At 60.9% G+C, this 56,755-nt stretch carries 57 protein-coding genes (2 of these 57 only partly in view); 41 read left to right on the top strand and 16 right to left on the bottom strand.

The features are described from left to right. Positions 1-754 carry the start of an aminotransferase gene (locus HX823_RS06735; RefSeq protein ID WP_177074454.1) on the bottom strand. It extends 2,147 nt beyond the left edge of the window, so 754 of the gene's 2,901 nt are visible here — the first part of the coding sequence; the start codon lies at positions 752-754; its stop codon lies off the left edge, out of view. 151 nt (positions 755-905) lie between these two features. Here HX823_RS06735 and rfbB point away from each other — a divergent pair, with 151 nt between their 5' ends. From rfbB to HX823_RS06700, 7 genes are read left to right on the top strand one after another with little or no spacing between them, the layout of a single operon-like run. Next, positions 906-1,988, top strand: a complete 1,083-nt coding sequence (gene rfbB / locus HX823_RS06730; protein ID WP_038842140.1) for a dTDP-glucose 4,6-dehydratase — start codon at positions 906-908, stop codon at positions 1,986-1,988. Next, positions 1,985-2,878, top strand: coding sequence for a glucose-1-phosphate thymidylyltransferase RfbA (rfbA, locus tag HX823_RS06725; protein WP_177074453.1), 894 nt, complete (start codon positions 1,985-1,987; stop codon positions 2,876-2,878). Before rfbB ends, rfbA begins: the two co-directional genes overlap by 4 nt. Then, a complete protein-coding gene (gene rfbC, locus HX823_RS06720; protein ID WP_038842144.1) occupies positions 2,859-3,404 on the top strand; it encodes a dTDP-4-dehydrorhamnose 3,5-epimerase in 546 nt (181 codons plus the stop codon). The genes rfbA and rfbC overlap by 20 nt, the downstream gene beginning before the upstream one ends. Continuing rightward, entirely contained in the window at positions 3,401-4,282 is an 882-nt protein-coding gene (rfbD, locus tag HX823_RS06715) for a dTDP-4-dehydrorhamnose reductase (RefSeq protein WP_177074452.1), read from the top strand. The genes rfbC and rfbD overlap by 4 nt, the downstream gene beginning before the upstream one ends. Positions 4,283-4,318: 36 nt before the next feature. Next, positions 4,319-6,127 (top strand): ATP-binding protein, encoded by a 1,809-nt coding sequence (locus HX823_RS06710; RefSeq protein WP_033898706.1) that lies wholly within the window; start codon positions 4,319-4,321, stop codon positions 6,125-6,127. After that, positions 6,124-7,500 (top strand): sigma-54 dependent transcriptional regulator, encoded by a 1,377-nt coding sequence (locus HX823_RS06705; RefSeq protein ID WP_033898710.1) that lies wholly within the window; start codon positions 6,124-6,126, stop codon positions 7,498-7,500. The genes HX823_RS06710 and HX823_RS06705 overlap by 4 nt, the downstream gene beginning before the upstream one ends. Before the next feature lie 26 nt (positions 7,501-7,526). Beyond that, entirely contained in the window at positions 7,527-7,982 is a 456-nt protein-coding gene (locus HX823_RS06700; protein ID WP_038842151.1) for a YiiD C-terminal domain-containing protein, read from the top strand. 128 nt (positions 7,983-8,110) lie between these two features. Here the strand turns inward: HX823_RS06700 and cysQ are convergent, their stop codons facing one another. Then, positions 8,111-8,947, bottom strand: a complete 837-nt coding sequence (gene cysQ / locus HX823_RS06695; RefSeq protein WP_177074451.1) for a 3'(2'),5'-bisphosphate nucleotidase CysQ — start codon at positions 8,945-8,947, stop codon at positions 8,111-8,113. Continuing rightward, positions 8,944-9,510: an ADP compounds hydrolase NudE gene (gene nudE / locus HX823_RS06690; protein WP_177074450.1), complete on the bottom strand. Its 567-nt coding sequence runs from the start codon at positions 9,508-9,510 to the stop codon at positions 8,944-8,946. The genes cysQ and nudE overlap by 4 nt, the downstream gene beginning before the upstream one ends. Before the next feature lie 87 nt (positions 9,511-9,597). On the opposite strand from nudE, the gene yrfG reads away from it, so the two are divergent. Next, positions 9,598-10,260, top strand: coding sequence for a GMP/IMP nucleotidase (gene yrfG, locus HX823_RS06685; protein WP_177074449.1), 663 nt, complete (start codon positions 9,598-9,600; stop codon positions 10,258-10,260). A 32-nt stretch (positions 10,261-10,292) separates the two neighbouring features. On the opposite strand, the gene lysM is transcribed toward yrfG, so the two are convergent. After that, the gene (gene lysM / locus HX823_RS06680; RefSeq protein WP_033898718.1) at positions 10,293-10,733 is read right to left on the bottom strand and encodes a peptidoglycan-binding protein LysM; all 441 of its coding nucleotides are present in this window, start codon (positions 10,731-10,733) and stop codon (positions 10,293-10,295) included. Between the two features lie 132 nt (positions 10,734-10,865). Between lysM and HX823_RS06675 the strand changes: the two genes are divergently transcribed. The 4 genes from HX823_RS06675 to HX823_RS06660 all read left to right on the top strand — a co-directional run bounded on the left by HX823_RS06675 (position 10,866) and on the right by HX823_RS06660 (position 15,717). Continuing rightward, entirely contained in the window at positions 10,866-11,753 is an 888-nt protein-coding gene (locus HX823_RS06675) for a LysR family transcriptional regulator (protein ID WP_177074448.1), read from the top strand. Between the two features lie 97 nt (positions 11,754-11,850). Then, positions 11,851-12,690 carry a formate dehydrogenase accessory sulfurtransferase FdhD gene (fdhD, locus tag HX823_RS06670; RefSeq protein ID WP_177051761.1) on the top strand — a complete coding sequence of 280 codons (840 nt, stop codon included), beginning with the start codon at positions 11,851-11,853 and terminating at the stop codon, positions 12,688-12,690. Beyond that, on the top strand, positions 12,687-15,035 hold the full coding sequence (locus HX823_RS06665; protein ID WP_038845155.1) for an FdhF/YdeP family oxidoreductase: 2,349 nt from the start codon (positions 12,687-12,689) through the stop codon (positions 15,033-15,035). The genes fdhD and HX823_RS06665 overlap by 4 nt, the downstream gene beginning before the upstream one ends. Positions 15,036-15,237: 202 nt before the next feature. Next, positions 15,238-15,717 (top strand): glycine zipper domain-containing protein, encoded by a 480-nt coding sequence (locus HX823_RS06660; protein WP_177074447.1) that lies wholly within the window; start codon positions 15,238-15,240, stop codon positions 15,715-15,717. A 25-nt stretch (positions 15,718-15,742) separates the two neighbouring features. Here HX823_RS06660 and HX823_RS06655 read toward each other — a convergent pair whose 3' ends face one another. After that, positions 15,743-16,174 (bottom strand): thioesterase family protein, encoded by a 432-nt coding sequence (locus HX823_RS06655; RefSeq protein WP_038845158.1) that lies wholly within the window; start codon positions 16,172-16,174, stop codon positions 15,743-15,745. 22 nt (positions 16,175-16,196) lie between these two features. Beyond that, positions 16,197-18,134 (bottom strand): ATP-dependent DNA helicase RecQ, encoded by a 1,938-nt coding sequence (locus HX823_RS06650; RefSeq protein WP_177074446.1) that lies wholly within the window; start codon positions 18,132-18,134, stop codon positions 16,197-16,199. Between the two features lie 164 nt (positions 18,135-18,298). Here HX823_RS06650 and HX823_RS06645 point away from each other — a divergent pair, with 164 nt between their 5' ends. The 7 genes from HX823_RS06645 to HX823_RS06615 all read left to right on the top strand — a co-directional run bounded on the left by HX823_RS06645 (position 18,299) and on the right by HX823_RS06615 (position 23,076). Further along, a complete protein-coding gene (locus HX823_RS06645; RefSeq protein ID WP_177074445.1) occupies positions 18,299-19,348 on the top strand; it encodes a S8 family peptidase in 1,050 nt (349 codons plus the stop codon). A gap of 115 nt (positions 19,349-19,463) precedes the next feature. Continuing rightward, positions 19,464-19,634 (top strand): YhfG family protein, encoded by a 171-nt coding sequence (locus tag HX823_RS06640; RefSeq protein ID WP_016979054.1) that lies wholly within the window; start codon positions 19,464-19,466, stop codon positions 19,632-19,634. After that, positions 19,634-20,233 (top strand): putative adenosine monophosphate-protein transferase Fic, encoded by a 600-nt coding sequence (locus tag HX823_RS06635; protein WP_177074444.1) that lies wholly within the window; start codon positions 19,634-19,636, stop codon positions 20,231-20,233. Before HX823_RS06640 ends, HX823_RS06635 begins: the two co-directional genes overlap by 1 nt. A 204-nt stretch (positions 20,234-20,437) precedes the next feature. Beyond that, positions 20,438-20,920: a hypothetical protein gene (locus HX823_RS06630; protein WP_038845164.1), complete on the top strand. Its 483-nt coding sequence runs from the start codon at positions 20,438-20,440 to the stop codon at positions 20,918-20,920. Positions 20,921-20,924: 4 nt separating this feature from the next. Beyond that, positions 20,925-21,569 carry a DUF1493 family protein gene (locus HX823_RS06625; protein WP_177074443.1) on the top strand — a complete coding sequence of 215 codons (645 nt, stop codon included), beginning with the start codon at positions 20,925-20,927 and terminating at the stop codon, positions 21,567-21,569. Between the two features lie 269 nt (positions 21,570-21,838). Continuing rightward, positions 21,839-22,195, top strand: a complete 357-nt coding sequence (locus HX823_RS06620; protein ID WP_033898738.1) for a DUF1493 family protein — start codon at positions 21,839-21,841, stop codon at positions 22,193-22,195. Positions 22,196-22,212: 17 nt separating this feature from the next. Next, entirely contained in the window at positions 22,213-23,076 is an 864-nt protein-coding gene (locus tag HX823_RS06615) for a DMT family transporter (RefSeq protein ID WP_256350011.1), read from the top strand. 57 nt (positions 23,077-23,133) lie between these two features. Here the strand turns inward: HX823_RS06615 and HX823_RS06610 are convergent, their stop codons facing one another. Both HX823_RS06610 and hslO read right to left on the bottom strand, forming a co-directional pair. After that, entirely contained in the window at positions 23,134-24,675 is a 1,542-nt protein-coding gene (locus HX823_RS06610; protein WP_016979047.1) for a phosphoenolpyruvate carboxykinase, read from the bottom strand. Between the two features lie 179 nt (positions 24,676-24,854). Beyond that, on the bottom strand, positions 24,855-25,757 hold the full coding sequence (gene hslO, locus HX823_RS06605) for an Hsp33 family molecular chaperone HslO (RefSeq protein WP_177074442.1): 903 nt from the start codon (positions 25,755-25,757) through the stop codon (positions 24,855-24,857). A gap of 104 nt (positions 25,758-25,861) precedes the next feature. On the opposite strand from hslO, the gene HX823_RS06600 reads away from it, so the two are divergent. Continuing rightward, positions 25,862-26,662 (top strand): phosphatase PAP2 family protein, encoded by an 801-nt coding sequence (locus tag HX823_RS06600; RefSeq protein ID WP_177074441.1) that lies wholly within the window; start codon positions 25,862-25,864, stop codon positions 26,660-26,662. Positions 26,663-26,701: 39 nt separating this feature from the next. Here the strand turns inward: HX823_RS06600 and HX823_RS06595 are convergent, their stop codons facing one another. Beyond that, entirely contained in the window at positions 26,702-27,109 is a 408-nt protein-coding gene (locus HX823_RS06595; RefSeq protein WP_177074440.1) for a S4 domain-containing protein, read from the bottom strand. Between the two features lie 312 nt (positions 27,110-27,421). Here HX823_RS06595 and HX823_RS06590 point away from each other — a divergent pair, with 312 nt between their 5' ends. Further along, positions 27,422-27,886 (top strand): ATP-dependent zinc protease, encoded by a 465-nt coding sequence (locus HX823_RS06590; RefSeq protein WP_010214090.1) that lies wholly within the window; start codon positions 27,422-27,424, stop codon positions 27,884-27,886. Continuing rightward, entirely contained in the window at positions 27,883-28,788 is a 906-nt protein-coding gene (rimK, locus tag HX823_RS06585) for a 30S ribosomal protein S6--L-glutamate ligase (RefSeq protein ID WP_010214091.1), read from the top strand. Before HX823_RS06590 ends, rimK begins: the two co-directional genes overlap by 4 nt. Before the next feature lie 125 nt (positions 28,789-28,913). Here rimK and HX823_RS06580 read toward each other — a convergent pair whose 3' ends face one another. Both HX823_RS06580 and ompR read right to left on the bottom strand, forming a co-directional pair. Next, complete coding sequence (locus tag HX823_RS06580; protein ID WP_016979042.1) at positions 28,914-30,227, bottom strand: ATP-binding protein; 1,314 nt, start codon at positions 30,225-30,227, stop codon at positions 28,914-28,916. Between the two features lie 117 nt (positions 30,228-30,344). Then, entirely contained in the window at positions 30,345-31,085 is a 741-nt protein-coding gene (gene ompR / locus HX823_RS06575) for a two-component system response regulator OmpR (RefSeq protein ID WP_016979041.1), read from the bottom strand. A 356-nt stretch (positions 31,086-31,441) separates the two neighbouring features. Between ompR and HX823_RS06570 the strand changes: the two genes are divergently transcribed. From HX823_RS06570 to tauD, 7 genes are all read left to right on the top strand, one after another. Next, positions 31,442-33,766, top strand: coding sequence for a Tex family protein (locus tag HX823_RS06570; protein ID WP_033898751.1), 2,325 nt, complete (start codon positions 31,442-31,444; stop codon positions 33,764-33,766). After that, complete coding sequence (locus HX823_RS06565; RefSeq protein WP_016979039.1) at positions 33,766-34,149, top strand: PaaI family thioesterase; 384 nt, start codon at positions 33,766-33,768, stop codon at positions 34,147-34,149. The genes HX823_RS06570 and HX823_RS06565 overlap by 1 nt, the downstream gene beginning before the upstream one ends. A gap of 214 nt (positions 34,150-34,363) precedes the next feature. Next, on the top strand, positions 34,364-35,947 hold the full coding sequence (gene gshA / locus HX823_RS06560) for a glutamate--cysteine ligase (protein ID WP_177074439.1): 1,584 nt from the start codon (positions 34,364-34,366) through the stop codon (positions 35,945-35,947). A 242-nt stretch (positions 35,948-36,189) separates the two neighbouring features. Further along, the gene (tauA, locus tag HX823_RS06555; protein WP_177074438.1) at positions 36,190-37,167 is read left to right on the top strand and encodes a taurine ABC transporter substrate-binding protein; all 978 of its coding nucleotides are present in this window, start codon (positions 36,190-36,192) and stop codon (positions 37,165-37,167) included. A gap of 16 nt (positions 37,168-37,183) precedes the next feature. Further along, the gene (gene tauB, locus HX823_RS06550; RefSeq protein WP_177074437.1) at positions 37,184-37,963 is read left to right on the top strand and encodes a taurine ABC transporter ATP-binding subunit; all 780 of its coding nucleotides are present in this window, start codon (positions 37,184-37,186) and stop codon (positions 37,961-37,963) included. Beyond that, positions 37,960-38,796 (top strand): taurine ABC transporter permease TauC, encoded by an 837-nt coding sequence (gene tauC, locus HX823_RS06545; RefSeq protein WP_038843615.1) that lies wholly within the window; start codon positions 37,960-37,962, stop codon positions 38,794-38,796. The genes tauB and tauC overlap by 4 nt, the downstream gene beginning before the upstream one ends. Before the next feature lie 11 nt (positions 38,797-38,807). Beyond that, on the top strand, positions 38,808-39,644 hold the full coding sequence (tauD, locus tag HX823_RS06540; RefSeq protein ID WP_177074436.1) for a taurine dioxygenase: 837 nt from the start codon (positions 38,808-38,810) through the stop codon (positions 39,642-39,644). Positions 39,645-39,773: 129 nt separating this feature from the next. Here tauD and mgrA read toward each other — a convergent pair whose 3' ends face one another. From mgrA to HX823_RS06525, 3 genes are all read right to left on the bottom strand, one after another. Then, complete coding sequence (gene mgrA, locus HX823_RS06535) at positions 39,774-40,811, bottom strand: L-glyceraldehyde 3-phosphate reductase (RefSeq protein WP_010214105.1); 1,038 nt, start codon at positions 40,809-40,811, stop codon at positions 39,774-39,776. Positions 40,812-40,919: 108 nt separating this feature from the next. Then, the gene (locus tag HX823_RS06530) at positions 40,920-42,248 is read right to left on the bottom strand and encodes an OprD family outer membrane porin (protein ID WP_177074649.1); all 1,329 of its coding nucleotides are present in this window, start codon (positions 42,246-42,248) and stop codon (positions 40,920-40,922) included. A gap of 161 nt (positions 42,249-42,409) precedes the next feature. After that, complete coding sequence (locus HX823_RS06525) at positions 42,410-43,300, bottom strand: LysR family transcriptional regulator (RefSeq protein ID WP_177074435.1); 891 nt, start codon at positions 43,298-43,300, stop codon at positions 42,410-42,412. Positions 43,301-43,419: 119 nt separating this feature from the next. Here HX823_RS06525 and HX823_RS06520 point away from each other — a divergent pair, with 119 nt between their 5' ends. The 3 genes from HX823_RS06520 to HX823_RS06510 are packed head-to-tail and all read left to right on the top strand — an operon-like array spanning position 43,420 to position 44,905. Further along, complete coding sequence (locus tag HX823_RS06520; protein WP_033898784.1) at positions 43,420-44,151, top strand: SDR family oxidoreductase; 732 nt, start codon at positions 43,420-43,422, stop codon at positions 44,149-44,151. 44 nt (positions 44,152-44,195) lie between these two features. Continuing rightward, positions 44,196-44,654: a DoxX family protein gene (locus HX823_RS06515; RefSeq protein ID WP_256350010.1), complete on the top strand. Its 459-nt coding sequence runs from the start codon at positions 44,196-44,198 to the stop codon at positions 44,652-44,654. 2 nt (positions 44,655-44,656) lie between these two features. Beyond that, entirely contained in the window at positions 44,657-44,905 is a 249-nt protein-coding gene (locus HX823_RS06510; RefSeq protein WP_177074433.1) for a hypothetical protein, read from the top strand. 3 nt (positions 44,906-44,908) lie between these two features. Here HX823_RS06510 and betT read toward each other — a convergent pair whose 3' ends face one another. Together betT and epsC are read right to left on the bottom strand one after the other, a co-directional pair. Then, on the bottom strand, positions 44,909-46,870 hold the full coding sequence (betT, locus tag HX823_RS06505; protein ID WP_162834914.1) for a choline transporter BetT: 1,962 nt from the start codon (positions 46,868-46,870) through the stop codon (positions 44,909-44,911). 259 nt (positions 46,871-47,129) lie between these two features. Beyond that, positions 47,130-48,056, bottom strand: a complete 927-nt coding sequence (gene epsC / locus HX823_RS06500; RefSeq protein WP_016974984.1) for a serine O-acetyltransferase EpsC — start codon at positions 48,054-48,056, stop codon at positions 47,130-47,132. Between the two features lie 165 nt (positions 48,057-48,221). Between epsC and HX823_RS06495 the strand changes: the two genes are divergently transcribed. The 9 genes from HX823_RS06495 to HX823_RS06455 all read left to right on the top strand — a co-directional run. Beyond that, complete coding sequence (locus HX823_RS06495; RefSeq protein WP_177074432.1) at positions 48,222-49,214, top strand: D-cysteine desulfhydrase; 993 nt, start codon at positions 48,222-48,224, stop codon at positions 49,212-49,214. A 175-nt stretch (positions 49,215-49,389) separates the two neighbouring features. Further along, the gene (gene tcyJ, locus HX823_RS06490; protein ID WP_038843603.1) at positions 49,390-50,184 is read left to right on the top strand and encodes a cystine ABC transporter substrate-binding protein; all 795 of its coding nucleotides are present in this window, start codon (positions 49,390-49,392) and stop codon (positions 50,182-50,184) included. Then, positions 50,184-50,849, top strand: a complete 666-nt coding sequence (gene tcyL, locus HX823_RS06485; protein WP_010214112.1) for a cystine ABC transporter permease — start codon at positions 50,184-50,186, stop codon at positions 50,847-50,849. The genes tcyJ and tcyL overlap by 1 nt, the downstream gene beginning before the upstream one ends. A gap of 3 nt (positions 50,850-50,852) precedes the next feature. After that, the gene (tcyN, locus tag HX823_RS06480; protein ID WP_016974987.1) at positions 50,853-51,599 is read left to right on the top strand and encodes an L-cystine ABC transporter ATP-binding protein TcyN; all 747 of its coding nucleotides are present in this window, start codon (positions 50,853-50,855) and stop codon (positions 51,597-51,599) included. A gap of 328 nt (positions 51,600-51,927) precedes the next feature. Then, positions 51,928-52,692: a hypothetical protein gene (locus HX823_RS06475; RefSeq protein WP_177074431.1), complete on the top strand. Its 765-nt coding sequence runs from the start codon at positions 51,928-51,930 to the stop codon at positions 52,690-52,692. A gap of 187 nt (positions 52,693-52,879) precedes the next feature. After that, on the top strand, positions 52,880-54,121 hold the full coding sequence (locus tag HX823_RS06470; RefSeq protein WP_177074430.1) for an SfnB family sulfur acquisition oxidoreductase: 1,242 nt from the start codon (positions 52,880-52,882) through the stop codon (positions 54,119-54,121). Positions 54,122-54,146: 25 nt separating this feature from the next. Then, complete coding sequence (locus HX823_RS06465) at positions 54,147-55,340, top strand: SfnB family sulfur acquisition oxidoreductase (protein ID WP_177074429.1); 1,194 nt, start codon at positions 54,147-54,149, stop codon at positions 55,338-55,340. Continuing rightward, the gene (locus HX823_RS06460) at positions 55,340-56,719 is read left to right on the top strand and encodes an LLM class flavin-dependent oxidoreductase (protein WP_038843596.1); all 1,380 of its coding nucleotides are present in this window, start codon (positions 55,340-55,342) and stop codon (positions 56,717-56,719) included. The genes HX823_RS06465 and HX823_RS06460 overlap by 1 nt, the downstream gene beginning before the upstream one ends. After that, a protein-coding gene (locus tag HX823_RS06455; RefSeq protein ID WP_016974992.1) for a MetQ/NlpA family ABC transporter substrate-binding protein crosses the window boundary here: on the top strand, positions 56,716-56,755 show its 5' portion. The gene runs 776 nt beyond the window's last position; 40 of the gene's 816 nt are visible here — the first part of the coding sequence; it begins with the start codon at positions 56,716-56,718; its stop codon lies off the right edge, out of view. The genes HX823_RS06460 and HX823_RS06455 overlap by 4 nt, the downstream gene beginning before the upstream one ends.

Here is a 56,755-nt window from a genome sequence, read left to right as displayed (position 1 = left end):
CCGCACAAGTCACCGACAGATCGGCAATGCGCCAGGTGTGCACGAGGTCACCAAAATCGATCACGCCTTGAAGTTGCCAATGACGTTGAGCATCACGTTGCCACACCACGTTGTCGTCGGTGATGTCCATATGCACTGCTTGCCACGGCAGGTGATCGGCCAGGGGGCGGATACGCTTTTCGACCTGCTCGGCCACTTGCTCCAATGCCGGGCGGTGCGCAAGATTGTCCAGCGTCGCCAGCAGATGCGTGATCAAAGCCTGCGCGTGGCGTGGGTCCCATTGCAGCGTGCGGTCCAGTCCCGGATGCTCGAACCGCGCCAGCGCCTGGCTCATGCGCCCACACAGGTCACCAAACCCGGCGATCACCCTGCGCCCCAGGTGAGGCAGATGGGTCAACGGGTGGCCATCGATATAGCCCAGCACCCGCACGTGCAGGGTCTGGCCATCGAGGGTCAGGGTCAACAACTCCTCTCCTGTCAAAGACTTGATGACCTTGGGTACGCGTACAGCCTGCAGGCTATTGAGTGCGGCGTGTTGGGCGTGCAGTTCAACGGCAGCGTAGTCACCTCGACAGATTTTCAGAACAAACCGACCGCGAGGGCTGTCGACTTTGTAGTTGAGGTCTTGTTGGCTGCCCAATGATTGCAACGTGCCAGTAAGGCCGTAATGCTGCTCAAGCAGTTGAGCCGCCTGGTCGGGGCCTACTTGCGGGCAGGGTAGACTGGCGCGATGGATCAGGGTGGCGAGCAGCATGGGGTTGGCCTCGGCTTTTTTAGGCGTGTATATCGCCATTGTTCAGGGGGATTAGGCAACCCCTGAGGCATGCCGCGCTTGCACCACCTCACCGCACAACTCAAGCTATGCTTCATTCGCTTAATGTCTGTCTAAGGAAAAGGCCCCCGACATGCGCATTCTCATCACCGGCGGCGCTGGGTTTATAGGCTCCGCCCTCATCCGTCATTTGATTCAACACACCGAGCACGAAGTGCTCAACTTGGACAAACTCACCTACGCGGGCAATCTGGAATCGCTGACCAGCATCGCGTCCAGCAGTCGTTATGAGTTCGTCCAGGCCGACATCATCGACCAGGCCACTGTCAGCGCCGTACTGGAGCGTTTTGAGCCCCAGGCGATCATGCACTTGGCGGCCGAATCCCATGTCGACCGTTCAATTGACGGGCCATCGGACTTTATCCAGACCAATATTGTCGGCACCTACAGTTTGCTGGAAGCTGCCCGCGCTTATTGGCACAGGTTGGCAGAACCGGCCAAAAGCGCATTCCGCTTCCACCACATCTCCACCGACGAGGTGTACGGTGACCTGCACGGCGTGAATGACCTGTTCACCGAAAACACTCCCTACGCGCCCAGCTCGCCGTACTCTGCAAGCAAGGCAGCGTCCGATCATCTCGTGCGCGCATGGCATCGAACCTATGGCCTGCCGGTATTGTTGACTAACTGCTCGAACAACTACGGGCCGTTCCACTTCCCGGAGAAGCTGATTCCGCTGGTAATCCTCAACGCACTCGCAGGCAAGCCGCTCCCGGTCTATGGTGATGGTTTGCAGGTGCGCGACTGGCTCTTCGTCGAAGACCACGCACGCGCACTGTTCAAAGTGGTGACGGAAGGTGTGGTAGGCGAGACCTACAATATCGGCGGCCATAACGAGCAGAAGAACATCGATGTGGTCCGTGGTATCTGCGGCTTGCTGGAAGAATTGGCGCTGCAACGCCCGGCCGGTGTCGAGAAATTCACTGATCTGATCACGTTCGTCAAAGATCGCCCAGGCCACGATCAGCGTTATGCAATCGATGCCAGCAAGATCGAACGTGAGCTAGGCTGGGTTCCTGAGGAAACCTTCGAGACCGGTCTACGCAAGACGGTGCAGTGGTACCTCGATAACCTGGAGTGGTGCCGCAGGGTGCAGGACGGTAGTTATCAGGGTGAACGATTGGGCAATACCGACATGAAGGATCTGATTGCATGATGAAGGGAATCGTATTGGCCGGCGGCTCCGGTACACGTTTGCACCCCATTACCCTGGGCGTGTCCAAGCAATTGCTGCCGGTGTATGACAAGCCGATGATCTACTACCCAATCTCGGTACTGATGCTGGCGGGCATCAAGGACATCCTGATAATTTCCACCCCGGTGGATTTGCCCCAGTACCGCAACCTGCTCGGGGATGGCAGCCAGTTTGGCGTGCGGTTCAGCTATGCGGAGCAGCCCTCTCCCGATGGCCTCGCCCAGGCATTTATCATCGGCGAAGAATTCATAGGCACTGACCCTGTCTGCCTGATCCTGGGCGATAACATTTTCCACGGTGCGTATTTCGGCGATCAACTACGGGCAGCAGCCAAACGCCCGTCCGGCGCCACGGTTTTCGGCTACTGGGTCAAGGACCCGGAGCGTTTTGGCGTGATCGATTTCGACCAGGACGGCCGCGCCCTCTCCATCGAAGAAAAGCCTCTCAAGCCGAAGTCACGCTATGCCGTGACCGGTCTGTACTTCTACGACAACGACGTGATCGACATCGCCAAGGCAGTCAAGCCCTCGCACCGCGGCGAGCTGGAGATCACGGACGTGAACAACGCCTACCTCAAGCGCGGCGACCTTCATGTGGAACGCTTCGGCCGAGGTTTCGCCTGGCTCGATACCGGCACCCACGACAGCCTGCTGGAAGCCTCGCTGTATGTGCAAACCATTGAACATCGCCAGGGCCTGAAAGTGGCATGCCTGGAAGAAATTGCTTACCAGAATCGCTGGATTGATCGTGAGCACTTGCTGGAACGGGCCAAATATTTTGGCAAGACCGGCTATGGTCAATACTTGTTCACCCTCGCAGGGGATAATCCATATGAATGTATCCGCCACTGAGTTGCCCGGTGTTTTGATCATCGAGCCGAAGGTTTTTGGCGATGAACGCGGTTTTTTCTATGAGAGTTTCAATGCCCGGGACTTTGCCCACGCTACCGGGCTGCAACAAGAGTTTGTGCAGGACAACCACTCACGTTCACAACGAGGCGTGTTGCGGGGCCTGCACTATCAAGTCGAACACGCCCAAGGCAAGCTGGTGCGTGTGACTGCCGGGGAAGTATTGGATGTCGCGGTCGATATCCGCCGCAGTTCACCGGCATTCGGCAAGTGGGCAGGGGTGCGGTTATCGGCGAACAATAGCCGCCAGCTCTGGATTCCTCCGGGGTTTGCCCATGGTTTTGTGGTACTCAGCGAATACGCTGAGTTCCTCTACAAGACCACCGACTACTACACGCCCGCTGCCGAACGCTGTATCCGCTGGGATGATCCAGAACTCAATATCGACTGGCAACTCAGCGGTGCCCCGACTTTGTCGGCCAAGGATCAAAACGGCAAAAACCTCAGAGATGCGGATCTGTTTCCATGACCGCGCCTTTGAAAATCCTCATCACCGGCCAACACGGTCAAGTCTCCCATGAACTGCAAACTCGGCTCCAAGGCCTGGGCGAACTCGTGGTTCTGGGCCGCAGCCAGCTTGATCTGGCTAACGTAGACCACATTCGCCAGCAAGTGCGCAACCATCGTCCAGGCCTGATCATCAACGCGGCAGCCCACACTGCTGTCGATCTGGCCGAGAGCGAGCCGGACGCCGCCTTCGCGATCAACGCCATTGCCCCTGGCGTTCTCGCGGAGGAAGCCAAGACCCTGGGCATCCCGCTGATCCACTATTCCACCGACTACGTGTTCGACGGCAGCAAGCCGGCCCCCTACACCGAAGCCGACCCGCCAAACCCGCTGGGCGTCTACGGCCAGAGCAAACTGGCCGGCGAGCAGGCCATTGCGGCCGTCGGCGGCCAATACCTGATCCTGCGCACCAGTTGGGTCTACTCCAACCACGGCAAGAATTTCCTGCTGACCATGCAGCGCTTGCTGCAGGAGAAGCCACAACTGCGCATCGTTGCCGACCAGATCGGCGCACCGACCTGGGCCGGCAGCATTGCCAACAGCACGCGCGCATTGATTGAGCGCTGGCAAGCCGGCGAACCGGGGGAATGGGGCATTTATCACCTGAGCGCCGCAGGCGAAACCTCATGGTTCGGCTTTGCCGAGGCCATTGGCGAGCACCTGCGCGAACAGGGCAAGGCCTGCGCCGAACTGGAGCCGATCCCTTCCAGCGCTTATCCAACACCCGCCAAGCGCCCGCTGAACTCGCGTCTCGATTGCAGCCGCCTGCAGCAGCAATGGCACGTCAGCCTGCCCCACTGGCAAGACGCATTGCGCGAGTGTCTTGCACAGCTGCACTAGGCATAATGCGCCTGTACCCTCAGGCGCACGACTCCCATGACTCCACCCCTCCCGCGTAGACCCCGCTGGCGCAGCCTCGCCCTGTTGGCGTTGTGCCTGGCACCGCTGCTGTGGCCGCTGGAGCACCTGGCCGAGCGTTATTACCGCAGCGAACTGGCCGGCCAGAACCGCCAGACCCTCGACCTGTACGTGGCCAACCTGCTCGGCACCCTGCACCGTTATGAGGTGTTGCCGCAGATTCTTGGCGACCTGCCCGCCCTGCGCACCGCGTTGGATGCGCCTGGGGTGAGCACCAACCTGGTCAACGCCAACCTGCTGCTCAAGGACGTCGCCGCCCAGGCCGGGGTGGAGGTGATGTACCTGATGGACACCACCGGCAAGACACTGGCGGCGTCCAATTGGGACAAGCAAGACAGCTTCGTCGGGCGTAATTTCTCGTTCCGGCCGTATTTCAGCGAAGCCATGGACGGACGCCTGGGGCGGTTTTTCGGGTTGGGCACCACCTCGGCCAAGCGCGGTTACTTCTTCGCCGCCGCCGTGCGCGATGGCGATACGATCATCGGCGTGCTGGTGGTCAAGGTCGACCTGGACCACACCGAAAGCCTGTGGGGCAACACCCCGGAGCAACTGCTGGTCACCGACCACAATGGCGTGGTGATCCTGACCTCACGCCCACAATGGCGATTCCGTGCCACCCGACCACTGACGGCTGAAGAACGCCAGGCCATCATCGCCATCCAGCCCTACCCGACCCGCGACCCACAGCCGCTGAGCCTGAGCAACACCGCCTGGCTGCGCCAATCCACGGCCATCGCCGAAACCGGCTGGAACGTGGAGATCCTCGCGCCGCGTTCGCTGATCAACCGTCCGGTGCGCACGGTGGTCGCCGTGGGCGGCGCTACGCTGTTGGTGTTGATGTTGCTGCTGGGCCTGATGATGCAACGTCGCCGCCATTACCTGGAACGCATTGCGTTCGAAGCCAAGGCCCGTCGAGAGCTGGAAGCGCGGGTGGTGGAGCGGACCAGTGATCTGGAAGGCCTCAACCGGCGCCTGAAACAGGAAGTGCTGGAGCGCGAGCACGCCCAGCAGGAGTTGGTACGCGCCCAGGATGACCTGGTGCAGGCGGGCAAATTGTCGGCGCTGGGCACCATGTCGGCGAGCATCAGCCATGAACTCAACCAGCCCCTGGCGGCGATTCGCAGCTATGCAGAGAATGCTGAAATCCTGCTCGACCATGAACGCACCACCGATGCGCGAGGCAACCTCAAGCTGATCAGCGAGTTGACCGGGCGCATGGCCTCGATCATCGCCCACCTGCGCGCCTTTGCCCGCCGCGACCGCCATGCGCCCGAGAGTGTGGCCCTGCAACCGGCCCTGGATGATGCACTGGCGTTGCTGGCCAAGCGGCGGCGGTCGATGGAGGTCGAGCTGATCCGCGATTTGCCCGAAGCGACGCTGTGGGTCCAGGCCGGTGAAACCCGCCTGCGCCAGGTGCTGGGCAACCTGCTGGCCAACGCCCTCGACGCCCTCACCGAAAAAGGCCCGCCGCGTAAGCTCTGGCTGAGTGCCGAAACCACCGAACAGGGCGTCAACCTGTACATTCGCGACAACGGCCCGGGCTTTTGCATGGAGGCCCTGGGCCGCGCCAGCGAGCCGTTCTACACCACCAAGACCCGCACCCAGGGGCTTGGCTTGGGGTTGGCAATCTGTGACACCCTGATGCGTGCCTTTGGCGGCGAACTGCTGTTTGCCAACCACAAGGAAGGCGGCGCGCTGTTAACCTTGAAATTGCGTGCCGGTGCGCCGGGCGTCAGTCTGCAACCGTCCGAGGACCGCAGTGTATGAGTATCGATAACCAGATTCAGGTGGTGTTGATCGACGACGATCCACACCTGCGTCAGGCCCTGTGCCAGACCCTGGACCTGGCCGGGCTGAAGGTCCTGACCCTGGGCGAAGCCACCGGCCTCACCGCGCGCCTGTCGCGGGACTGGCCGGGCGTGGTGGTCAGCGACATCCGCATGCCCGGCATGGACGGCTTGGAGCTGCTCGCCGAACTGCATGGCCAGGACCCAGACCTGCCGGTGCTGCTGATCACCGGCCATGGCGACGTACCACTGGCGGTGCAAGCCATGCGCGCCGGCGCCTATGACTTCCTGGAAAAACCGTTTGCCAGCGACGCCCTGCTCGACAGCGTGCGCCGCGCCCTGGCCCTGCGCCGGCTGGTGCTGGACAACCGCAGCCTGCGCCTGGCTCTCAGCGACCGCCAGCAACTGAGCACGCGCCTGGTGGGCCACTCGCCGCAAATGCTGCGCCTGCGCGAGCAGATCGGTGCCCTGGCCGCGACCAAGGCCGATGTGCTGATCCTCGGTGAAACCGGCGCCGGCAAAGAGGTGGTGGCGCGCGCGCTGCATGATTTGTCGAGCCGCCGCAGCGGCCCGTTTGTGGCGATCAACGCAGGCGCCTTGGCCGAGTCCGTGGTGGAAAGCGAACTGTTCGGCCACGAACCCGGCGCCTTTACCGGCGCGCAGAAACGCCGTATCGGCAAGTTCGAATTCGCCAACGGCGGCACCTTGTTTCTGGATGAAATCGAAAGCATGAGCCTGGATGTGCAAGTCAAACTCTTGCGCCTGTTGCAGGAGCGGGTGGTCGAGCGCCTGGGCGGCAATCAACTGATCCCGCTGGATATCCGCATCATCGCCGCCACCAAGGAAGACCTGCGCCAGTCGGCCGATCAGGGCCGTTTTCGTGCCGACTTGTATTACCGCCTCAACGTCGCGCCGCTGCGTATTCCGCCGCTGCGTGAGCGGGGCGAGGATGCGCTGATGTTGTTCCAGCACTTCGCCGATGAGGCCAGCAGCCGCCACGGTTTGCCGCTGCACGAACTGCAACCCGGTCAGCGCGCGCTGCTGCTGCGCCATAGCTGGCCGGGCAATGTGCGTGAGCTACAGAATGCTGCAGAACGTTTTGCGCTAGGCCTGGAACTGGCGCTGGACAATACGCCGGACAATCCATCGGCCGGTGTCCTGACCTCCACGCCCGGCGGTCTGAGCGAACAAGTCGAGCAGTTCGAAAAAAGCCTGATCGCCGCCGAACTGACCCGTCCCCACAGCTCCATGCGCAGCCTCGCCGAAGCCCTGGGCGTACCGCGCAAGACCCTGCACGACAAGCTACGCAAGCATGGCCTGAACTTCGCCAACCAAAGCAGCGACGACGAATGACAGCCCCCACCCGCCAAGAGGCCCCCATGAACCGCGACAGCCGTTACCTGGAATCCATCCTTCACCACGACATCCCCCTCACCCGGGAAATGGGCCTCAAGGTGCTCGACTGGCAACAGGGGCGGCTGGAACTGCATCTGCCCTTGCAAGCCAACATCAACCACAAGAGCACCATGTTCGGCGGCAGTCTGTATTGCGGCGCGGTGCTGGCGGGTTGGGGCTGGCTGCACTTGCAGTTGCGGGAAGAAGGGATTGAAGACGGGCATATCGTGATTCAGGAAGGGCAGATCAGCTATCCGCTGCCGGTCACGCGGGATGCGACCGCGATTTGCGCAGCACCCGAGGAAAAGGTATGGAAGCGGTTTCTGGCGACCTACAAGCGCTATGGCCGCGCGCGGTTGACGCTGGAGACGTGGGTTGTGAATGAGGGCAGTGAGGAAAGAGCAGTGGCTTTCACCGGTCAATACGTCCTGCACCGCTAGCCGCCACTGCACAAAACCGAATGTGGGAGCGGGCTTGCTCGCGAAAGCGGTGTGTCAGATACACATTCAGTGACTGACACTCCGCCTTCGCGAGCAAGCCCGCTCCCACAGTTTGATCTGCTGTGGCCTCAGGAACGGGCCAGCGTCAGCAACCGCTCACGCCAAGCCGCCTTCGCCGGCAATGCCAGAAAGAACGGATTCAACAACGATGCCCGCGCCGGATAGCTGAACGGCGCACCACTCAACTCCAGCACCTCGCCCCCCGCGCCTTCCAGCACCCCCTGGGCTGCAGCGGTGTCCCACTGCGACGTCGGCGCCAGTCGCGGGTAGCAATCGGCACTGCCTTCAGCCAACAGGCAAAACTTCAGCGAGCTGCCGATATTCGCCAACTTCAATGCGCCCAGGCCCTCGCTCAAGCCGTCGAGCAAACGCTCCTGCTCCGGGCTGGTATGCCGACGGCTGGCCACCACGGTAAACGACTCACCTGCTGCGGGTGCCTCGCGCACCTGGATCTGCTTGGGCGCTTCATTCACATCCGAACGCCAGGCGCCCAGGCCAGCGCCACCGAAGTAGCAACGGCCGCTGGTGGGCATCGACACCACGCCAAACACCACGCGGCCCTGCTCGATCAGGGCGATGTTCACGGTGAATTCTTCGCTGCCGGCGATAAATTCCTTGGTGCCGTCCAGCGGGTCCACCAACCACCAGCGCTGCCAGCCGGCGCGCACGCTCTGGTCGATGTCGGCGTCTTCCTCGGACAACACCGGAATGCTGGGGTCCAGCGCGGTCAGGCCGGCCAGGATCAGGTGATGAGCAGCCAGATCCGCTGCCGTCACGGGCGAATCATCAGCCTTGGAGGTCACGGCCACGTCGGCACGCCAGTATGGCAAAATCACTTCACCGGCCTGGCGAGCCAGTTCGATCACAGGGGCAATAAACGGGTGGCCTAAAAACAGTTCGCTCATGCGCTAAACGCTCCACGCTGGGTCAACAGGTCTCGTACCAGGTACAGCGCAGCCAGGGCACGGCCTTCGCTGAATTGCTCGTTTTGCGCGAGCATCGACAGCTCGCGCAGGTTGACCCGGTCCACACGCATCGGCTCAGGTTCATCGCCTTCCAGGCGCTCTTCATAGAGATCGGTGGCCAATACCACCTGGATTTTCTGGCTCATGTAGCCTGGCGACAGCGACAGTTCGGTGAGGTGTTCCAACTGCCGCGCGCCATAGCCAGCCTCTTCCTTGAGCTCGCGGTTGGCGGCGGCCAGTACGTCTTCGCCAGGTTCGATCAAGCCCTTGGGCAAGGACACTTCATATTCGTCGGTGCCGCCGCAGTATTCTTCCACCAGCAACGCATGCTCCGCGTCGATCATTGCCACGATCATCACCGCGCCGTAACCGGCACCGCGGCCCACCAGGCGCTCGTAGGTCCGTTCAACGCCATTGGAAAAGCGCAGTTGCACTTCCTCCACGCGGAACAAACGGCTACTGGCGACTATTTCGCGGGCGAGGACGGTGGGTTTCTGGCGCATGAGCGGCTCCTTGGCGTGATCGGGTTACTATACCGTGGCTTTTCCGATTGTCTGTGTCGGATATTTTTACTTACATGAGACCGCCCCATGCCTTCTTTGCCCTGGCACGCCATCGACACTGTCCTGCTGGACATGGACGGCACCCTGCTCGACCTGCATTTCGACAACCACTTCTGGATGGAGCACCTGCCCCAGCGCTACGCCGAGTTGCACGGAGTAAGCCGGGCCATGGCGCAAATGGAGTTGCAGCCTCTGTTCGAGCGTAACGCCGGACAGTTGCAATGGTATTGCCTGGATTTCTGGAGTGCGGAACTGAAGATCCCGGTACGCGAACTCAAGCTGGAAACCGCCCACCTGATCGCCCTGCGCCCGGACGCCGACACCTTCCTGGCGGCAATCAAACAGGCCGGCAAGCGTGTGATCCTGATCACCAACGCTCATCGTGATTCGCTGTCATTGAAGTTGGAACGCATTGAACTGGCGCCGTATTTCGAACGGTTGATCAGCTCCCACGACTACGGTTTCGCCAAGGAAAACCCGCAGTTCTGGGATGCCCTGCAAGCCGACATCCACTTCGACCCGGCCCGCAGTCTGTTTATCGACGATACCTTGCCGATCCTGCGCAGCGCCCAGGCGTTTGGCGTCGGGCATTTGCTGGCGGTGAAGGAGCCAGACAGCCAGAAGGGTCCAAAGGACACGGCGGAGTTTGCAGCAGTGGGGGATTATCGCGAGCTGATTATCGGGTTGTAGGAGCAGGCACGCCCGCCCCTACAGCGTGCTGCTTACTCAGGAATACGCAAAGTCTGCCCTGGGTAAATCTTGTCCGGGTGCGACAACAGCGGCTTGTTAGCCTCGAAGATTTTGTTGTACTGGTTGGCGTTGCCATACACCGCCAGGGAAATCGCGCTGAGGGTGTCGCCCTTTTTCACCACGACAAAACGAGCGGCCGCCACGGCCGGGCCGGATACGGTGATCTGGTCATCCACACTGGCCACACCGGCGATATTGCCCAGCGCCAGCAAAATCTTCTCTTTCTCTTCCTGGGTGGCGACTTCACCGGTCACGGTCACCTTGTCGCCATCCACTGTGGTCTGCACATTCGGATTACCCAGACCCACTTTGGACACGTGGTCCTTCAACTGCTCGCTGGCGTTTGCGTTACCCGGCGTCAACAGGTCGACAATCTTTTCGCCGGCTTCCTTGATAAAGCTGAAAATGCTCATAGTGCGCTCTCCTTGGGATTTGAGTTCCAGATGCCCAAGACTAGACCAGTCCTACGGATTTGGGTTCCGGCCCGGCCAAAGACCCAAACGCGCTAGAATCCCCCCGCCATTGGAATAAGCCCTGGAGCGAAGATGGACATCAAACAGCTGAAATTCCTCATCGCCCTCGACGAAACCCGTCACTTCGGCCAGGCGGCGGCGCGTTGCCACATCACCCAGCCGACCCTGTCGATGCGCCTGCGCAACCTTGAGGAAGAGCTTGATCTGCCATTGGTCAATCGTGGCCAGCGCTTCGAAGGCTTTACCGCACCCGGCGAGCGCGTGCTGGCGTGGGCACGCACGGTGCTGGCGGCGTATGACGGCCTGCAGGCCGAGGCGGCGGCTTGTCGCGGCAACCTGGTGGGTACGTTGCGCCTGGGCGTGGTGCCGCTGTCGAGCTTTGATCCTTTGGCCTTGATGCAGCAACTGCATATGGAACACCCCAGCCTGCGCTTTGAGCTCTCCGCGCTCAGCTCGGAGCAGATCCTGGAACAACTGGCGAGTAACCGGCTGGACCTAGGTGTGTCCTACCTGGAACGCCTGGACAACGAGCGCTTCGACTCGCTGGCCTTGGGCGAAACCCGCATGGGCCTGCTCTACGACCAGCGCTTCTTCAGTTTCGGTGACACGCCGTTGAGCTGGGAGGCGCTGATCGAACTGCCGTTGGGCATGCTCACCAGCGGCATGCACTTTCGCCAATCCATCGACCACAACTTCCACAGCCGTGGGCTCAACCCGCAACCGCTGCTGCAGACCGACGCCGTCCATCAATTGTTACAAGCCGTGCACGGTGGATTGTGTTGCGCGGTGATGCCGCTGGATGGGGGCCTGGACGCACTCACCGAACACCTGCGCCTGCAGCCGATCGAGGACGCCCACACCCTCGCACGCCTGGGGCTGATCATGCGCCGCAGCGCGCCGCGCTCAGCACTGGCCGAGGCGTGTTTCGCGCTGTATCAGAAATCGCAAAACGAATCTTGATCGACGTCATCTATCGGTAGATCAGTACTGGCAATTAGACGCGACGCTTTGTCGCGCCTAGTCTAAACACTGATCAATCCGCCGGTGGTACTGCCCCATGAACGCCAAGCGCCCAGTCTGCGCGGCGCCCGCTCTCGAAACGCCAGCGCCCGCCGCCAGCCAGAGCTACCAGTATTGCAATCTCGAACACACAGAATCCGCCAGCACAGCCTTGGCGGAAGAAGTGGCGTTGGCGATTGCCTACAACGACATCAGCCAAGCGGTGATGCTGGTGACGCCGACGGACTTGGAAGACTTTATTGTCGGTTTCAGCATCGGTAGCGGCATTATCGCCGACGTTAGCGATATTTATGATCTGAAACTCAGCGGCTCGGGCTCAGCCCAATACGCTCAGGTGCAGATCTCCAGCCGCGCCTTCTGGAACCTCAAGCAGCAGCGCCGCCAGTTGGCCGGCACCAGCGGCTGTGGCTTGTGTGGCGTGGAAGCCGTTGAACAGGCCCTGCCAGACTTACAGGTATTGCCCGGCGCGCCCTTGCCGCCCGCCGAGTGGCTGGATGGCCTGCGCCAACGTATCAGCGCCTTTCAGCCCCTGGGCCAATACAGCGGCGCCGTGCATGCGGCCGTGTTCATGAACGGCCAGGGCGAGTTGTTGCTTGGCCGGGAAGACATCGGCCGGCACAACGCCCTGGATAAATTGATCGGCGCCTTGATTCGCCAAAAGATTCCGACCGAAGGCGGCCTGGCGATTGTTACCAGCCGTTGCAGCCTGGAGTTGATCCAGAAGGTCCTGCGCGCGGGCATCCAGACCCTGGTCAGCCTGTCGTCACCCACCGGACTGGCCCTGCAATGGGCCCGCCGGCATAACCTCAATCTCATCCACCTGCCGCAGAAAAGTGCGCCGCGGGTCTACAGCCCTGCGATGGAGAACCAGCCATGAGCCAGCACCACCAAGCCGACCAAACCCCGACCCCGCGCTACAAGCCCTACAAGGGCGCAGCCGGCGGCTGGGGCGCACTGATCAGCGTGGCGCAGGCCTGGCTGACCAGCGACAACGCACTGAAAAACCTGCGCATGATGCTCAAGACAAACCAGAACGGCGGCTTCGACTGCCCCGGTTGCGCCTGGGGCGACTCGCCGGAAAGCGGCATGGTCAAGTTCTGCGAGAACGGCGCCAAGGCGGTGAACTGGGAAGCCACCAAGCGTCGCGTCGACGCGGCATTCTTCGCCAAACACAGCGTGACGGCCCTGCTGGAGCAAAGCGACTACTGGCTGGAATACCAAGGCCGCCTGACCGAGCCGATGCGCTACGACGCTGAAACCGACCGCTACACGCCCATCAGTTGGGAAGCGGCCTTCGACCTGGTTGGCAAGCATCTCAACGCCCTGCCGAGCCCGGACATGGCCGAGTTCTACACCTCGGGCCGCGCCAGCAACGAGGCGGCGTACCTGTATCAGCTGTTCGTGCGCGCCTACGGCACCAACAACTTCCCCGACTGTTCGAACATGTGCCACGAAGCCAGCGGCGTTGCCCTGGCGCAAAGCGTGGGCGTCGGCAAAGGCACCGTGACCTTTGATGACTTCGAACACGCCGATGCGATTTTCGTCTGGGGCCAGAACCCCGGCACCAACCACCCGCGCATGCTCGAACCGCTGCGCGAGGCGGTCAAGCGTGGCGCCCAGGTTGTGTGCATCAACCCGCTGAAAGAGCGCGGCCTGGAACGCTTCCAGCATCCGCAACACCCGCTGGAAATGCTCACCAACGGCGACAAACCGACCAACACCGCCTACTTCCGCCCGGCCTTGGGTGGCGACATGGCCATCCTGCGCGGCATGGCCAAGTTCCTGCTGCTGTGGGAACGCCAGGCGCAGGCCGAAGGCAAAGAAGCCGTGTTTGACCACGACTTCCTCAACGAACACACCGCCAACGTGCTGGATTACCTGGGCAAGATCGACGACACCTCCTGGGATGAAATCGTCGAACAGTCCGGCCTCACCCTGGTGGAGATCGAGCAAGCGGCGCGCATGTACGCCAAAGGCAAGAACGTGATCATGTGCTGGGCGATGGGCATCACCCAGCACCGCCATTCGGTGCCGACCATCCAGGAAATCGCCAACCTGATGCTGCTGCGCGGCAACATCGGCCGCCCAGGCGCCGGCCTGTGCCCAGTGCGTGGCCACAGTAACGTGCAGGGCGACCGCACCATGGGCATCAACGAACGTCCACCCGTGGCGTTCCTCGACTCCCTGGAACGGCGCTTCCAGTTCCAGGTGCCGCGCGTCAATGGCCACAACGTGGTCGAAGCGATTCACGCCATGCTTGAAGGCCGCTCCAAGGTGTTTATCGGCCTGGGTGGCAACTTCGCCCAAGCCACGCCGGACAGCCCGCGCACCTTCGAAGCCCTGCGTAATTGCGACCTGACCGTGCAGATCAGCACCAAGCTCAACCGCAGCCACCTGATGCACGGCAAAGACGCGCTGATCCTGCCGTGCCTGGGCCGTACCGACATCGACATCCAGGCCGACGGCCCGCAAGCGGTGACGGTGGAAGACTCGTTCAGCATGGTCCACGGCTCCAACGGCCAGTTGCAGCCACTGTCGAAGCTGATGAAGTCAGAGCCTGCGATTCTGGCCGGTATCGCTGCCGCCACCCTGGGCAGCAAACCGGTGGATTGGAACTGGCTGGTGGCCGATTACGGGCGCATCCGCGACCTGATTGCCGACACCATTCCGGGTTTCAAGGACTTCAATGAGAAGATCAAGAATCCGGGCGGCTTCTACCTGGGCAACTCCGCAGGCGCACGCCGCTGGAACACCCCGTCGGGCCGCGCCAACTTCCGTCCGAACATCCTGCCCAAGGACCTGATCCACGAACGCACTCATGCGACCGGTCGTGTGCCCGACCTGATCATGCAATCGATGCGTTCCCACGATCAGTACAACACCACCATTTATGGTCTGGACGACCGCTACCGTGGGGTCAAGGGCCAGCGTGACGTGCTGTTCGTCAACGAAGCCGACATCATCCGCCTGGGCTTCAAGCCGGGACAGAAGGCCGACATCGTGTCGCTGTGGGAAGACGGTCGCGAGCGCCGCGTGAAGGGCTTCACCCTGCTGGCGTTTGATATTCCGGCTGGACAGGCTGCGGCCTATTACCCGGAAGTGAACCCACTGGTGCCGCTGGAAAGCACAGGGGATGGCAGCCATACGCCGACGTCGAAGTTCGTGGCGATCCGTTTGGAAGCGGCGAGTGACAATGGGCTGATCATGGCGCGCTCTGCATAAATCTTCGGGCACAAAAAAGGCCGCTTTTGCATAAAAGCGGCCATTCCGAAGTAGTTAATGACCCACAAAAACAACTTAAGTTCCCCAACAAAAACAGTAACTTAGCGAATTGTGTACAACTCGTGTTACTGGTCGGATTTCTATTGTCACCACCCCGATACAGCCTCAGGATCGCGCCGTCATCCCCTTGAGGTCTCCCCTAATGAAGTTCTCCTCGATTCTCTTGTTGTCCCTTGGCCTGGTCAGTGGCGCAGCCATGGCCAGTGGCACCACCGAAGCCGGTGTGGGCGGCGCATTGGGCGGGGTTCTAGGCTCGGTTGTTGGCCAGTCGATCGGCGGCAACACCGGCTCGACCATCGGCGCAGCCCTGGGCGGCGCAGGCGGCAGCGCGGTGGGTGCGGACAAACGCAGCCGTGGCGAAGCGGCCATTGGTGGCGCCTTGGGCGCGGCCGGTGGCAACGTAGTGGGCCGCAGTGTCGGCGGTAGCACTGGCGCACTGATCGGCTCAGCGGCCGGCGGCGGTGCTGGTGGCGCGCTGGGTAACTACATGGGCAACAAGAGCGATGACGATGATCGTCGCTCCCGTGGGCGGGATAACCGTCGCTATGACCGCGATGATCACCGTGGCCGCGGTCATGCCTATGGCCATCGCAAGAACAAGCATCACTACCGTCACCGCTAAGGCCTGAGGGTGTAGGCGTTCGCGTCTACACCACCAACCGCTGCAACGCCTCGCGCAACGTCCCCGGAATCGTCACCGGCTGGTTCGAACCCCGCTCCACAAACACATGCACAAAGCGCCCCGCCGCACAGGCCTCTTCTTCACCCTGCTTGAACACCGCCAATTCGTACTGCACTGAACTATTGCCCAGCTTGCCAACCCGCAGGCCGATCTCGATGCGTTCGGGAAAGGCAATCGACGCGAAATAATCGCACGCCGAACTCACCACGAATCCCACCACTTCACCGTCATGAATATCCAGCCCACCTTGCTCGATCAGGTAGGTATTCACCGCCGTGTCGAAAAAGCTGTAGTAAGTCACGTTGTTCACATGACCATACACATCGTTGTCGTGCCAGCGCGTAATGATCGGCTGGAAGTGCGGGTAATCGGCGCGTTGTGGCACTGAATCAGACATGGGCAAGTCTCGTGAAATGGGTTTACAGGTCATTCAGATGGGCCTGGGCCCACTCGCGGACCTCGGCGTACGGATAATCCTCCAGCGCAGCAAAGCCTGGAATACCCCGCGCCTTCAACTTGGTAAACAACGGCACGCTGATGCCGCCGAGGAAACGCGTCAGGCGTTCCGCCCCAGGCAAATGGCCGGTGTGTTCATGATGCCTGTGGATAAAATCACCGCACAGCCCCATGAAGTTTTTATCCACAAGCGGCGGCAAACCTGGCGGTGGCGGAAGGTGCGCAACGTGGCCGTGGCACACCGAGCAATGCCCGCAACGCTGGGGCGCGTTTTCATCGCCGAAATACTGCGCCAGGCGTTGACCCAGGCAACGCTCGGTGGCGAACAGATCGAGCATGGCGTGAATCCGTGCAACCTCACCCACTTCATGCTGCTTGAAGCCTGTGTATAACTCGGTGCTCAGCGCCTGTGGATCAAAATCGGTATCAAGCAAGCTGTAGACCTCCGTCATCTGCTTGCTCTCAAGCTCAATCAGGCCTTGCTCCTGGAAGTAATCCAGCGCCTTCACCACCCGGCTACGCTCGGCATTGTGCTGTTGATAAAGCGCGTCAAAATCCACCGTCGCCCAGGTCTTGGCCCGCTTGCACACCTGGATGATCGCCGCGACAAACTGCTGCCGCTCACCCGTAAAACGTGCGAGCAAAGCCTCGGGTTCGATCAGGTACTTGAAACGGTACTCGGCATAAAACGCATAACGCGGCGCAATCACGCCCTTGAGCTCCAACTGCACCAGCAGCGTCTTCAGCGGCAGCTCGCGGATGTTGCTGTGGTCCGACAAAGACCTGAGCAAAAACTCCCACTGCCCATCGCCTCGCGCGGCCTGCAACTCGTCGAGCACCCGGCGAATGCCCTCCTGCTCCGGCGTATCGCCGTACACGAAATTTTCCAGCACATTGAGGCTGTCGCGGTTGGCCAGCACCAGGCAATCGGACGGTTGCCCATCACGCCCCGCGCGGCCGATTTCCTGGCTGTAGTTCTCGATGGACTTGGGCAGGTCGAAGTGCACCACATTGCGGATGTCACTTTTGTCGATGCCCATGCCAAACGCGATGGTGGCGACGATGCAATTGGAGCGCCCGCCCATGAAACGCTGCTGGATTCCCTCGCGTTTATCGTGAGGCAAACCGGCGTGGTAGGCCTCGGCCTGGATGCCGTTGCGGTTCAAATGCTCGGCAATCTGCTCGGCGGTTTTCTGCAGGGTGACGTAGACGATACTCGGCTGATCGGCGCGCTCGCCCATCCATTGCACCAACCGTCGACGCTTGTCCGCACCGCTGACCGGCTCCACCAACAGGTTGAGATTGGGCCGGTAAAAGCCCGTGGTGACCACATCGTCCGGTGCAATGGCGAACTTCGCCTGCATGTCGGCAATCACCTTTGGCGTCGCGGTAGCCGTCAACAGCAGGGCTTGTGGGATATTGAACTGACGCTGGTAGTCCGGCAGCTTCAAATAATCCGGACGGAAGTTGTGGCCCCACTCGGAAATACAGTGCGCCTCGTCCACCACCAACAGCGAGATCTGCACGCTTTGCAGGAAGTTACGAAAGCGCTCGTTCTTCAGGCGCTCAACGGAAATCATCAGAATCTTCAACTCGCCGGAACGCGCGCGGGCCATCACGTCATTGGCGTCCTCGCGGCTCTGGGCCGAATCGATACTGCCCGCCGAAATACCGTGGCGCTGCAAGAAACCCAGTTGGTCCTGCATCAGCGCCAACAGCGGTGACACCACCAGCGTCAGGTGCGGCAGCAGCACCGCCGACAGCTGATAACACAGGGACTTGCCCGACCCCGTTGGAAAAATAGCCGCTGCCGAACGGCCGGCCAGCACGGCGCTGACCGTCTCTTCCTGACCCAGACGAAACTGTGGATAACCAAAAACCTGCTGGAGGGTGTCGTGCATAGGCTGTCACTCCGTTGACCGCTGAAGGAATCAAAAACATAGATCAGCGATCAAGAAAAGGTCGGGGATAAACGCTACAAACTGATACAGAGAAAACCAGCAAGCCCGCGCAAAAACGCAGACAGTAACACGCCAGATCACCTACCCCCGACAAGGAGTCGTGGATGTCTCGATGCACACTGTTTTCACTGCAACACCTCGTCGTGTTCACGCTGTCGTTATTGCTGCTGGGCTGCGCAGGCGCCTCCGCCCCAATACCTGCTGAACCGGATACACAGCGTTTTGAAACGCCCGAATACTTCGAGCAAAAAGCCCTGCCCATTGTAAAAGCATCCTCCCTCTACGCGCGGGGCGGCACCGGCCAGGGCGTTAAAGTCGCGCTGATCGACTCAGGGCTCAACCAGGCACTGCCCGAGTTCCACGGGCGCGTGGCCGATCCAGGCTATGACTTCGTGACACAGCAGCCAGGCACCCTCGACATCAAGGGCCACGGCACCCAGATGGCCGGCATTCTCGCCGCCAACAAGAACGACCAGGGCATCCATGGCATCGCCTTCAACGCCCAACTGATCCCCATGCGTTTCGGTGATGACAAGGAGCCGTTCTATTTCGACAGCGAGATCGCCCAGGCCTGGGAGCTGGCCTATAGCAAGGGGGCACGCATTTTCAGTAATTCATGGGCGAACCCCATTGAAGCCAACACCAACGAGGTTCCCATCTATGAGCGCCTGATGGGTGACTCGTTGGACGTGGCAAGAAAACTGGTGGGCGAAGGTGCTGTATTCGTCTTTTCAACAGGTAACGAGGTCAAGCGTGAGCCGCTCGCCGAACCCGGCCTGCCAGCGCTGGTGCCGGAACTGGAGAAAGGCTGGATAGCCGTCATGGCCCTCAAGAACGACGGCACGGCCATCAATCTCAAATCCAATTATTGCGGCCTCGCGGCACGCTGGTGCATTGCGGTGCCCGGGGGCGATGGTGGCGCAGGGTTATTGACCACCAACAAGGATGGCAGCTACGGACCCACCGCCGGCACCTCGCCGGCCGCGGCGTTGGTCAGTGGTGCCTTGGCGGCATTGCAGAGTCGCTTTCCCGAGATGACACCGCAACAAGTGCGTGAGCGCCTGCTCAGTACGGCGAATCGAACGGGTATCTATGCCAACAGCGAAGCCTATGGCCGGGGGTTGATGGACCTCGACGCCGCCTCGCGCCCGTAGCCATAGCGCAAACAGACAATGCCCCCACCGGGACGCGTTGATGTGATTTTTTCTCCGGGCTACCCTCTGAAGCATTGCGCTACAATAAAGCCTTGCTACCCAGGAGTACGCTGCCATGAGCGAACCGACGTTTGAGCAAAAACAGGATCACTACCACAAGATCCGCCGTTCCAATTACCTGGCCAGCCTGCGCCTGGAAGGGTTCGACACCCAACCCGCCGACGTCGACAAACCCTTGCCGACCCGCGAAGCCGTCCTCGCCAAGTACCGCAACACCCCACGCTGATGCTCGACAAATACGGGGTGGGCCAGGATCCGTACTGCTATCCCGGTAGCAGCGTGCTGCGCAACCGCCTCGATTTGCACGACGAAGCCCGCCTGCACCAAGCCGAGCGGGAACTATCCGAAATCGCCGTAGGCAACCTCCCGCTCTTCCCTCCGCCCTACGACCTCGACCGCCTGCAACACATCCACCGCACCCTGTTCAGCGACCTCTACGACTGGGCCGGCGAGTTGCGCAGCGTCAACATCCAGAAAGGCGACACCCTGTTCTGCACCCCGGAACGCATCCAACCGGAAGCGGCGAAGATCATCCGGCGTATGCAAGAGGCCAACTGGTATGTGGGCGTGAGTCAGGCTGAGCTGATCACGCGGATTGCCGAGGCCTACGGCGACCTCAACGTCATCCACCCCTTCCGCGAAGGCAACGGCCGGGCGCAACGGATCTTGTTCGAACAGATCATCGTCAACGCCGGGTTTTCGGTGAACTGGTGGCTGGTGAAACACGCGGCGTGGATACCGGCGAATATTGATGCGGTGGCGTGTGATTACCGGGGGTTGGAGGCGATTTTTGAGCGGTGTGTGAGTCGGCCTGTTGGCAACTGACCACACGCCAGCTCGACCCACACCACTCACCTGTTTTGCTGTTAAGTCACTGCAAGCCAAAAATCCCGGAAAGCCCTGTAAGAAACCTCCAAACGGCGCGACATCCCCTTCCGAAACTGCTTGAAACTCCTGCCCGCCCCTCTACAAAACTCACCTTTCTCTGACTGAAACTAGCGCCCTTTCAACAGCCCCCGGCAAATACCCGTGAACATCGAAAGGACTCAACATATCGGCCACTACGGGGTTACCTTCACGGTGCTGCGTTTTGTCGTCCCGCCTGCCGATCACTCTGCACTGGTAAACCTTTGCCTGCTGGAAGCAGGTACGTCTGCAAACGAAGTGCGCCAAAGACTCCTAGATCTCTACAGCAAAATGCTTGCTCGCGATCTGCCTTGCAAAATGACGGTTGCGATCTCCAAACCGCTTACCCGGCAACAAGCTGACTTACTCAACACTCGTGGGGAGATCGTTGCAGGATTAATCAGCAGCGCCGTGTCAGCCCCCATGAGCCTGGCATCGCCTGCGGTTGGGTTCGCCGCTGGCGCAGCTGCTGGCCTGATTATTAAAGGAATCATTCGCAGCTATCACGCCGGTGATGTGGTAATTGGCCTCGACGCCCAGGTCAACGGCGGAATTGGCCCCCAGCGATCACTGTCGGCCATGGTCCGGCAGTTCCAGGGTGGCTAATGCAATGAATGAATACCTTCAGTGGATCAACTTACTGCCTCTTCTCGCACTGGCCATCATCGTCGACAGAATAATAAAGCAGCCCTTGCTCAGAAGATGGCTTGGACTCGGCCTATTGGTAGCCGGCCCAACACTTCTGTTATATGCCACCTCTTGGATCAGAGAGGCACGGCTTGAAAGCCTGCCGATAGTCGCCTTCGTGACAGGCATAGGCTTATTGAGCACCCAAAATATCTATTGCAGGGCTAAAACCACTCACCCTTTATTCATCGCCCCGACCTTGAACCTTGCACCGGACTTTCCTGATGACCCGCTCATGCTTCATCTCTTGCAAATTTTGCATGAGGGCGTCGGTCTGCCCAAACACAAAACCATCTCCCTCAACACGTCAGTCAACCACGACCTCGGATGTAATCGTGCCGAAGCCAAGCAATTGATGGCAATACTGAAGCTGGATTTCGGTTTGAGACCAGGTGACTACAACAGCAACCGCTACTTCAAGCGTCGCGGCTTTGATACCTATTTGCGATTTGTGGAAAAAGGCAGCACGGGAAAGCGCCCTCTAACCATCGACATGCTCTACCGGGCCGTCAAAGCAAAGCACTGGGACACCCGGACACTCGAAGCCAAGGCGTACGAGAAACCATGAATTTCTGCCTGCAATTAGTGTGTTTTCTCGGGTTCTACCTGTTGCTTCATTATCAGATTACTGACCGTCCCCTTAGAAAGCGCTTCGCTCTCATTTTTATCGCAACAGGCCTCACCTTAACGTTCCTCCTACCCTATGTGGCGGTCATCCTCAGAATGCCCTTCCTCCCTGTCTTCGTATTCTTGATAGGCTTGGCACTCTTCATCACTCGAAACGAATACTCGCTTCGCCGCAACCGTTCCCCTCACCCACTCCTGCGTGCCCCCACCATGAATCTCGCGCCCAACTTCCCCGAAGACCCCGTCATGCAGCAACTCCTGCAACTGCTGCACGAAGAAATCGGCCTGCCCAAACACAAGACGATCCGCCTGCAAACCTCGATCAACTTCGACCTCGGCTGCGACGGCAGTGAGGCCAAGCAACTGATGGAAGCGCTGGAGCAGGAATTTGCGCTCGACCTGGGCGACTTCGACACTTATCGTTACTTCAACCCGCCGGTGTTCGATGTGTTTCTCAAACGCCGCGCCAAGGGGCGCGGCGAAAAAGTGCCGCTGACCCTCGGCATGCTCTACCTGGCCATCAAGACTCAAAGCTGGGACACGCAGACGCTGGAAAACCTGAGCTGAAACACTAAGGACCTTACATGGACGTAACAATGGGCCTGCTGGCCGCCCTGCTCTGGGGGGGTACGGATTTTCTCGTGGGCCTCAACGCCAGAGCCGTGGGCGTTAAACGCGCGGTGTATTTCGGCCAAGCCCTCGGCTTCCTGATCATGACCCTGCTGTTGGTCATTCTGCCAAGCGTGCTGTTCAAATCCCTCTACGCCCCGCTGAGCGTGTGGCTCCTGGGCGTCGCCGCCGCCCTGTTCACCGTCTCCGGCGCCCTGGCGCTGTCCAAGGCCTTCGCCCTTGGCAAAGCCGCCATCGTCGCGCCGCTGGTGACGTCCTACGGCGTGGTGACCACCTTGCTGTCCTGGGCCAGCGGCGAGCACATCAGCCTGACGCAACTGGGCTGCATCGCCGTGTGCGTGATCGGCGTGATCCTCTCCAGCATTCATAAAGACAACGGCGTCCCCCAAAACAACCCTCGCCAGTCGATCGCCTACGCCATGCTCGCCGCCTTGCTGTATGGCACCAGTTTCTGGCTGCAAGGCCGCTATACCTTGCCCGCGCTAGGGCCGATCACCATGCTGTGGCTCGGTTACCTGGTGGGGCTCTGCGTATTGGTGGTGATGGTGCTGAAGATCAAGGACGGCCTGAAAATCCCACCGCTGAAAAACTGCGCAACGCTGACCGGCGCAAGCTTGATGAACCTGGGTGGGTTCTCGGCGTTTTCCTGGGGGGCGATGGCGGGGTCGGTGTCGGTGGTGACGGTGATCAGTACGTTGTCGGGCGGTATTGCGGCGATTTTGGGGTTTGTGTTTTTCAAGGAGCGGTTGTCGGTGGTGCAGGTGGTGGGGGTTGTGCTGGTACTGGTCGGCGCGGTGGTTCTGCACATCGCCGACTAAGCGTTCGCGCACAAAAAAGCCGCCCACAAGAGGCGGCTTTTTCACAACGCTCGAATCTTACAACTTAGGACCCGCAGCCTTGATCGCATCGCTCACTTCAAACTTCTTGAAGTTCTCGATGAACAGACCCGCCAGCGCCTTCGCCGCTTCGTCGTAGGCAGCTTTGTCAGCCCAGGTGTTACGTGGGTTCAACAGGCCGGTTTCAACGCCCGGTACGGCCAGTGGCACGTCGAGGTTGATGGTGTCGAGGTGTTCGGTTTCTGCACCGATCAACGCGCCGCTCTGGATCGCTGCGATGACGCCGCGAGTGGTCGGGATGTTGAAGCGGTTGCCGACGCCGTAGCCGCCGCCGGTCCAGCCGGTGTTGACCAGGTAGACCTTGGAGCCGAAGCCGCGGATGCGCTTGATCAGCAGCTCGGCGTATTCACCAGCCGGGCGCGGGAAGAACGGTGCACCGAAGCAGGTGGAGAAGGTCGACTTGATGCCGCCGCCGGAACCCATTTCGGTCGAGCCCACCAGTGCGGTGTAGCCGGACAGGAAGTGGTAGGCCGCTTGTTCTTCGCTGAGGATCGACACAGGCGGCAGTACGCCGGTCAGGTCGCAGGTCAGGAAGATTACCGCGTTTGGCTCGCCGCCCAGGTTCTTCTCGGAACGCTTGGCAACGTGCTCCAGCGGGTAGGCGGCGCGGCTGTTCTGGGTCAGGCTGACGTTGGTGTAGTCGGCGTGCTTGGCCTCGTCGATCACCACGTTTTCCAGCACGGCGCCGTGCTTGATGGCTTTCCAGATGACCGGCTCGTTCTTCTCGGACAGGTCGATGCACTTGGCATAGCAACCGCCTTCGATGTTGAACACCACGCCTTCGCCCCAGCCGTGTTCGTCGTCACCGATCAGGTAACGGCTTTCGTCGGCGGACAGGGTGGTTTTACCGGTGCCCGACAGACCGAAGAACAGGGTCACGTCGCCTGCTTCGCCGATGTTGGCGGCGCAGTGCATTGGCAGCACGTCGGAAGCCGGCAGCAGGAAGTTCTGCACCGAGAACATGGCTTTCTTCATCTCACCGGCGTAACGCATGCCGGCGATCAGCACTTTCTTCTGGGCGAAGTTGAGGATCACGCAACCGTCGGAGTTGGTGCCGTCACGCTCTGGCACGCATTCGAAGTTGGCCACGTTGAGCACTTGCCACTCTTCACGACCGGCCGGGTTGTACTGGGCCGGGTTGATGAACAGGCAACGACCGAACAGGTTCTGCCAGGCAGTTTGAGTGGTCATTTTCACGGCCAGGTAGTGGTCTTCGGCAGCCCCTACGTGAACATGGGAAACGAAATGCTCTTGCGCGTTGTTGAAGGCCTCGACGCGAGCCCACAGGGCATCGAACTTGTCGGCCGGGAACTTGCGGTTGATCGGGCCCCAGGCGATGGAAGCCTGGGTGGAAGGCTCTTCAACGATGAAACGGTCGACCGGCGAACGGCCAGTACGGTGACCGGTTTCGACGACCAGCGCGCCAGTATCGGCGAGCACGCCTTCACCACGCTGCAGGGCTTCTTTAACCAGATCGTCAACACTCAGATCGGTGTATACGGCGTTGTTGGCTTGCGTCATGAGGTTCCCCGTCGGCCTATGGCCGAGTGCTCCAAACGTTTTGTAGTAGAAAGTTGCGCACTACTACCGCGAAAAAAGTGGGCCGGATTATGCCAGAAAAGCCCAAAAAGAGTAGGGCCCTCCCGTCAGAACTGCGCTAATCCGGCGTTTGTCAGGTGATTTACCTGTGCTTAAACGTTTTAGTGGCGGGTGTCGGAAGGGGTGTCGATGCCTGCGCCGGCGAACAATTGGGCGACATCGGCCGCATCGAACAGGTAGCGCTCGTTGCAGAACTGGCAGTCGATCTCGATATGCCCGCCGTGCTCTATCACCAGGTTTTGCGCATCTTCCAGGCCGAGGCTGACCAAGGCATTGGCCGAGCGCTCGCGCGAGCAGCTGCAATTGAAGTGCAGGCCTTGTGCGTCAAACAGTCGCACGGCTTCTTCGTGGTACAGGCGATGCAGGATGGTTTCGTTGTCCAGGCCCAGTTGCTCTTCAGCGGTGAGGGTACCGGCCAGGGCCGTCAGCTTGCGCCAGCTGTCGGTGCGTTCGTCTTCGTCCTTGATGCGATCGGGTGGCAATTGCTGCAACAGCATGCCGCGGGCGCGTTTGCCGTCAGCGTTGAGCCAGAACTTGGTGCCGACCTGCTGGGACATTACGAAATAGTTGGTGAAGCAGTCCGACAGGGTTTCGCCGTCCAGGTCGACGATGCCTTGGTAGCGCTGGCCTTCGGTGGGGTCGACGGTGATCGCCAGCACGCCGTTGGCCATCAGGTCGGACAAGGTGGCGTCCGGGGCAATCTGGTCGGCCTCGTAACGGGCCAACCCACGGATTTCGCGCTCGCTGGAGCACTCGATCATCAGCATCGGCACCGGGCCTTCGGAACGCGCCTGCAGGATCAGCAACCCGTCGAATTTCATGGTGCCCACCAGCAGCGCCGCCGCTGCCATCAGCTCCCCGAGCAGTTGCGCGACCGGCTCCGGATAGGGGTGCTTGGCGAGGACTTCGGCATAGCTGCGCTCCAGCGAGACCAGCTCGCCGCGGGCGTCGCTCTCGTCAAAGATGAAGCGTTGGGTGAAGTCGGTATCCGGTAGATCAGTCATAGGTCTGGGTATCTGAATTGATGACAAATTGATTACAAGGTTTATAGAATCAAACGCTTTAGCACCGTTTTGGTGCGGTTTTCTGGAGCCGTGGGGGACAGTTTATGAACAATCCGGGTTTGTTCCAAGCCAAGTGGAACCTCGGGCGATGGGCCTTTTGCAATCTACTCGCTATCGCACTGCTGTGTTTTTGGCTGTGGCCCACGGGCCAGATGCTGTGTGTGCTTTTCGACGAGTGGCTGTTTCATCTGCTCAATGACCCGCTGGCCAGCAACTCGACCTGGCTGCACGTGTGGGCGGTAGCCAGTTTGCGGCCGTTCGATGCGGTGGTCGGCGTGATTCTGCTGACGCTGCTGATTCGCGGCGACTGGGTCTTCAAGGCCGTGCAGGTGCGCCAGGCATTGTTAGGTTTTGTCGGCATTCTGCTGCTGTTGCTGTTTATCCGCATGCTGTTTTCCAAATTCGCGGCGTACATGGGTTGGCAACACAGCAGCCCGTCGATGGTGATCAGTGGCGCGATCCAGATGAGCGACTACTTCCCGGGGTTGGAGAAGACCTGGGAATTGAAGGACCGATCGAGTCAGAGTTTTCCTGGGGATCACGCATCGGTGCTGTTGATCTGGGGGATGTTCATGACGGTGTTCGCCAAGCGCATTGGTCAGATGCTGGTGATCTGGGGACTGGCGCTGCTGTTCATGATGCCGCGCCTGGTGGCGGGCGCGCATTGGGGCCAGGACGATTACATTGGCGGGGTGTTGCTGGCGCTGTTGGCGTTGGGATGGGGGTATTACACGCCGTTTGCGGCGAAGGTTTCGAGTGGGTTGCTGCGGGTGACGGCGCCGGTGTTCGGCCTGCTTCAGCACATGCCGCTGATCAGTCGACTGAGTGTGGTTCGCCCAACGTGATAGCCAAGGGTGAGGGAGCTTGCTCCCCCACTGTCGCCGTCAATCATCAATGCCACTGCCGCGAAACTTGAACAGGTCGCGGCGCTGCTTCTTGCTCGGTTTGCCATCGGTGGTCATGCCCGTGGCGCCCGCCTTACGCATCGCCGCCGCATTTTCACGCTTGGCGATGCTGGCTTCGGTCTCGGTGTACAACGCCTGCGCTTCAGGCGCACCACGGCGCACGATGGAGAGTGCCTGAACCACGACCGTCTTTTCATCAAACCCGACACGAATCTGGAACTCATCGCCGACACGCGGCTCCTTGCCCGGCTTGCAGCGCTCGCCGCGATGGTGCACCTTGCCGCTCTCAATGGCGGCCTTGGCCACCGCACGGGTTTTATAGAAACGCGCGGCCCACAGCCACTTGTCCAATCGGACCTTTTCTTCCTCTTCCTGCTTTTGAGCCACTTGAATTCCTCGCTCTGAAAAATGTCGCAACCTTACTCTTGGAACCCTTCAACGCATAAACCGCAAGGCTCACCTAAGATACGCCAGACACCTCGAGTTTTGCGTGCCTTGCCCAAGCATCACTGATTATTGAAGCTTGAGAGATATCTGTCGCCATTTGCCGATTATTCTGCGTGAATACCGCGAATTCGGCACCTAGCCTCAGTGATGGCAGGGATTGTCACACTCCGTGAGCCGTTGGACGTTACTGTCCTCGACAACTACGAAACATTTCTGAAATACCGGTTATCCATATTGAAGACATTTGACCATTTGACCGTTGTGGGTCTACGTGAGTGGGTGGCACTTCCCGACTTGGGAGTGGCAGGCCTGCGCGCAAAGATCGACACCGGTGCCAGCACCTCAAGCCTGCACGCTACCGATATCGAGCCGTTCGAGCGCGACGGTGAGAAGTGGGTGCGTTTTACCGCGCACCTGGGCAGCGTTGTGCAACTGCGTCACCGCCGCTGCGAAGCGCCCCTGGTGACGATGAAAACCATCAAGAGCTCCAACGGCCATGCGCAGGTGCGCTATGTCATCAGCACCACGTTGGCGCTGGGTGATCGGGTATGGCGGGTGGAATTTACCCTGGCCTGCCGCAAAGCCATGCGTTACCGGCTATTGCTGGGATCCAAAGCCTTGATTGACGGCCAACTGGTGGTCAATCCCGGCATCAAGTACGTTCAAGACAAGCCGGTGTTCCCGGTCTCTACTCTTTCTGTCCCAGGTGCTGCATGAAGATTGCTGTGCTGTCGCGAAACCCGCGTCTGTATTCCACCCGCCGCCTGGTTGAGGCCGGCACCGAACGTGGCCACGAAATGGTGGTGATCGACACGTTGCGTGCCTATATGAACATTGCCAGCCACAAGCCGCAGATCCACTACCGGGGCAAGCCGCTGGAGGGGTTTGATGCGGTGATCCCACGCATCGGCGCCTCGGTGACGTTCTATGGCTGCGCGGTGTTGCGCCAGTTCGAAATGATGGGGGTGTTTCCCCTCAATGAGTCGGTCGCCATTGCCCGTTCACGGGACAAGCTGCGCTCGCTGCAACTGTTGTCGCGCCGGGGTATCGGCCTGCCGGTGACGGGCTTTGCCCACTCCCCCGATGACATCCCCGATCTGATCGACATGGTCAACGGCGCGCCGCTGGTGATCAAGGTGCTGGAAGGCACCCAGGGTATCGGCGTGGTGCTGTGTGAAACCGCGACAGCGGCCGAATCCGTGATCGAGGCGTTCATGGGCCTCAAGCAGAACATCATGGTGCAGGAATACATCAAGGAAGCCGGCGGTGCGGATATCCGCTGCTTCGTGGTGGGCGACAAGGTGATTGCGGCGATGAAGCGCCAGGCCAAGCCGGGGGAGTTCCGCTCCAACCTGCACCGTGGCGGCAGCGCCAGCCTGATCAAGATCACCCCGGAAGAACGCATGACCGCACTGCGGGCAGCCAAGGTGATGGGGTTGAGTGTGGCGGGTGTGGATATCCTGCGCTCCAATCACGGGCCGCTGGTAATGGAGGTGAACTCGTCACCGGGCCTGGAAGGCATTGAAACCACCACCGGGAAGGATGTGGCGGGGATCATCATTCAGCATCTGGAGAAGAATGGTGGGCCGAATATGACTCGGACCAAGGGCAAGGGCTGATCAACCGCCACAAACCAGTGTGGGAGCGGGCTTGCTCGCGAAAGCGGTGGATCAGTCAAGTATGTATCGACTGACACCCTGCATTCGCGAGCAAGCCCGCTCCCACATTCGGCCTGTGTTGTTGCTTAGACCGCGTCGCGGGGCAACATCAACCCAAGCGGCAAGCGCACCCGCGCCTCCAGGCCACCCTCTTCTCGGTTGCGCAACTCAACATTGCCGCCATGCATCGAGGCAATCCGCCGCACAATCGCCAACCCCAAGCCAGTCCCCTTGCCGCCCCGGGCACGGTCGCCACGGGTGAACGGGTTGAAGATGCCTTCCAACTCGTCCGGGTCGATGCCTGCGCCCCGGTCCATTACGCTCAGCACCACATAAGGCGCAGCGCTGTCGCCGGACACATAGGCCGCCACTTCCACATCGGAACCGGCGTGATGCAAGGCGTTGCCGATCAGGTTGTTCAACAGGCGCTTCATCGACACTCGACGCAACGCAAACGGCTGGATCGGCTCCAGGCGCATACGTACCTGTTCACCGTTCTGGTTGTAGGGCGCGACCACCTCACGCACCAGGTCCGTCAGGTCGACTTCTTCAACCACTTCATCACGGCCATCGCGGATAAACGCCAGGAACTGGTCGAGGATCGCGTCCATGTCCTCGATGTCGCGGACCATGTCGTCAGTGAGGTCGCTATGGTTGCCCATTAACTCCAGAGACAAGCGCAATCGCGTCAACGGTGTGCGCAGGTCATGGGACACCCCCGCCAGCATCAACTCGCGTTCGCGCCCGGCCTGTTCGACGTCTTCCGCCATCTGGTTGAACGCGCCGTACACCTCGGTCATCTCACTCGGCGTATCGCTGACCGGAAGACGCACGCTGCGCCCCTGGCCCAGTTGTCGGGCGGCAAACACAAGGCGTTTTAGAGGCTGGTTGAGCTGGCGTACGAAAATCCATGCCGAGGCCGTTGAAAGCAGACCGATCGCCAGGAACCAGCCCAACACGTTCCAGATCTTCTGCCCCCGCAGCGGGTGCGGGTACAACGGCACTTTCAACCAATCTTCGCCCAGGCTCGGAGCACGTACCCACAATGCGGGCGACACATGCATGCGCAACCGCACCTCGGTGTCTTCACCCAGTTCGGCCTGCATCTGGCGTTGGTAGATTTCACTGTAGGGCCAATGCTGCTCGCCCTCCGGCACGCCTGCACCGGCGACGCGCACCAGGGTCGCGGCCTTGGCGATCTTCTCGCGGTTCTCCGGGTCTGCCGCCCAATAGGCGCGCAACGTCAAGGCGACACCGTGGCTGTATTGCCGGTCCACCAGCACGTCCTCGTTCATCAACAGATAAACCAGTGTGAGTGCCTTGGAAAACAGAACGACGATCAGCACCAGCCAAAGGGTGCGGGAGAAAAAACTTTGGGGGAACCACAGCGGGGTTTTCATAGAAGACTGCTAGATACCTTGCAGAAACGAGCGGCGCTCGCAGAATTGCAGACGCCGGACATCCCGTCGACCCTCATGGAGTCAAACGCCAGGATGCCCGCCCCTGCAAATCACCGGTCAACTGGTTTTATTGCCGTCCGGCACAAACACATAACCCACGCCCCATACCGTCTGGATGTACCGTGGCTTGGACGGGTCAGGCTCGATCATCCGGCGCAGACGGGAAATCTGCACGTCGATGGAGCGCTCCAGAGCGTCCCATTCCCGACCACGGGCCAGGTTCATCAGCTTGTCGCGGGTCAACGGCTGGCGAGCGTTCATCACAAGGGCCTTGAGCACAGCAAATTCACCCGTGGTAAGCATGTGCACTTCATCGCCACGCTTGAGCTCACGGGTGGCCAGCGACAGTTCGTAGTCGCCAAAGGTGACACTCTCGTCTTCGCTGCCTGGGGCACCTGGAACCGGCGGTGCCTGGCGACGCAGCACGGCTTTGACCCGAGCCATCAGCTCGTCGGGGTTGAACGGCTTGGCCAGGTAGTCATCAGCGCCCAGCTCGAGGCCCTTGATGCGGCTCAGCTCATCGCCCTTGGCGGTGAGCATGATGATGGGAATCTGGTTGTTCGCGCCGCGCAGGCGTTTGCAGGCGGTCAGGCCGTCTTCGCCGGGCAGCATCAGGTCGAGTACGACCAGGTTGAAGACTTCACGCCCCAACAGGCGGTCCATCTGCTCGGTGTTCGGCACCGCGCGGGCACGGTAGCCCTTGGAGTTGAAGAAGCGCTCCAGCAGGCTGCTCAGCCCCGGGTCGTCGTCAACGATGAGAATTTTTTCGCCTTCAGCAGTTTGTGCAGTGCTGCTCATTAGATGCTCCTCTTATCTCGGCGCGCATTATGGCCTAGCTGCCGTTATACGCACCGTGTGCATTGTTAGCAGATTTTTCCTCAACTGCCAGCGAACCCGCGCCCTACAACCGTTGGCGCAATCCCCCCCAAGGACAGAACGCTGGTTATAATGCGGCGCCGTCGTGCAGGGCAACTTCAGATCGTTACCGTTTGCTGCCGAGGCTTTTTTTACCCGCTTGTGTGATTTTTTCGATTTCGAGGGTCAATAGGCTGCCTCTTGACCCAGGCAGCGGCGCCAGTCGGGCCGCTCAACCAGCCTCCCAGGGCCTTGTTTTCCGGGCCTGCGAGCTGCTTTTCAGAATTTCAGGTGGTTTTATGGACAGCATCAACAGCCGCATCGCCGAGGAACTCGGTGTACGCCCACAACAGGTCGAAGCGGCCGTCGCTCTACTGGATGAAGGCTCCACGGTGCCTTTCATCGCCCGTTACCGTAAAGAAGTGACCGGCAGCCTCGACGACATCCAACTGCGTCACCTGGAAGAGCGTCTGCGCTACCTGCGAGAACTCGACGAACGGCGTATCAGCATCCTCGCCAGCATCGAGGAACAAGGCAAGTTGACTCCACAGCTTGAGCGCGACATCAAGCTCGCCGACACCAAGACCCGCCTCGAAGACCTCTACCTGCCGTACAAGCAAAAGCGCCGCACCAAGGGCCAGATCGCCCTGGAAGCCGGCCTGGGCGAGCTGGCCGACGGTCTGTTCAACGACCCGTCGCTGACCCCGGACACCGAAGCCGCCCGCTTCATCGATGCCGAAAAAGGCGTCGCCGACGTCAAGGCCGCTCTCGAAGGCGCCAAGTACATCCTCATGGAGCGCTTCGCCGAAGACGCCAGCCTGCTGGAAAAACTGCGTACTTACTTGAAGCAGGAAGCCATCCTCAGCGCCCGTGTCATCGCCGGCAAAGAGGAAGAAGGCGCCAAGTTCCGCGACTACTTCGAACATGACGAGCCGCTGAAAAGCATGCCGTCCCACCGTGCGCTCGCCATTTTCCGTGGCCGCAACGAAGGCATTCTCAGCTCCGCGCTGAAGGTCGGTGACGAATTGCCGGGCACCATGCACCCGTGCGAAGGCATGATCGGTCAACAATTCGGCATTCAGAATCAGAACCGTCCTGCGGACAAGTGGCTCGGTGAAGTGGTGCGCTGGACCTGGAAGGTCAAGCTCTACACCCACCTGGAAACCGATCTGCTGGGCGAACTGCGCGACGGCGCCGAGACCGAGGCGATCAACGTGTTCGCCCACAACCTGCACGACCTGCTGCTGTCGGCCCCGGCCGGCCCGCGTGCCACCCTGGGCCTCGACCCGGGCCTGCGCACCGGCTGCAAGGTTGCCGTGGTCGACGCCACCGGCAAGCTGCTGGACCACGCCACGGTGTATCCGCATGTGCCGCACAACAAATGGGACCAGACCCTGGCCATCCTGGCTGCCCTGTGCGCCAAGCACGCGGTAGACCTGATCGCCATCGGCAACGGCACCGCCAGCCGTGAAACCGACAAGCTGGCCGCCGAGCTGATCAAGAAATACCCAGCCATGAAAATGACCAAGGTCATGGTCTCCGAGGCCGGCGCTTCGGTGTACTCGGCGTCGGAGCTGGCTTCCAAGGAATTCCCGGACCTCGACGTGTCCATCCGTGGTGCGGTGTCCATCGCCCGTCGCCTGCAGGATCCATTGGCCGAACTGGTGAAGATCGATCCTAAATCCATCGGCGTCGGCCAGTACCAGCACGACGTGTCGCAGCTGAAACTGGCACGTGGCCTGGACGCCGTAGTGGAAGACTGCGTAAACGCCGTGGGCGTGGACGTGAACACCGCTTCCGTCGCCTTGCTGGCGCGCATTTCCGGCCTCAACGCCACCCTGGCGCAGAATATCGTGACCCACCGCGACGAAAACGGCGCGTTCAAAACCCGTGCAGCACTGAAAAAAGTCGCACGCCTGGGCGAGAAAACTTTCGAGCAAGCCGCCGGTTTCCTACGCGTAATGAACGGCGACAACCCGCTGGACTCCTCCGCAGTCCACCCGGAAGCCTACCCGCTGGTGCAGCGCATCGCCGCCGAGACCGACCGCGATATCCGCTCGCTGATCGGCGATGCTGCGTTCCTCAAACGCCTGGATCCGAAGAAGTACACCGACGAAACCTTCGGTGTGCCGACTATCACCGACATCCTGCAAGAGCTGGAAAAACCTGGCCGCGACCCACGTCCCGAGTTCAAGACCGCCGAGTTCCAGGACGGCGTCGAAGACCTCAAGGATCTGGAGCTGGGCATGATCCTCGAAGGCGTGGTCACCAACGTGACCAACTTCGGCGCCTTTGTGGACATCGGCGTGCATCAGGACGGTTTGGTGCATATCTCCGCGCTTTCGGAGAAGTTCATCAAAGACCCGCGTGAAGCGGTCAAAGCCGGCGACGTGGTCAAGGTCAAGGTGATGGAAGTCGACATCCCGCGCAAACGAGTTGGCCTGTCGATGCGCATGAGCGACACCCCCGGCGAGAAAATCGACGGTGCCCGTGGTGCTCGTCCGGGTTCGGCACCGCGCCAGTCGCAGAACAATGCACCGCGCAAAGAAACCGCCACCGCAGCGCCAAGCAACAACGCCATGGCCTCGCTGTTCGCCAACGCCAAACAGTTGAAGAAACGCTGATGGAAATCCCGGCCGGTTTGACCCAGAGCGCGTTCAGCGAACTGATCGGCTGCCGCCTGCAACGCCTTGAGGAAGGCGTTGCCGAGGTGGCCCTGACCCTGGAGCCGCAACTGCGCAATCGCGCGGGCAAGCTCCATGGCGGGGCGATTTTCAGCCTGGTGGACATTACGATGGGGCTGGCCTGTTCCAGCTCCCATGGTTTCGACCAGCAGAGCGCGACTATCGAGTGCAAGATCAACTACATTCGCGCCGTGTCCGACGGTGACGTGCTGTGCACCAGCCGGGTGATTCATGCCGGTCGCCGCACGCTGGTGGTCGAGGCAGACGTGTATCAAGACGAAAGACTTGTCGCAAAAGCACAGGGCACCTTCGCTGTCCTATAGCTCCCCACCCCCGATTTGAGTTAATTTCGGCGCTGCAATCACGGCGTCGGAATTTTCTCGCTGCGCTGTAGCCAAATTCATGGAGTGAAGTCGGCATATTCAGAGCGAGTTAAATCGACTCTAAACCAGGCGATCACGCCAGTTTTAACTTCACCCTTGTAGACCGTCCTGCCCACCCCCATATTGGGGCGACTGACGCGTGAAGGAATCCAACTTGAGCGAACTTCTCAACCGCCGCCTGGCCCTGCTCGGCAAGCGCGAACACCTCTCCCTGCTAGAGCAGTGCTTGCACGGCATCGAGCGCGAATGCCTGCGTGTCACCGGTGAGGGTCGACTGGCACAAACGCCGCACCCTGAAGCCTTGGGCGCCGCGTTGACCCACGAACAGATCACCACCGACTACTCGGAATCGCTGCTGGAGTTCATCACTCCCGCCCTGCCCAACCCGGCCGATACCCTGAGCAGCCTGGACAAGATCCATCGCTTTGCCTACACCAAGCTGGGCAGCGAATACCTGTGGAGCCCCTCGATGCCGTGCCCGTTGCCGGCCGAGGAAGACATTCCGATTGCCTACTACGGCACGTCCAATATCGGACAGCTCAAGTACGTGTATCGCAAGGGCCTGGCCCTGCGTTACGGCAAGACCATGCAGTGCATCGCTGGCATCCACTACAACTTCTCGTTGCCGGAAGCGCTGTGGCCGTTGCTTAAAGAGACTGAGGGATTTGTCGGCACCGATCGCGACTACCAGTCCACCGCCTATATCGCGCTGATCCGTAACTTCCGCCGTTACAGCTGGCTGCTGATGTACCTGTTCGGTGCATCCCCTGCTCTGGACGCCGGCTTCCTGCGCGGTCGCTCGCACCAGCTGGAAGTGCTCGACGCCGACACGCTGTACCTGCCCTACGCAACCAGCCTGCGCATGAGCGACCTGGGTTACCAGAGCAACGCCCAGGCCGGCCTCACGCCTTGCTACAACGATTTGAGCAGCTACACCGACAGCCTGCGTGAAGCGGTGGCAACGCCCTACGCACCGTACGTCGAAATCGGAACCCATCAGGACGGTGAGTGGGTACAGCTCAACACCAACATCCTGCAGATCGAAAACGAGTACTACTCCAACATCCGCCCCAAGCGTGTGACCTACACCGGCGAACGGCCGATCCAGGCGCTGGTGGCCCGTGGCATCCAGTACATCGAAGTGCGCTGCCTGGACATCAACCCGTTCCTGCCGATGGGCATCGACCTGCCGGAGTCGCGTTTCCTCGACGCCTTCCTGCTGTACTGCGCGTTGAACGACAGCCCGCTGTTTGCCGACAACGAGTGCGGCAACGCCACCTCCAACTTCCTCAGCGTGGTCAAGGAGGGTCGCCGTCCCGGCCTGCAATTGCAGCGTCAGGGCCAGCCTGTGGACATGAAGGAATGGGCTGCCGAGCTGCTGGAGCAGATTGCGCCACTGGCCGCCTTGCTGGATGAAAGCCACGGCATCACCGAGCACAGCCAGGCGCTGGATGCTCAGTTGGCCAAGGTCAAGGATTCGTCCCTGACCCCGTCGGCCCAGGTGTTGGCGGCGATGGCCGAGCGTAAGGAAAGTTTTGCGCAGTTCTCCCTGCACCAGAGCCAACTGCACGCCGAGCATTTCCGCAGCGAGCCGCTGCCAGCCGAAGAGCAAGCGCAGTTTGAAGAACTGGCACGCAAATCGCTGGCACAGCAGGCGGAGCTTGAGCAGAACGAAGTGGGTGATTTTGACGTGTTTGTTGGCTCGTACCAGGCGAGCATTCTGGCGATCAGTAACTAAAGGTCGTACACAAACCCTGTGGGAGCGGGCTTGCTCGCGAATGCGGTCTGTCAGTGATTGATGTGCTGACTGATACACCGCATTCGCGAGCAAGCCCGCTCCCACATTTGACCTATGCGCCTCAGGATCCACGTTCACTTCTCCTCATAAGCTAATTCGAAAATGTTATTTATTTTCGTATTCTTAGATCATTTAGTCTCCTCACACGCCGACCCTCGGCCGCCTGATTGAGGAGCTTCCCCTTGAAACTGCTTACCCCTCTGCGCCTCTTGGCCGCATTGTCCCTGGCCGGTGCCAGCCTGTTTGCCCAGGCGGCGGATGTGACCATCGCTTACCAGACCACCGTGGACCCGGCCAAAGTCGCCCAGGCCGACGGCGCCTACGAAAAAGCCACCAACGCCAAGATCAACTGGCGCAAATTCGACAATGGCGCCGACATCATCGCCGCCATCGCGTCCGGCGACGTGCAGATCGGCTATCTCGGTTCCAGCCCGCTGACCGCTGCGATCACCCGCAAAGTGCCAGTGGAAACCTTCCTCGTTGCCACCCAGATCGGCGGCGCCGAAGCCCTGGTAGCGCGCGACGGTTCGGGGATCAACAGCCCGCAGGACCTGATCGGCAAAAAAATCGCCGTGCCCTTCGTGTCCACCGGTCACTACAGCCTGTTGGCTGCGCTGAAGCACTGGAACATCGACTCGTCCAAAGTAACCATCCTCAACCTCGCACCACCGGCGATCATCGCCGCCTGGAAGCGCGGTGATATCGACGCTACTTACGTTTGGGACCCTGCCCTGGGCGTGGCCAAGGAAAACGGCAAGGTGCTGATCACCTCCGGCGAACTGGCCAAGTTTGGCGCGCCTACCTTCGATGCCTGGATCGTGCGTAAGGATTTTGCCGAGAAGCACCCGGAAATCGTCACGGCGTTTGCCAAAGTCACCCTGGATGCCTACGCCGCCTACCGTAAAGACCCACAAGCCTGGCTCGCCGACAAAGGTAACGTCGAAAAACTGGTGAAACTCTCCGGCGCCAAGCCCAGCGACATCCCACTGCTGCTGCAAGGCAACGTCTACCCGCTGGCCGCCGACCAGGTGACCCTGCTGGGCGCACCGACCACCAAGGCCGTGACCGATACCGCCGCGTTCCTCAAGGAGCAAGGCAAGGTCGACGCCGTGCTGCCGGACTACGCCCCTTACGTCAGCGCCAAGTTCATTACTAACTGATCAGGAGTTCATCGCGATGGCCTTGCTACAACTGGAGCGCATCAGCGCACAGTACCCAGGCGCCACAGAACCGGTACTGTCAGACATTTCAATCGACCTGGGGCCCCAGCAATTGCTGGTGGCCCTCGGCCCGTCCGGCAGTGGCAAGACTTCGCTGTTGAACCTGATTGCCGGCTTTGTCGAACCGTCCGCCGGGCGCATTACGCTTGATGGCGTGCCGGTCAAAGGCCCGAGCGCCGAACGCGGCGTGGTGTTCCAAGACGACGCCCTGCTGCCCTGGCAGGATGTACTGGCCAACGTCGGCTTCGGCCTGGAGCTGGCCGGTGTGCCAAAGGCGCAACGTGAAGTGCGCGCTCGGGAAATGCTCGCGCTGGTGGACCTGGCCGGTTTCGACAGCCGTCGCATCTGGCAACTTTCCGGTGGGCAGAAACAACGTATCGGCCTCGCCCGCGCGCTGGCGGCCGACCCTCGCGTGTTGCTGATGGACGAACCCTTCGGCGCCCTCGACGCCTTCACCCGCGAGCAGATGCAGGAGCTGCTGCTGCAAGTCTGGCGGCGCACGGCCAAGCCGGTGTTCCTGATTACCCACGACATCGAAGAAGCGGTCTTCCTGGCCACCGACCTGATCCTGCTGGCGCCCAACCCTGGCCAGATCGTCGAACGCCTGAGCCTGGATTTCGGCCAACGCTACGCCGCCGGTGAGTCGGCGCGGGCGATCAAGTCCGACCCGCGCTTTATCGAAACCCGCGAACACGTGCTGGGCAAAGTGTTCTCCCAACGGCAGGTGTCCGCATGAGCAGCTACGAACTTCCCGTCACGGCCGCCAAGCCGGCGGTGCACGCGGTTATCCCGGTGCGTCGCAGCCTGAGCACCCGCTGGATCAGCCTGCTGACCCTGGTCGCGTTGCTTGTTATCTGGTGGGCCGTGACCGCCACCGGTTTGATCGAACCACTGTTCCTGCCACCGCCGTCCGCAGTGCTACAGAAAGGCTGGCTGCTGGCGACCACCGGCTACATGGACTCCACCCTGTGGCAACACCTGGGCGCCAGCCTCAGCCGTATCGGCCTGGGCTTGGGCTTTGCCGTGCTGACTGCCGTGCCGGTGGGGATCGCCATCGGCTCCAACCGTATCGCCCGTGGCATTCTCGACCCGCTGATCGAGTTCTACCGCCCGATCCCGCCATTGGCCTACCTGCCGCTGATCGTGATCTGGTGCGGCATTGGCGAACTGTCCAAGGTGCTGCTGATTTACCTGGCGATCTTCGCGCCGATTGCCATCGCCACCGCGACCGGTGTGCGCACGGTCGACCCGGCCAAGCTGCGCGCCGCACAGTCGTTGGGCGCCACCCGCGCCCAGTTGATTCGCCATGTGATCCTGCCAAGCGCGCTGCCCGACATCCTTACCGGCGTGCGCATCGGCCTGGGCGTGGGCTGGTCGACATTGGTCGCCGCCGAGCTGATCGCGGCCACCAGCGGCCTGGGTTTCATGGTGCAGTCGGCGGCGCAGTTCCTGGTCACTGACGTGGTGGTGCTGGGCATCCTGGTCATCGCCCTGATCGCCTTCGCCATGGAAATGGGCCTGCGTGCCCTGCAGCGTAAATTAGTGCCGTGGCATGGCCAGGCACATTGAGTGAGAACCGCATGAGCAGCCTGACCGTTACCCCCCTCAGCACCGCATTGGGTGCCCTGATCAGTGGCGTCGATATCACCCAGCCGTTGAACATTGAAGAGCGCGATGCCATTGAACAGGCATTGCTCAAGCACTCGGTGCTGTTCTTCCGCGATCAACCGATCAACCCGCAACAGCAAGCGCGGTTCGCGGCGAATTTTGGTGACCTGCATATCCATCCGATCTACCCCAATGTGCCGGAACAGCCCGAAGTGCTGATCCTCGACACCGCCGTCACCGACGTGCGCGACAACGCCGTGTGGCACACCGACGTGACCTTCCTGCCGACTCCGGCGTTGGGCGCCGTACTCAGCGCCAAGCTGCTGCCGGCGTTTGGCGGCGATACGCTGTGGGCCAGCGGGATTGCGGCGTATGAGGCGTTGTCCGAGCCGTTGAAGCGCTTGCTCGATGGGCTGACCGCGACCCACGACTTCACCAAATCCTTCCCGCTGGAGCGCTTTGGCAACACCGCCGAAGACCTGGCGCGTTGGGAAGAGACTCGCAAGAAGAACCCGCCGTTGTCGCACCCGGTGGTGCGCACGCACCCGGTGAGTGGGCGTAAGTCACTGTTTGTCAGTGATGGGTTCACCACCAGGATCAACGAGCTGGAGCCGGCGGAGAGCGAGGCGATTCTAAAGCTGCTGTTCGCCCATGCGACACGCCCGGAGTTCACCATCCGCTGGCGCTGGCAGGAAAACGATGTGGCGTTCTGGGATAACCGCGTGACGCAACATTACGCGGTGGATGATTACCGGCCGCAGCGGCGGGTGATGCACCGGGCGACGATTTTGGGGGATGTGCCGTTCTAACTCCCGCCGAGGATTAAATGTGGGAGCGGGCTTGCTCGCGAAGGCGGTGGATCAGTCAGTACATCTGTTGACTGACACTCCGCATTCGCGAGCAAGCCCGCTCCCACAATTTGATCGAGTGGCGTCGGATTATTCAGCGGTGGATGGCTTTTCCCACAGGTTGATCCCACCCTCCTGCGCAAACCGATCAATCTCCGCCAGTTCTTCCGCACTGAAGCTCAAGTTCTTCAACGCACCCACGTTCTCGATAATCTGCTCCGGCCGGCTCGCACCGATCAGCGCACTGGTTACCCGTGGATCACGCAGGGTCCAGGCCAATGCCAGTTGCGCCAGGCTCTGGCCACGGCGCTGGGCGATTTCGTTCAGCGCACGCACGTGGGCGATGTTGGCTTCGGACAGGTGCTTGGCCTGCAACGAACCACCGCCCGGACGATTCACCCGCGCATCCGCCGGTACGCCGTTGAGGTATTTGTCGGTCAGCAGACCCTGGGCCAATGGCGTGAACGCGATCACCCCGGCGCCGAGCTCTTCGGTGGTGTCCAGCAGGTCTTTTTCCACCCAGCGGTTGAGCAGGTTGTAGGCCGGTTGGTGAATCAACAGCGGCACTTTCCACTCTTTGAGCAGCGCGGCGATTTCGCGGGTTTTCACGCCCGAGTAGGACGAAATACCGATGTACAACGCCTTGCCTTGTTGCACGGCAGTGGCGAGGGCGCTGGCGGTTTCTTCCAGGGGGGTGTCGGCGTCAAAACGGTGGGAGTAGAAGATGTCCACGTAGTCGACGCCCAGGCGTTGCAGGCTCTGGTCGAGGCTGGCCAGCACGTACTTGCGTGAGCCGCCGCCCTGGCCGTAAGGGCCGGGCCACATGTCCCAGCCGGCTTTGCTGGAGATGATCAGTTCGTCGCGGTAGTGCTTGAAGTCTTCGCGCAGCAAGCGGCCGAAGTTGATCTCGGCGCTGCCATAGGGTGGGCCATAGTTGTTGGCCAGGTCGAAGTGGTTGATGCCCAGGTCGAACGCGGTGCGCAACAGAGCGCGCTGGGTGTCGATCGGGGTGCTGTCGCCAAAGTTGTGCCACAGGCCCAGGGACAGTGCAGGCAGCACCAATCCACTGCGGCCTACGCGGCGGTACGGAATAGATTCATAGCGGTTTTCGGCAGCAATGTAAGTCATCGAATCCTCTCTTGGACGTCGGCAAATAAGGCCTGGGAATAAGGTTATTCCCAGGCCTTTTAACCAGCTGAATCGCTTAAGTCTGCCGTTCCGTTCTACAGCAATTGCCTACCAGAGTGGAACGACATAACTCACATAGAAGCGGTTTTCATCCTGCACGGTGGCACCGCTGATGTCCGGGCTGGCGTGGGCGTTTTTCCAGGTCACACCCAGGCCCTTGAGAGTGCCGGTGGGCACTTGATAAGCCACGGCGACGTTACGTTCCCATTCGCTGGTGGTGCCTTGCGCCGTGCGGATGTCATCACCGTGGGCATAGGCAGCGGAGAACGTCAGGCCCGTGAGGCCAAGCTTACCGAAGTCATACTTGTACTGCGCAAGCCAAGTGCGCTCACCGGCGTGTTGAAATTTATTCAACTGCATGTTGGTCAGCGCCGGGGTGTCGGCGCCTGAGCCTGGGCCCTGGCGGTTGTCGCCGCTGTTCAGGCCGGAGTCCAGGTACGGGAAGTCGCTGTCGCCGCTGTTTTTCTGGATACCCAGGCCGACGGTGTGGCCGTCGAGGCTGTAGCTTTCAAGCAAGCTGGCGGTGGTCTGGTTGATGCGGCCTTTGTTCACGCCGTCGCCGTACAGACCACTCGCGGCGTAGTCCTTGTCACCGTCGGCGTTGCCGCCCACCCCCAGGCTGCGGAACACACGCACGTCGGTGTCGATGGCACCCACGGATAACGCGTCATGGCGCTTGGCACCGAGGAAAAACTGCTGGTAGTAATCCTCAAGGTTGGAATACCACAGGCTGACCGTGGTGTTCTGGATGCCGGTGTAATCCGCACCGCCGAACAGGAAGCGATCGCTCTCTTTGGTGCCGCCGGCGGTGATCATGCCCTGGTCGCCGGTTTCGTTGCGAATCTTGGTCTTGAAGATATCGCCGCCGGTGAAGGTGAAGTCGCTGAGGTCTTTGGACACCAGTTGCACACCGGTATTGGTCTGCTGGTACAGGCGCCCGTCGGTGTTGGCGAGTATCGGGTTGTTGCCGTAGAGCGTACCGACACGCAGTTCATCCTTGGCGAAACGCATCTTGAACGTCGGGCTCAACACACCGAACTGGTCGGCGGATTTGCCGTTGTCCAGCGGGAACATGCTGCCGGGGTAGCGACCCTGGTGTTCCTTGTCGTTGAGGTCACCGCCGGAGTCCAGCTTCAACCCGTAGAACGCCTGCAGGTCCAGGCCAAAACCCACCGGACCTTCGGTGTAGCCGGACTTGAAGTTGAACTCGAACCCCTGGCCCCAATCCCTAATGCTGTGAGCCTTGGCGTTGCTGTTCACCACATCACGCCCCTGCTGGTTGAGGTAGCGGTTGAGCAGGGTCACATCGGCGTGGCTGTCATCGATAAAATCGGCGTGGGCGGACAGCATAAAGCTCGCCATGGCGGCACCCACCATAGGGCTTATCAACGTCTTCATTGTTACCGGTCTCCGTCACTGTTCTGAAATGAAAGCGTCAAACGCTTCACACAATTACGCAGTGGCCAGATGACAGTTGCGCGTCAAAACGCGATGTAGGCGGATGAAATTAAATTCATGAAACCCTTTAACTACGCGGGTTAGCGGGCATTTTCGAAGATTTCCGCGAGCCAGTCGACGAACACGCGCACCCGTGGCGACATGTGCCGATTCTGCGGATACAACACTGAAACCGGCATCAACGGCGGCGGTGTTTCACGCAGGATTTCACGCATCACACCCTGTTCGATCAGCTCCGCCATGCGGTAGTGCGGGCACTGGATAATGCCGAGTCCGGCCACCGCGCTGGCCGAATAAATCTCCGCGCCGAACACCGACAATGCACCGTCGATACTCACTTCCTGCAGCTCGCCATTGACCATGAACTCGAACGGAAACAGCTTGGCCGTGGTGCGCGACACGTAGTTCACCGCGCGGTGTTCACTCAGCTCGGCCAGGCGCTTGGGTTCTCCGTATTTGCGCAGATAAGCGGGGCTCGCGCAGGTCACTTGGCGCAAGTTGGCGACGCGCCGGCCAATCAACGCGGAATCCCCCAGGGTGCCTGCACGCAGCACGCAATCGACGCCCTCCGCGATCAGGTCGACAAAGCGATCCGCCTCACTGATGGACAGCTCGATATCCGGGTAACGCGCCATGAACTCCGGCAGCGCTGGCACCACAAAATACTTGGCCAGCGTGCCGTGCAGGTCCACGCGCAAACGCCCCTTGGGCGCCACGCTGCGGAACGCCAGCTCGGCCTCTTCCAGCTCCGCGAGCAACTGCACGCATCGTTGGTAATACGCCTCGCCATCGAGGGTCGGGCGCACACGCCGGGTGCTGCGTTCCAACAAGCGCGTGCCCAGCCAGGCCTCGAATTGATTGAGTGTGTGGGTCAGGGTCGCACGGGGCAGATTCAGGTCATTGGCCGCCAGGGTGAAGCTGGAACGCTCGTAAATCCGCACGAAGACCTTCATGGCTTTGACTTGATCCACGCTGCACTCCTACACGCCGATTGTTGGCGATTATTGAACAGTCAAGGCAACTCTGGCGCATTTATCGGCCTGGGTAAACATGTGAATCTGCTTCCACACCCCGTTCAAGGACCCAGATCATGACGACTCAAGTAGCAATCATCACCGGCGCCTCCCGCGGCATTGGCGCCGTCATCGCCAAGCAACTCGCTGCCGACGGGTACGCCGTGGCCATCAATTACGCCAGCAGCGCCACCGAGGCGTCGAAGCTGGTAGTGGAACTGCGCCAGGCCGGCCACCAAGCCATAGCGATCCAAGGCGACGTCGCCAAACCCGCCGACATCAAGCGCCTGTTCGACGAAACCGAAGCGCAATTGGGCAAGGTGGATGTGCTGATCAACAACGCCGGCATCCTCAAGACGCTGCCCCTGGCTCAACACAGCGACGAACTCTACGACCAGAACTTCGATATCCACACCCGTGGCACCTTCAACGCCCTGCGCGAAGCCGCCACCCGCCTGAATGACGGCGGACGCATCGTCAACTTCTCCAGCAGTACAGTCGGTCTCAACTTCCAAGGTTACGCGGTGTACATCGCCAGCAAGGCGGCGGTGGAGTCCCTGACCCAAGTGTTCGCCAAAGAGATGCGCGGGCGCCGGATTACCGTCAACGCCGTGGCGCCAGGCCCGGTCGCCACCGAGTTGTTCCTGCACGGCAAAAGCGAAGAGCAGATCCAGGGCATGGCCAAGATGCCGCCGCTGGAACGCCTTGGCCAACCGGAAGATATCGCCCGCGTGGTGGCGTTTCTGGTGAGCCCGGCCGGTGGCTGGGTGAATGGGCAAATCCTGCGCGCCAATGGCGGGCTGGTCTAAGTCACACATCCGGGCCAGCGATGTTCTCTTTGTGGAGCTCTATCATGCCAACCTTGTTGATCCCCGCACTCGCCCCGCTTTACCGCTGCGCCGAACCCCTGGCCTACGCGCTGCTGCGCGCAGGTTTTGGGGTGATCATGCTCACCCACGGGCTGCCCAAATTGCTGGGCAATGCCCATGGTTCGATGGCCGACCCGATGGCGGCCTCCATCAATTTGATCCAGAACCGCCTGCACTTGCCGCAGGCGGAGCTGATCGGCCTGCTGGTGGCCTTGCTGGAAGCAGTCGGTGGATTGCTGTTGATACTCGGCCTGGGCACACGGCTGGTCGCGGCCATGATGACCGTGCAGATGCTGACCATTGCTTACTTGCTGGGGCCGACGTGGCCGTGGATCGACCGAGGCATCGAGTACCCGGTGCTGATGGCGCTGCTATCGTTGTACCTGGTGTTTCGCGGTGCCGGCCGCTATTCCCTGGACAACGCACTGGGCAAGGAGCTCTGAACATGCACACCACCCTGGTGATCAGCGCAGGCTTGATCCTGTTGGCACTGATGCTGTTGATCGGGCAGAAGCTTGGCGTGAGCCGGCCCATTCTGGCCTACAGCTTTGTGGCGATCTGGTTGGGGGTAGCGGTGGTCAATGGCGCTGTAGGGGTCGTCACTGCCGGCCAGCCCCTGGTGTCGGAGCTGGTGATCGGCAGTGGCGTGTTCGGCGTGCCCCTGGTGGCACTGGCCCTGTACCTCAGGGCCTGAGCCTCAGCGCACCAAGTGCAGGAACTGTAGGTGACGCTCGTACTGGTCGAGGATGTCGTTGATGATCTGTTCCTTGGTATAGCCCACCAAATCATAGTCCTGGCTACCCTCGGCCAAGTGCACTTCCGCCCGGTAGTAGCGACGGTTGTTGAGCTCCTTGGAGCCCATTCCGCCACGGGCAAATGACGGCGTGAAGTAGCCGCGCATCTGCACCTGGTAGATGAACGGACGCTCCTCGCCATGGCCGATTTCCAGGCTGACGCTGTCGTTGGCGGGGTCAGGTTGCGTCACCACGTTCAAACCCTTCTCGACAAACACCGCCGTCACTTCTTCAATCGCCGGGCGCACCGTCGAGTCGAGGAAACGGTACACCTCGTCTCGCGACGGGAAGTGCACGGCCTGGCTCAAACGCTGGCGCCAGCCGCCGCGTCCCTTGCGAGCCGTCGAAATCGGTGCCAGTGAATGCAGCTGGGCGATCTGCTTTTGCGACTCTAAATAGAACGCCTTGTGCAGCCCCCACATCATCAGCAGCAGGATCATGGAGAACGGCAACGAGGTCAGCACCACCGCCGACTTGAGCGAATCGATACTGCCGGCAAACAACAACGCACTAGTGACCAGTGCCGTCATCGCGCCCCAGAACACCCGCAGCCATTTCGGCCCATCTTCATCGGCGTTGCCACCTTTGGACGACAGGGTGGACAGCACCACGGTGCCAGAGTCGGCCGAGGTCACGAAGAACACGAAGCTGATAAACACCGTGACCGCGATGACGGTTTTGCTCCACGGGTAGGTTTCCAGCAGCAGGTAGAGGCTCATCGACGGGTTATCGATGGCCGACTGACCGAGTGCGGCCATACCGTGGTTGAGCACCTGGTCGATGGCGCTGTTGCCGAAGATCGACATCCACGCCAGGGTGAAACCCAGCGGGATCAGCAGCACGCCAAACACGAACTCACGGATGGTGCGACCACGGGAGATGCGCGCGATAAACAGGCCCACAAACGGCGACCATGCAATCCACCAGGCCCAGTAGAACACCGTCCAACCGCCCAGCCAGTCGCTGGGTTTGTCGTAGGCGTACACGTCGAAACTCTTGGTCGGCAAGGCGCCCAGGTAGTCGCCGATGTTTTGGATCAAGGTATTGAGCAGGTGCTGGGTCGGCCCGGCGAACAACACGAACAGCAGCAGCGCACAGGCCAGCAGCATGTTGATGTCGGACATCACGCGCACGCCTTTATCGACACCGGCCACGGCGACGATGATCGCGGCGCCCATCATCAGCGTGATCAGACCCACCTGGATCCACTGGGTATGGGCGATGCCGAACAGGTAGTCGAGACCGGAGTTGAGGTGCAACACGCCGAAGCCCATGTCCGCACCAAGCCCGAACACCGTGGCAATGATGCCGAAGCCATCCACCGCGTAACCGATGGGGCCGTTGATGCGCTTGCCGATCAGCGGGTACAGCGCCGAGCGCAACGCCAGCGGCAGGTTATGCCGGTAAGCGAAATACGCCAGGGCCATGCCGACAAACGCGAACACGCCCCAACCATGCAGGCCCCAGTGCAGAAACAGGATCTGCATGGCCTGGCGCGCGGCATCGGCGTTCATCGGCGCGCCCTGGGGCGGTTGCACCAGGTGCGTCAGCGGCTCGGAGACGCAGAAGAAAAATAGCGTGATGCTGATCCCGGCGGCGAACAACATGCCGGCCCAGGACAGGTAACTGAATTCGGGCTCGTCGTGGTCGGCACCGAGTTTTATCTTGCCGTAGCCCGATAACGCGGTGACCACCACGAAGACCAGATACAGGGTCATCGCCAGCATGTAGTACCAGCCGACCGTGTTGGCCGCCCAGTTTTGCGCCGCCAGCAGCCAGGCACCAGCCTGTTGCGGGATAGCGATGACCGTGATGCCGAACAGCAGGATAAACGTCGCGGCGAAGTAGAAGACCGGCGCGTTCATGCGCACCTGGCCGCTGGTAGGGGTGGACGATGCACTCATGAACGATGCACCCCGAAGGTGAGGGATATGGCTGTAAATAACGGACTCAGCAAAGGTAAGCCTCCTGTTGTGAGCGGGCAGCGAACCACCGGGTTTAACTTGAACGAGCATTCAAGTTAAACATGGATGGGCGGTCTGGGACTAATCGCAGGGCTGAGTGGTAGACATTTCCTACGCCAGCCAAGGCAAGCTTAGTCCTCAGCGCTCACTGGAAGTGCCATCACTTTTGCGTGCCGTCATCATGTTGCAGGTTGGCCTGGGTGATATTCGCCCCCGCCGGCACGCTGCGCGTCAGCCACACGTTGCCGCCGATGGTCGAGCCCTGGCCGATGGTGATACGCCCCAGGATCGTCGCCCCGGCGTAGATCACCACGTCATCCTCGACAATCGGGTGGCGTGGGTGGCCTTTCTGCAACTGCCCGTCTTCGTCTGCCGGGAAGCGTTTGGCGCCCAGGGTTACGGCTTGGTAGATGCGCACGCGCTCGCCGATGATCGCTGTCTCGCCGATCACCACACCGGTCCCGTGGTCGATAAAAAAACTCGGGCCGATCTGCGCGCCGGGATGAATATCGATACCGGTGGCCGAGTGGGCAATTTCCGCACTGATGCGCGCCAACAGCGGCAGGCCGGCGCGGTACAGGTGGTGCGCCAGACGGTGGTGAATCACCGCCAGGATGCCCGGATAGCACAGCAGCACTTCATCCACGCTGCGTGCCGCTGGGTCGCCGTGGTAGGCGGCCAGCACGTCGGTGTCCAAAAGACTGCGCAGGGACGGCAGGGCCAGGGCGAAATCCTGGATCAGGCGGATGGCGAGCGCGTCGACTTCGCTGTCATCCTTGGCACCCTGTCGCGCGGCGTAGCGTAGCTCCAGGCGGGCCTGGCCGAGCAAGGCATTGAGCGCCACATCGAGGGTATGCCCGACGTAGAAATCTTCACTTTCTTCACGCAGGTCAACCGGGCCGAGGCGCATGGGGAACAGCGCGCCGCACAACGACTCGAGAATCTGCGCCACCGCCTCGCGGGACGGCAACTCACGACCACCATGCTCTCCACTCAAGCGCCCATTGCGCGTTCGCCACTGGTCCCGGGCGCTGCGCAGTTGGCTGACGATGGTCTGTAATTGCCAATGACTGGAACGCTCACTCACGGTATTCACTCCTGACGAAATGGTCATCACTTTACGGTATGCACCCTGGCCGCCCTTAAGAACCAATGGTGTGATGCTAAGAACCGTCCGGAATAAGCGATTGACGGTTGCCCGATGAAAAGTGCCTGCCTATAGTCGCCCCATACTCATCAACCGTGCGTAGCCATGATCAAACAACAGCTCGACCGTTTTAACCGCCTGGAACTGCTGGGTGGCGCCACTGCCCTGGAAAAACTCGAGCGGCTGTCGGCCTGGTTGGGCAGGGATATCTACGTTAAGCGCGACGACACCACGCCGCTGGCGATGGGCGGCAACAAGCTGCGCAAGCTCGAATACCTCGCCGCCGATGCCATCGCTCAAGGCGCCGACACCCTGGTGACCGCTGGCGCGATCCAGTCCAACCACGTGCGCCAGACCGCCGCGTTGGCCGCCAAGCTCGGCCTGGGCTGCGTCGCCCTGCTGGAAAACCCCACCGGCACTGAAGACCCCAATTACCTGGGCAACGGCAATCGCCTGCTGCTGGAGCTGTTCGACGCCAAGGTGGAGCTGGTCGAGAACCTCGACAACGTCGACGACCAGCTCAACGCCCTCGCCGACCGCCTGCGCAGCAACGGCAAAAAACCGTACCTGGTGCCGATCGGCGGCTCCAATGCCCTCGGTGCATTGGGTTACGTGCGCGCCGGGCTGGAGCTGGCCGGGCAGATCGAAGACAGTGGCATCGAGTTCGCCGCCGTGGTCTTGGCCTCCGGCAGCGCGGGGACGCATAGCGGCCTGGCGTTGGCCTTGAGCGAAGTATTGCCGAACCTGCCCGTGATTGGCGTCACTGTCTCGCGCACCGAAGAGGCCCAGCGCCCGAAAGTAGAGGGCCTGGCCGAACGCACTGCCGAATTGCTGGGGGTAAAAATTCCAGAGGCCTTCAAGGTGATCCTGTGGGACGAATACTTCGGCCCGCGCTACGGCGAACCGAACGCCGGCACCCTGGCGGCGGTCAAGCTGCTGGCGAGCCAGGAAGGCCTGCTGCTGGACCCGGTCTACACTGGCAAGGCCATGGCCGGCTTGCTGGATGGCATCGGGCGTCAACGCTTTGAGGACGGGCCGATTATTTTCCTGCATACCGGTGGCGCGCCAGCGTTGTTCGCTTATGACTCGGCGTTCTAAAAAAGCTGACCATTATATTCCATAAAAGAATAACCGAATGATTTAATATTATTTTCAAGTCTTAAAAACCGGCTTTATAGTCGCGCCGTAGGCGAAGACGCGCTACGCGCTTTAAGGCAGGATACGACTACTGCGTCACCTGCTTCGCTCACCATAAAAAACACAGGGGCTCTTCATGACTATTTCTGTATTCCGTCGCACGTTGTTGGTTGGCACTTTGGGCCTGGCACTCGGAGCTGGCCTGATGGGCCAGGCCATCGCGGGTGAACAGCTGGACAACATCAAGAAAGCAGGCGAGATCAAGATCGGCCTGGAAGGCACCTACCCACCGTTCAGCTTCGTCGATGAAAGCGGCAAGCTCAGCGGTTTCGAGGTGGAGCTGTCCGAAGCGCTGGCCAAGGAGCTGGGCGTGAAGGTCAAGCTGCAGGCCACCCCATGGGATGGCATCCTCGCTGCCCTGGAATCCAAACGTCTGGACGCCGTGGTCAACCAAGTGACCATCTCGGAAGAGCGCAAGAAGAAGTACGATTTCTCCAAGCCTTACACCGTCTCCGGTATCCAGGCACTGGTCCTGAAGAAGAACGTTGACGCGATCAAGACCGCCGATGACCTGGCCGGCAAGAAAGTCGGTGTGGGCCTGGGCACCAACTACGAACAATGGCTCAAGGACAACCAACCTAAAGCCCTCATCAAGACTTACAACGACGACCCGACCAAGTTTCAGGACCTGCGCATCGGCCGTATCGACGCCATCCTGATCGACCGCCTGGCCGCCCTGGAATACGCCAAGAAAGCCCCTGACACCGCCGCAGCCGGCGACGCCTTCTCCCGTCAGGAAGCCGGGATTGCCCTGCGCAAAGGCGAGCCAGAACTGCTCGACGCGGTGAACAAGGCCCTCGACAAACTGCGCGCCGACGGCACCTTGAAGAAGCTGTCCGAGAAGTACTTCAACGCTGACGTCACTCAATAATGGAAGCAGGTTTCCAACTCGCGCTGGACTCCGCGCCCTTTCTGCTCAAGGGCGCGTACTACACGGTGATCCTCAGCCTCGGCGGGATGTTTTTCGGTTTGCTGCTGGGCTTCGGCCTGGCCTTGATGCGCCTGTCGCGCTTCAAGCTGGTGAGCTGGCTCGCCCGAGTCTACGTGTCGTTCTTTCGCGGCACGCCCTTGCTGGTACAGCTGTTCTTGATCTACTACGGCTTGCCGCAAGTGGGCATCGAGCTGGATCCGATCCCGGCCGCCATGATCGGCTTTTCGCTGAACATGGCCGCCTATGCCTGTGAAATCCTGCGCGCCGCCATCGGTTCCATCGAGCGCGGCCAATGGGAAGCTGCGGCCAGTATCGGCATGACCCGTGCTCAGACCCTGCGCCGGGCCATCCTGCCGCAGGCCATGCGCACGGCTTTGCCGCCGCTGGGCAACAGCTTCATTTCGCTGGTCAAGGACACGGCGCTGGCCGCCACCATCCAGGTGCCCGAGCTGTTCCGCCAGGCGCAATTGGTGTCGGCGCGGACCTTCGAAATCTTCACCATGTATCTCTCCGCTGCCCTGATCTACTGGATTTTGGCGAGCATCCTGGCGCATTTGCAGAATCGCCTGGAAGACCGGGTCAACCGGCATGACCTGGAGTCCTGAAGCATGATCGTGGTTGAAAAACTGACCAAACAATTCAAGGGTCAGGTGGTGCTCAACGGCATCGACCTGGAGGTCAAGGAGGGCGAAGTCATCGCCATCATCGGCCCCAGCGGTTCCGGCAAGACCACCTTCCTGCGCTGCCTGAATTTCCTCGAACAACCCACCAGCGGTCGCATCAAGGTGGGCGACATCGAGATCGACAGCAGCAAGCCGATCAACCAGCAGGCCAGCCTGGTGCGGCGCCTGCGCCAGCACGTGGGTTTTGTGTTCCAGAGCTTCAACCTGTTCCCCCACCGCACCGCGCTGGAAAACGTCATCGAAGGGCCCACCGTGGTCAAGAAGATGCCAAGGGAAGCCGCTGATGCCCTGGGTCGCAAGCTGCTCGCCAGGGTCGGCCTGGCGGGCAAGGAAGACGCGTATCCAAGGCGTCTCTCGGGCGGCCAGCAACAGCGCGTGGCGATTGCCCGTGCGTTGGCCATGGAGCCGGAGGTGATTCTGTTCGACGAACCCACCTCGGCCCTCGACCCGGAACTGGTGGGTGAAGTACTGGCAACCATCCGCAGCCTCGCCGAAGAAAACCGTACCATGGTCATCGTCACCCACGAGATGAGCTTTGCACGGGATGTGGCCAACCGGGTGATCTTCTTCGACAAGGGCGTGATCGTGGAACAAGGCGAAGCCAAGGCGTTGTTTGCCAACCCCAAGGAAGAGCGCACCAAACAGTTCCTGAGCAAGTTTCTCGCCCACTGACACTCCCTTGGAAACGCTTGAATGTGGGAGGGAGCAAGCTCCCTCCCACATTCAAGCCCCTCCTACAGGAATTCCTCGCTGGCACGCGTAAAACACTCTGCCGCACTCACGCAAAAATCCCCGCACCAGTCAGACCCTTCTGAATATCTCCAAACCCGCCGTTTAGCCCTTTGCCGCCATTGACGCTCCGTGCCCAACCCTCTTATCTAGCGCCCAGAGGATTGGATCCTATCCCGGCTACTCACTGAATCGTTCTGTTCGGCCCACCGCGCTTGCCTGCGCCAAGGGGCTGGAGCGATTGCTGCTGGCTGCATCAAGGAGATTATTTATGACGCCCCCCCTGCTCACCGCCCCGACACTGCCCCAGGCCATCGGCAATGGCATCAATGCCCTGGCCGCCACACACTTGCAGGTCGACATCGCGCCGTATCCCGGCATGGATGAAGGCGACCTGATCGAGCTGTTCTGGAACAACTGCTTTGCCGCTTCGCGTCGGGTGACCGCCTGCAAGATCGGCACACTTACCCATCTACGGGTGCCGGAGAGTTTTGTGCTGGACGGCCCGACCCAAGTGCATTACCAGGTCATGCAAGTGGGCCACGCCCCTGCCCGTTCGGCCGTGACGCTCGTGCAGGTGAAGACGCTCTTTCCGGGTGGCCAGCCCTCGTCGCTGTGCGGCGACGAAAACCAGAATCTCGCCCCCGTGGGCTTGCCCGAAACCATTCGTCGCTACGGCGTCAACGCCTGCCAAGTACGGCGCGGTATCCCGCTGACCATCGAGCCGTATCTCAACATGACCACCGGCGATGCGATCACTCTGCGTTGGGGCGATGTACGCCTTGACTTGCCCAAGATCCAAGCCGCTGAAGTCGGCCTGGCGGTGCAGGTATGGGTGCCCTCCGCGGTAATCACCGAGGCTGGCGAAGACTGTCGGCTGGAAGTGACGTACTGCATTCTTGATCGCGTCGGCAACAATTCACGCTGGGCGCCCGCCCGCATGTTACGCATTGCCGCCGAGGCGCCGACCCGCCTGACCGGGGCGGCGCTGATCTATCAACCGCGCCCACTGGGATCGCCCTGCGAACCTGGGTGACAGACCTTCTATGCATATTCCCAAAAGTTAGTTTATTTAAATATTTAACACGCTTAGGGTATATGCACCGGACCACCGGACATCGCTGATTTTTCTGTTTTTATTTCATTGAATGCGAGGTCGGTATGGTCAGGATTACCCCGGTGCACAACGCCAGGGCATTACGTGCAGCCAAGGAGCGGCGCTGATGTCTAACTTGGCTCAAACACCCCCCCAGAGCGATCTGGACATTGCCCCCCTGCTGTTGCCAGCCGCCGTGCTGCGCAACGATGCAGAAGCGCTGAAGGCGGCCCATGAACTCGCCCATGCTGCGCGCCTGCAGGCCGCCAAGCGCGACCAGCAGCGCAAGCTGCCATGGGCACAGCTCGAACAGTTCACCCGCAGTGGGTTGGGCAGTATTTCCATTCCCCGTGAATACGGCGGCCCGCAGGTGTCTTTCGTGACCCTGGCCGAGGTGTTCGCGATCATCAGTGCGGCAGACCCGGCCCTCGGGCAGATTCCGCAGAACCATTTCGGCATCCTGCACCTGTTGCAAGGTGCCGCCACCGAGCGCCAGAAAAAGCAGCTGTTCCAGAGCGTCCTCGACGGCTGGCGCATCGGCAATGGCGGCCCGGAGCGCGGCACCAAAAATACCCTGGAACTCAAGGCGCGCATCACCGCCGAGGGTGACGGTTATGTGATCAGCGGCCAGAAGTTCTATTCCACCGGCGCGCTCTTCGCCCACTGGGTTGCCGTCAAGGCACTCAACGATGACGGCAAGCAGGTCATGGCGTTTGTGCGCCGTGGCACCGAAGGCCTGCGCATCGTCGATGACTGGTCCGGCTTTGGCCAACGCACCACCGCCAGCGGCACCGTGTTGCTGAACCAGGTGCCGGTCGACGCCGAGTTGGTCGTGGAAAACTGGCGCATCGGCGAAACCCCGAATATCCAAGGCGCGGTCTCCCAATTGATTCAGGCGGCCATCGATGCGGGCATCGCACGCGGCGCGCTCGACGACACCATCGCGTTCGTACGTGAACGCTCGCGCCCATGGATCGATGCCAAGGTCGAACGCGCCAGCGATGACCTGTATGTAATCGCCGATATCGGCAAGCTGAAGATCGAACTGCACGCCGCCGAAGCCCTGCTGCGCAAGGCTGGCCAGGTGCTGGACCAGGTCAGCGCTGCGCCGATCACCGCGCAGTCCGCGGCCCGTGCGTCGATTGCCGTGGCTGAAGCCAAGGTGCTGACCACCGAGGTATCGCTGCTGGTCAGCGAAAAACTCTTCGAGCTGGCCGGTAGCCGCGCCACCCTCGCCGAATTCAACCTCGACCGTCATTGGCGCAACGCCCGCGTGCACACCCTGCACGATCCGGTGCGCTGGAAATATCACGCCATCGGCGCCTATCGACTGAACGGCACGTTGCCTGCCAGGCATTCCTGGATCTGACCGACCAGACCTCTGGAGAACACCTATGACTTTCTCTGCAAACGTCGCGGTTATCACCAGCGACGAACAAGCCCTTATTGTCGCCAGCGACCTGGCCGAAGACTTCCGTCGCGACAGCGCCCAGCGCGACCGCGAGCGCCGCCTGCCGTTGCCTGAGCTGGATGTATTCTCGCGCTCCGGCCTGTGGGGTATCAGCGTGCCCAAGGAGTACGGTGGCGCTGGCGTGTCCAACGTCACCCTGGCCAGGGTCATTGCACTGATTGCCCAGGCGGATGCTTCCCTGGGCCAGATCCCGCAAAACCACTTTTATGCCCTGGAAGTGCTGCGCATAAACGGCAACCCGGCGCAGCAAAAGCGCCTTTACGCCGAAGTCCTCGCCGGCCAACGCTTCGGCAACGCCCTGGCGGAACTGGGCACCAAGACCGCTCACGACCGCGTGACCTCCATCACCCGCGACGGTGACGGTTTCCGTATCAGCGGTCGCAAGTTCTACTCCACCGGCGCGATCTACGCCCAACGCATCCCCACGTCGGTGGTGGATGAACAGGGCGTGCAGCAACTCGCCTTTGTGCCGCGCGACAGCGAAGGCCTGAGCGTGATCGACGACTGGAGCGGCTTCGGCCAGCGCACCACCGGCAGCGGGTCGGTGGTGTTCGACAACGTGTGGGTTGCCGCGCAAGACGTGATCCCGTTCCAGAGCGCCTTTGAACGCCCCACAACCGTCGGTCCGCTGGCGCAGATCCTCCACGCCGCCATCGACACGGGCATCGCCCGCGCGGCCTTTGAAGATGCGCTGCACTTTGTGCGTACCAAGACCCGTCCATGGATCGATTCCGGCAACGACAAAGCCACCGAAGACCCACTGACCCTGAAAAGCTTCGGACGCCTGAGCATCCGCCTGCACGCCGCCGAGGCGCTGCTGGAACGCTCGGGTGAATTCCTCGACCGCGCCCAGGCCGACAGCAATGCCGAAACGGTTGCCGCCGCCTCCATCGCCGTCGCTGAAGTACGCGCCTTGAGTACCGAGATTTCCCTGGCCGCCGGCAGCACCTTGTTTGAACTCGCCGGCAGCCAGGCGACCCTGGCCGAGCACGGCCTGGACCGCCACTGGCGCAACGCCCGCGTGCATACGCTGCACGACCCGGTACGTTGGAAGTACCACGCGGTGGGCAATTACTACCTCAACGATGAAAACCCGCCGCTGCGGGGGACCATCTGATGGCTAAGAAGAAAATCCTGCTCAATGCCTTCAACATGAACTGCATCGGGCACATCAACCACGGCCTGTGGACCCATCCACGGGACACGTCCACCCAATACAAGACCATCGAGTATTGGACCGAGCTGGCCAAGACGCTGGAGCGCGGGCTGTTCGATGGTTTATTCATCGCTGATATCGTCGGCGTGTATGACGTCTATCAGAACTCGATAGACGTACCGCTCAAGGAGTCGATCCAGTTGCCGGTGAATGACCCGTTGCTGCTGGTTTCGGCCATGGCGGCCGTCACCCAGAACCTCGGCTTTGGCCTCACCGCCAACCTCACCTACGAGCCGCCGTACCTGTTCGCCCGGCGCATGTCCACGCTGGACCACCTGAGCCGTGGCCGGGTCGGCTGGAACATCGTCACCGGCTACCTCGACAGTGCCGCCAAGGCCATGGGCCTGACCGAGCAGGTCGAGCATGACCGTCGCTACGACCAGGCCGATGAATACCTGGAGGTGCTGTACAAGCTCTGGGAGGGCAGCTGGGAAGACGGCGCGGTACTCAACGATCCAAAAGCGCGGGTGTATGCGCAGCCGGGCAAGGTGCACAAGGTCGAGCACCACGGCGAGTTCTACCAGGTGGAGGGTTATCACCTGTGCGAACCCTCGCCACAACGTACGCCAGTGCTGTTCCAGGCAGGCAGTTCGGATCGCGGTTTGCTATTCGCCGGCCGGCATGCCGAGTGCGTGTTCATCAGCGGGCAGAACAAGGCGGCGACCAAGGTGCAGGTGGACAAGGTGCGCGCCAGCGCCGTGGCAGCCGGGCGCAACCCGGATGACATCAAGGTGTTCATGGGCCTCAACGTGATCGTGGGCGCCACCGAAGCGCTGGCCTGGGAGAAGCACGCCGAGTACCTGAGCTATGCCAGCGCGGAAGCGGGTGTGGCGCACTTTTCGGCGTCCACCGCCATCGATTTTGCGCAATACGAACTGGACGAACCGATCCAGTACGTGAAGAGCAACGCAATCCAGTCGGCCACCAAGAACCTGCAGAACAACGACTGGACCCGGCGCAAATTGCTGGAACAGCACGCCCTGGGCGGGCGCTACATCACCCTGGTCGGCTCGCCTGAGCAGGTCGCTGACGAGCTGGAATCCTGGATCAGCGAAACCGGCCTGGATGGCTTCAACCTCACGCGCATTGTCACCCCGGAAAGCTACGTGGACTTCATCGACCTGGTGGTGCCGGAGCTGCAAAAGCGCGGGTCCTACAAGACCGCGTACGAGACCGGCACGCTGCGCGAAAAAGTCTTCCACGGCGGCGCCCGCCTGCCCGAACAACACACCGGCTCCACCTACCGCCAAACGGCTTCTCTGACTGGAAATACCCTATGAAAAAGACATTGCTCGCTCACCCAGTCAAAGCACTGG

The organism is Pseudomonas sp. P7759 (genome assembly GCF_013386445.1).
Taxonomy (GTDB): Bacteria; Pseudomonadota; Gammaproteobacteria; order Pseudomonadales; family Pseudomonadaceae; genus Aquipseudomonas; species Aquipseudomonas azotoformans_A.
The sequence above is the reverse complement of the archived record's forward strand: the minus strand, read 5'-3'. Positions and strand labels throughout refer to the sequence as shown.

Bases quoted from the DNA above. Each gene is read 5' to 3' on its own strand.
- lysM (WP_033898718.1), bottom strand. From the start codon at position 10,733: ATGAGCATTTTCAGCTTTATCAAGGAAGCCGGCGAAAAGATTGTCGAC.
- fdhD (WP_177051761.1), top strand. From the start codon at position 11,851: ATGAACGCCAAGCGCCCAGTCTGCGCGGCGCCCGCTCTCGAAACGCCA.
- HX823_RS06580 (WP_016979042.1), bottom strand. From the start codon at position 30,227: ATGAAAACCCCGCTGTGGTTCCCCCAAAGTTTTTTCTCCCGCACCCTT.
- HX823_RS06465 (WP_177074429.1), top strand. From the start codon at position 54,147: ATGACTTTCTCTGCAAACGTCGCGGTTATCACCAGCGACGAACAAGCC.
- HX823_RS06620 (WP_033898738.1), top strand. From the start codon at position 21,839: ATGAATCTCGCGCCCAACTTCCCCGAAGACCCCGTCATGCAGCAACTC.
- HX823_RS06640 (WP_016979054.1), top strand. From the start codon at position 19,464: ATGAGCGAACCGACGTTTGAGCAAAAACAGGATCACTACCACAAGATC.
- HX823_RS06705 (WP_033898710.1), top strand. From the start codon at position 6,124: ATGAGTATCGATAACCAGATTCAGGTGGTGTTGATCGACGACGATCCA.
- HX823_RS06700 (WP_038842151.1), top strand. From the start codon at position 7,527: ATGAACCGCGACAGCCGTTACCTGGAATCCATCCTTCACCACGACATC.
- mgrA (WP_010214105.1), bottom strand. From the start codon at position 40,811: ATGACTTACATTGCTGCCGAAAACCGCTATGAATCTATTCCGTACCGC.
- HX823_RS06615 (WP_256350011.1), top strand. From the start codon at position 22,213: ATGGACGTAACAATGGGCCTGCTGGCCGCCCTGCTCTGGGGGGGTACG.
- HX823_RS06495 (WP_177074432.1), top strand. From the start codon at position 48,222: ATGATCAAACAACAGCTCGACCGTTTTAACCGCCTGGAACTGCTGGGT.
- HX823_RS06660 (WP_177074447.1), top strand. From the start codon at position 15,238: ATGAAGTTCTCCTCGATTCTCTTGTTGTCCCTTGGCCTGGTCAGTGGC.
- tauC (WP_038843615.1), top strand. From the start codon at position 37,960: ATGAGCAGCTACGAACTTCCCGTCACGGCCGCCAAGCCGGCGGTGCAC.
- HX823_RS06530 (WP_177074649.1), bottom strand. From the start codon at position 42,248: ATGGTGGGTGCCGCCATGGCGAGCTTTATGCTGTCCGCCCACGCCGAT.
- HX823_RS06625 (WP_177074443.1), top strand. From the start codon at position 20,925: ATGAATGAATACCTTCAGTGGATCAACTTACTGCCTCTTCTCGCACTG.
- cysQ (WP_177074451.1), bottom strand. From the start codon at position 8,947: ATGAGCGAACTGTTTTTAGGCCACCCGTTTATTGCCCCTGTGATCGAA.
- tauB (WP_177074437.1), top strand. From the start codon at position 37,184: ATGGCCTTGCTACAACTGGAGCGCATCAGCGCACAGTACCCAGGCGCC.
- HX823_RS06475 (WP_177074431.1), top strand. From the start codon at position 51,928: ATGACGCCCCCCCTGCTCACCGCCCCGACACTGCCCCAGGCCATCGGC.
- HX823_RS06635 (WP_177074444.1), top strand. From the start codon at position 19,634: ATGCTCGACAAATACGGGGTGGGCCAGGATCCGTACTGCTATCCCGGT.
- tcyL (WP_010214112.1), top strand. From the start codon at position 50,184: ATGGAAGCAGGTTTCCAACTCGCGCTGGACTCCGCGCCCTTTCTGCTC.
- HX823_RS06515 (WP_256350010.1), top strand. From the start codon at position 44,196: ATGCCAACCTTGTTGATCCCCGCACTCGCCCCGCTTTACCGCTGCGCC.
- ompR (WP_016979041.1), bottom strand. From the start codon at position 31,085: ATGAGCAGCACTGCACAAACTGCTGAAGGCGAAAAAATTCTCATCGTT.
- tcyN (WP_016974987.1), top strand. From the start codon at position 50,853: ATGATCGTGGTTGAAAAACTGACCAAACAATTCAAGGGTCAGGTGGTG.
- HX823_RS06600 (WP_177074441.1), top strand. From the start codon at position 25,862: ATGAACAATCCGGGTTTGTTCCAAGCCAAGTGGAACCTCGGGCGATGG.
- betT (WP_162834914.1), bottom strand. From the start codon at position 46,870: ATGAACGCGCCGGTCTTCTACTTCGCCGCGACGTTTATCCTGCTGTTC.
- HX823_RS06565 (WP_016979039.1), top strand. From the start codon at position 33,766: ATGGAAATCCCGGCCGGTTTGACCCAGAGCGCGTTCAGCGAACTGATC.
- HX823_RS06655 (WP_038845158.1), bottom strand. From the start codon at position 16,174: ATGTCTGATTCAGTGCCACAACGCGCCGATTACCCGCACTTCCAGCCG.
- HX823_RS06610 (WP_016979047.1), bottom strand. From the start codon at position 24,675: ATGACGCAAGCCAACAACGCCGTATACACCGATCTGAGTGTTGACGAT.
- HX823_RS06470 (WP_177074430.1), top strand. From the start codon at position 52,880: ATGTCTAACTTGGCTCAAACACCCCCCCAGAGCGATCTGGACATTGCC.
- tauD (WP_177074436.1), top strand. From the start codon at position 38,808: ATGAGCAGCCTGACCGTTACCCCCCTCAGCACCGCATTGGGTGCCCTG.
- tcyJ (WP_038843603.1), top strand. From the start codon at position 49,390: ATGACTATTTCTGTATTCCGTCGCACGTTGTTGGTTGGCACTTTGGGC.
- rfbA (WP_177074453.1), top strand. From the start codon at position 1,985: ATGATGAAGGGAATCGTATTGGCCGGCGGCTCCGGTACACGTTTGCAC.
- rfbB (WP_038842140.1), top strand. From the start codon at position 906: ATGCGCATTCTCATCACCGGCGGCGCTGGGTTTATAGGCTCCGCCCTC.
- HX823_RS06570 (WP_033898751.1), top strand. From the start codon at position 31,442: ATGGACAGCATCAACAGCCGCATCGCCGAGGAACTCGGTGTACGCCCA.
- HX823_RS06510 (WP_177074433.1), top strand. From the start codon at position 44,657: ATGCACACCACCCTGGTGATCAGCGCAGGCTTGATCCTGTTGGCACTG.
- HX823_RS06650 (WP_177074446.1), bottom strand. From the start codon at position 18,134: ATGCACGACACCCTCCAGCAGGTTTTTGGTTATCCACAGTTTCGTCTG.
- rfbD (WP_177074452.1), top strand. From the start codon at position 3,401: ATGACCGCGCCTTTGAAAATCCTCATCACCGGCCAACACGGTCAAGTC.
- rimK (WP_010214091.1), top strand. From the start codon at position 27,883: ATGAAGATTGCTGTGCTGTCGCGAAACCCGCGTCTGTATTCCACCCGC.
- HX823_RS06460 (WP_038843596.1), top strand. From the start codon at position 55,340: ATGGCTAAGAAGAAAATCCTGCTCAATGCCTTCAACATGAACTGCATC.
- hslO (WP_177074442.1), bottom strand. From the start codon at position 25,757: ATGACTGATCTACCGGATACCGACTTCACCCAACGCTTCATCTTTGAC.
- yrfG (WP_177074449.1), top strand. From the start codon at position 9,598: ATGCCTTCTTTGCCCTGGCACGCCATCGACACTGTCCTGCTGGACATG.
- HX823_RS06710 (WP_033898706.1), top strand. From the start codon at position 4,319: ATGACTCCACCCCTCCCGCGTAGACCCCGCTGGCGCAGCCTCGCCCTG.
- HX823_RS06665 (WP_038845155.1), top strand. From the start codon at position 12,687: ATGAGCCAGCACCACCAAGCCGACCAAACCCCGACCCCGCGCTACAAG.
- rfbC (WP_038842144.1), top strand. From the start codon at position 2,859: ATGAATGTATCCGCCACTGAGTTGCCCGGTGTTTTGATCATCGAGCCG.
- HX823_RS06520 (WP_033898784.1), top strand. From the start codon at position 43,420: ATGACGACTCAAGTAGCAATCATCACCGGCGCCTCCCGCGGCATTGGC.
- HX823_RS06645 (WP_177074445.1), top strand. From the start codon at position 18,299: ATGTCTCGATGCACACTGTTTTCACTGCAACACCTCGTCGTGTTCACG.
- HX823_RS06675 (WP_177074448.1), top strand. From the start codon at position 10,866: ATGGACATCAAACAGCTGAAATTCCTCATCGCCCTCGACGAAACCCGT.
- nudE (WP_177074450.1), bottom strand. From the start codon at position 9,510: ATGCGCCAGAAACCCACCGTCCTCGCCCGCGAAATAGTCGCCAGTAGC.